Raw genomic sequence first — 57,671 nt, 5'->3', positions numbered from 1 at the left:
GATTATACCCATAGCATGCTGGGCATCATTGCTTCCATGGCCGATACTGTAAAATGAAGCGGAGACTATCTGAAGTTTATTAAAAATTTTGTTCATCAATCGTTGATCCTGATTTCTACAGAGTCGTATTGTCAGACATCCAAAGAGGAATGCTCCGGCAAAACCAAGAGAAGGGGATATGACGATGAATAGGATGATTCCAAGTAGTCCGCTTATAGGAAGTACCTGGAGAATAATACACAGGGGGATGGTGAATACAAACCCGAAAAGTCCACCAATGCCAAGATAGCTTTTGATGTCCGGTTCATCTTTTATCTTCGCAAGCCCTGTCAGAAAAATCGCTCCGATGATTGCTCCAATTATTCCATAGAGAATAACACCACCGATAAGAGAAAGAGAAGGAAGGATAACGACATCTATCCCACCATATGCTACAGCTGTTCCAATCAGACCTCCAATCATTGCATGGGTGGATGATATTGGAATTCCGATATATGCTGTTGCATAAATCCAAAATGATGCAACTAATATTCCGACAATTATCACTTCCAGGGTAAGCCAGCCAGGTGTAATAATTCCTTTTCCTATAGTTTTTGCAATTGCAGTTGTGAAGAATAACGGTCCAATGAGGTTAAAAAAAGCTGCCAGACATACAGCCTGTATCGGTGTTAAGACCTTTGTTGCGACGATGGTAGAAATGGAATTAGCCGCATCATGAAGACCGTTTAAAAAATTAAAGATGAGAGCAATTGCAATACCAATGATGAGGATAACTTCCATACAAATCACGAATGCCTTATACTGATATCTGATAACACGTTCACAACATCTTCACATTTGTCAGTAGCAGTCTCCAGGCACTCGTAAATATCTTTTAATTTTATTGTGGTCATTGGGTCTTCCTGGGCAAAGAGACGCTGTATCGCCTGTGAAAGAAGATCATCTGCCATATTCTCAAGCCGGTTAACCTCAATGCCACAACTTTCAAGAGGGTTGTTTTTCCGAAACGACCTGATTCCTTTGACACCACATTCCAGCTGAACTGCAGAAAGGCGGATTAACTGGGCAAAATTTTGCATGGTTTTGTCAAAATCCTTTATTCCATAGATAAGGAGTTTTTCAGCAGAATCATCGATATAGTCCAGTACATCATCCAGAGCTGAAGCGAGCCGGGATATCTCCATTGGATCAAGTGGAGTGATAAAAGTCCGGTTTAACTGTTCGTAGATCTCATGTGTAATCAAATCACCCTGATGTTCCAGATCTTTAATTTCTTTATAGGTTGTTTCAGGATCTTTTTCTTTCGTTACAATCTGTTCCAGTTTGACAGCCGCCTGCACCACAATACCGGCCAGTTGTTCAAAAAGGTCAAAAAATACTTTGTCCTGTGGTACCAACCATTCCTTAATTCCCACAGTAATCGGAACAAATATTGCGTCTATACGTAAAAAGACACCGGTCTGTTATCTCATATAGTTAAGGATGAACAGGCTGGTCTTCATAACACCTGAATATATGAAATACAGGATTGCAGAGGCTGATACTGCAAGAGGAAATGTTACTATCCAGGTGGTAACAATGTCCCTGACCACTTTCCAGTCAACTGCAGTTTTGCCTCGTGTCGCTCCAACGCCAACAATTGATCCACTAATGATGTGGGTTGAGGAGGTCGGAATACCAGTAATCGTAAGAGCGGAAATGACAAGACCGCCTGCTGAGGATGCGCAAAATCCCTGATATGGTCGGATTCTGGTAATTCCTTTAGCCATTTTTGTAATGACATTCCATCCGCCAAAAACGGTACCTGCTCCGATAGCAAGTGCCGATCCTGCCATTACCCAGAATGGGGCAGTAAATCCTTCGCTCAATCCCCCGGCGATGAAGAGCGCAGCGATTATACCCACCGCATGGAGCCCGTCATTTGCTCCATGACCAATTGCCTGGACTCCTCCAGCAACAACCTGGAGAGGAAAGAAGATCTTGTTTCTTGCGGATTGATGGGAAAACCTAAAGATATATGATACTACGATATCAAGGAAAAAACCCCCAAGAAAGCCGATTGTTGGTGAAATTATGATAAAGATAAAAATTGCAAGCAGACCGCTCACGTGTAGCAGGCCGGCTGCCATGAGAGAGACGATCATGAGAGAAAAACCGCCGACAGCACCAGCTATGATGCCCAGACGGACAGATCCTTTCAGTGCCCAGAAAATAATCGCGAGAAACAGGCTCCCACAAACTGCTCCAAAAAAGCCAGCCAGTGCAACTGCTCGAATCATCTCAAAATCAGGCCATATTACTGTTGAAAAGCCAAAGGCTGCGATAGTAGATCCTACCATACATCCGATCAATGCATGGCTTGCAGAAATCGGAAAGCCTTTTGCGGTCAATACACTTAAAAGAAAAATTCCACAAAAAAGTGCCACTACCAGAACATCCGGAGTCAGTGCTCCGGGAACTACAACGCCGGTTCCGATGGTTTTTGCGATTGCAGTCGTTAATAAAAAAGGACCGGCGATATTGCACACTGCGGCAAGGAGAAGGGCATAGAGTGGTCGAAGAGCTCGGGTAGCCACAACTGTTGCGATAGAATTTCCTGCATCATTCAGACCATTTACAAAATTAAAAAGGAATGCTAGAAATATCCCGATAATAAAGATGTATTCCATGATTTCAGGTATGCCTGATCACGATCTCATTTAAAACATGACCGACATCATTACATTCCTGTAACACCTCTTCCAGGTTTTCATAAATATCTTTGAGTTTTATCACCTGAATCGGATCCTGCATGGTGAATAGTTCCGTGACTGCCGATGATAGCAGGTCGCTGGACCTATTCCAGACCTGGTTTATGGTAGCACAGGCGTTTTTTATCTCCCTGATCTCATCCCAGGATCCAAGAAGATGAACCCCCTTTTGTATTTCAATTGATGAAATGGCAATGTATTCAGCAAATTTTCCCAGATGTGGATATGATCCGGAGAGTTGATAATTACAAATCTGGTGAGCTACCCAGTCAATGATATCAATAACATCATCAAGTGCCTTGGCAAGCCGGTGTATCTCATCCGGTTCAAGAGGAGTTATTAAAGATTCCTCAAGTCGCTCAAAAATCTTCCTGAGAAGTTCGTCTGACTCATGTTCAAGTTGATGAATCTTCTGACATGTCTGTCCTGTTCTATGTTCAAGATCAGAAACCAGTTCGGTCAAATGAGCGGAAGCCTGAACTGTCTTATCAGATATTTCACGAAAAACCTGGAGAAAAAATTGATCTTCCGGGAGAATTATGTCCCGTATTCGCATATGCTCTGATAGTACCTGAAAGGATATGAGATATTCGGCTGTTCACCGTTATCATATAGCCATTGAAAGAGAGGGAGGAGAGAGTTATTCTGCATTGGTTCAATCAGGTCATGTTACCCATAATTTTAAAAAATTCATCTGCCGGAACCTTTGCAAGTTCGGGAAACGTTCTGTTTTGAACTGAATACCGCTGCATTACCTGGTACTCAAGCCATGCACCATAAAGCGATAACTGTGCGGTAACTCCCGATACCCTGGTTACATACTGGGGATCAGATCGATTCAACGCTGGAAGAAGGTTTAATTTCACGAGTTCAGATTGTACGGTCTGGTTGTATGCGGATCTTAAATACACGAGATCTGGAGATACATTATAGGAGTGCGTTTCATTCAGGTTCTTTTTCAAACGGATATTCGCGTATTCTACTGATAAGTTAAGCATATCCGGAATTGTGTAACTGACAGAATTATCGATTCTGCCTTTTATTTCGTAGAGATCCGGGATCCAGTACTGATTCATCATAAACAAAAATTCTGAATCATTTTCAGTAAAATTACCTGACATTCCGATATCTTCCCCATAACAGGGAAGAATACCGGTTAAGGTGAATAGCAGAATGGATGTGATGAGCAAATTCGTTGAGCATAACCGCATAATTATCTCCTATAAATTTCTACGTTATAAAGAGATTAACTCTGGAGACATTTGAAGGTATCAACCCCCACTATGCCCTGATGTGTTTCGAAGAAGCGGTATGACAAGTTAGATAGATGATACTATTAAGAAAATTCAGTGTCAAAATGTAAGGGCAGGTCGAGGCGTGATTTCTGAAGTCCGAGTACTCCATGTAGATGATGAGCCGGTTATTTGTGATTTAACAAAATTATTACTGGAAAAAGATGGGAAAATCAAGGTAGATGCGGTAACCTCTGCACATGTAGCCTTGGATCTAATCAAAAGCGGTTCGTATTCGTGCATAATATCTGATTATGAAATGCCTCAGATGAACGGACTTGATTTTTTAAAAGCTGTTCGTGATATAGACAAAGATATTCCCTTCATTTTGTTTTCCGGCAGAGGCAGAGAAACAGTTATCATTGATGCAATCAATTCCGGAGCTGATTTTTACATACAAAAAGGTGGCGAGACAAAAGCTCTCTTTGTCGAGCTCAATCATAAAGTCAATTATGCCATTCAGCAGAGAAACACGCGCAATGCCTTGAAGCGTCGTGACGGGATTCTTGAGGCAGTAAGTTTAGTTTCAAACCTTTTTTTGGGAGGTGAGGCATTTGATCGTGCATTACAGGAAGCAATTACCTTATTTGGTCTGGCAACAGAAGTGGATGCAGTCAGGCTGTTCAGACTCAAAACTGAAGAGGTGCAGGGAACTTGCCTGTCATATTTTTCCTACGAGGCTTCCTGGACCAGAGCCTCTGTTCAGAATCCTGTCACTGAGGAATATCTCAGAAAACACAAATTTTTTGAAGTTGATGAAATAATTGAGCGTCTCACGAGGGGAGAGACACTTATCTATGACTCTTCTCAAATCCAGAAGATGTCCATTAATTGGACGGAATATACGGCAAAAGCCATTGCGATTTTTCCTGTCTTTGTAAATCAACAGGTATGGGGTTTATTTTCTTTTGCAGATTACCTTGGAGATCGGAACTGGACCGGTGTGGAAATAGATGCTCTTCAGGCAGCTGCAGCCATGATTGGGTCTGCAATTCAGCAGGATCGGATGAAAAAGTCGCTCCTATCAGCAAAAGAGGAATATGCATCAATGTATGCCTTGATGCGGAGATTATGTGACACGGTTCCTGATGTTTTATGGGCTAAAGATAATGAAGGTTCATTTATTTTTGTAAATAAGGCAGGATCAGATTTTCTTGATGCAAGGGACACAACTGAACCGGTGGGGAAAAAAGAGGAAGATTTTCCCTGTGGCGTCATATATCACCCGCGTGAAGATAATGATGCAGATGCAATTTTTTGTGATCTTAAGGAGCGGATATCAGTACGCACCCGAACCGGACTGACTGAATTTGATATTATTACTGTTCCATTTGTGAATAATGAAGGCTCACAGATTGGTTCAGTGACATTGGGGCGGGATATCACCAGTTATTGTCAGATAGAAAAAGCTCTCAGACGATCCCAACATCGATATGAAAATATTATAGAAGCCATCAATATCGGTGTTATCCTGGTAGATAAAGAAGGGATAATCAGAGAAATAAATCCTTGTGCACAAGAACTCCTTGACATTCCAAAAGAAGATATCCTGAATAAACATCTGAATGTTCATCCGGTTCTTTGTAAACTTGAGATGTGTGATATGATCCGTGAGGTTGTGAATACCGGAAGGGGAATATCACGGATTATTTCAAATGAGGGTGTGAGTTCCTCCGGAGAACTATATTGTATGGTCCGGTTACTTGTCCCGGAAAATGGTGGTCCTGCGGAAGTGTTGATTACTCTTGATCCTCATCTCTCCTGGTAATCACAGAAGAGAGACAAGGTCACGGAGAATTGCAGCCGGATCTTCTGCCTTGACCACACTTGATGCGAGCAGAACACCCTCTGTGCCCAGTTCGACTGCAGTTTTCACACATGTTCCTGAATGAATACCTGCTCCGGTCAAAACTTTTACTGATGAATTGATATTTCTGACTGCATCAACAGAACCTGTGATAATCTCTGGGTTTGCTTCAGACACTGATATTTTTCCTCCGATTAATTCCGGGGGTTCTATTGCTACATAATCCGGACCCAGAGCAGCAAGCGCCTTCGTGGTTGCAACATTGTTTGAACAGACACAGGAGAGCATTTGTGCTTGGCGTAGGGCCGTAACATTCTTTTCGATGTCAGCAACAGAAAGCCGGTATTCAGAGTGGTTAACTAATGAACCGATGGCTCCGGCAGATTTTATTGCAGGTAGGGGCATCCGTCCGGTATGGGCCCCGGGTTCCACTGGGTCTACATGCTGGGCGAAGACAGGAATATCATAATGGTGGATAATAGGATGAATGTCCATATACAGCGGAGCAAGAGCGATGGTAATACCGGACTCGTCAGATACTTCCCTGGCTGCTCTGGCAATCCGGTGGGCTCCGTTACCTATTGATTCGGTATAACATTTAAGGTTGACCAGAACCAGTGGGGTTTTAAGAGTGGTCGGTTTCATAGGCCTATAGTTGGTTTTTGTATTACTTATCAGAAGCGGTGCGAGAGATAGTCTCTTGGTCCGTTCTTTCATTCCGGAGGAATTAACTTGGTTCTCTATTAGACGGGATATTCATCCATTATTGGTTTTCATCCCGCTTAACCCTCTCCGGTACCCGGATCTGGTAATACCACCATAACTCATCCGTACAATTTGTTCTCGAATTTGCGCTTTTTCTTTATCATGAAGATTTGATTGGAGAACTTTTTTCCAAAGTCGTGTCATGTTTTCAGCATAATGCTCTCCACGATTTCTGGCATCAAGGATATATCGTCTGATACCAAGATTCTGAAGGGTAGTGACCTCGTCAATCAGAGAATGTTCGGATGAATTCATGATATGGGTTCTTCCGGAATGTTCACAGATAACAGGAAATGTATACTTTTTTTCATCCCGAATTACTAAACTCCGGTCTTTATTGACAGTTGTACATGCACACAGGTGGTCTTCTGATACTATCGCCTCAATCAGACCCTGACAACATATTGCCACATCTGGAGAAGACTGATTCTGTTGTGCCAATACATCACGAATCTCCTGCTCGGATAATTCAGGTGAAAGTGTACAAAACTCAAATTCCTTACATAAATACCGTGCTGCACTATTAGCAATTGGAAGTCCATAATACGACGATATTAAAGAACCCGGAAATTTTTCAGATAAGTACTCTCCCATTCCTACTGAATCTACTAAAAACCGGTGAGTTATGGAATATTGGTTATTTGTAATGAAATGGACGAAAGCTTCTAATTCATTCTGTCTGATGACGCCGGGTACCATAATCCCCCAACGGTCTGATTTTTCAGATAACCCATCAATGTTTTCTAACAGTGGATTCCAGAGTAGGTAAACCTGATCTGCTCCTGCTTGAAGAGCAGCAACAGCTTCAGATTTTGATGAAACAATCACTATCAACCATGAATCTGTGACTTGTTTTGGAAAATTCGTACGTATAGTACCAAGATAGTCCTGAATGCTTTTCTGTACCAATGAAATGGTATCAGGATGTGGAATCAGGGACTGGAGAATTGCCTCTTGTGCGGCATTGAGAATTTCTCGTCTGAGTGCATTTAACACCCTGACTGGAGCAAACCACCCCTCTTCACCGGATATAGAAATTCCCCGAAATGAAAAGAGCGTCCCTCCGGTTTTATTCAGTTGTTCTCGTACTTGATCCTGCGTGAGAGATCGCGTTTTGGCGGCTTCTACCTGTTCAGCACTGGTAAAAGTAAACTGGTGTGTGTGTGATGCATGATCTCTGACCTCCCCTGTCCCAAATATCTGTCCCTCTGGGGAAAAAACAATTGAACAAGAAATGGGATATGATCCGGAAAATTGTTCATCCGGATGAGAAAGGAGGTTGACAATCCTTTTTTCAAGTTCTTTCCGATTGGTAATGAATACTTGAGCGCCTTTGTACGCTTTGAAGGGAGAAGGAAGTTCAACGACGGTTCCATTTATGTCCGGATTTTCACGCAGAACCAGACCTTCTTCCCTCTCTCTATCCCTGATGACCAGACCATCTCCAGTACGGGGAATTATTTCAGAATTTAAATGGACCTGAACCTTTCCTTTCCAATATGATAATACAGTACCAATGAAATATCCCCGGTTTCCCGGGTAATCACGTCCCATTACCTCAGAACAGGTTGAACCACTGACATATCCGGAAGTAAACCCTCGTGAAAAGGCGATGGACAGATCTGCGAAATCTTCTGGTTGGGGGACAAATGTACCATTTTGAATTGCATCAAGGGCTTTTCGGTACGTGGATGTTACTATTCCCACATATTCTGGTGATCGCATCCTCCCTTCAATTTTTAAAGCTGCTACGGGAAGGTTGACAATATTATCCAGAACTGGATACAGGGCGAGATCTTTTGTAGAAAGAAGGTACCTTGAATTCTGAAAAGGATCTGCTTCATCTATCCTTCCCCATTTATCCGGTTTTCCGATAAGAAATTGGTACTGCTTTCTGCATGGTTGAGCACACATTCCTCTGTTTCCACTTCTTCCTCCAAGCAGAGAAGAGAAAAGACACCTACCTGAATATCCATAACACAGTGCACCATGAGCAAAAATCTCAAGATCCACATCTCTTCCGGAGCAGGCATCTGATATCGTTTTGATCTCTTCGCCTGATAACTCACGTGCGAGAACAATTCTCTTACAACCGTTTTTTGCAGCAAAGAGAGCTCCGGGAACATTGTGAACACCCATCTGGGTAGAGGCATGAAGGTGAAGTCCCGGGATTAGACGGTGTGCAAGAGACAATAATCCGATATCTTGCACAAGGACAGCATCGACACCTATGCGATATAGAAAAACGAGATATTTAAGAACATGTGGAATTTCCGATTCTGTAATGAGTGTATTAACTGTAACAAAGACCTGAATTCCACGAAGATGGGCATACCTGATTGCGTCTTCAAGTTCATCATCTGAAAAATTTGCTGCAAATTGACGTGCTCCAAATTGCCTGCCTCCAAGATACACAGCATCAGCCCCGGCAGCACAGGCTGCTTTTAAAGCATCAGGTGATCCTGCAGGAGCAAGGAGAAGTGGGATATGCGGATTCATGCCATTCAGAACCCTGGTTTTTTGTCAGGATCAATTTTTCTTTGTTCAAGAAGAACGTCCATGAGAACAAGAGCCATCATTGCTTCTGCTACCGGCACAATTCTTACTGCAATACAGGGATCATGCCTTCCATGAACTGATAGGGTTTTTTCATATCCGTCGGTTCCAATAGTACGCTGAAGGGTTCGAATTGACGGGGTTGGCTTTACACTCAGCCTTACCAGGATTTCCTGTCCAGTGGATATACCACCCAGAATGCCTCCTGCATGATTTGAACAGTATCCTTCTGGTGTCATCTGATCATTATGTTCTGATCCGATCATCTTAGAAGCCTGCACCCCTGATCCAATCTCGACTGCTTTCACACCTCCAATTCCCATCATTGCATACGCGATTCGTGCATCGAGTTTTCCAAATACAGGATCACCAAGGCCTGCTGGGCATCCGGATACCTGAAGTTGTACTATGCCTCCGATAGATTCTCCAGTATCCCGGGCATCACGGATGGCTTTTTCAATTGCATCCGAATTCGTTTCTCCGTGCACTTCAATGAGTGATCCGGAGATTATTATGCCCTTTTTTTGAAGGTAGAGGCGTGCGACTGCACCGGCAGCGACACGGGCTGCAGTCTCCCGACCTGAACTTCGTCCTCCTCCCCGATGATCCCGAATGCCATATTTTTGAAGATATCCGCGATCAGCATGACCTGGCCTGAATATTTCTTTGAGTTCATCATAGTCAGAAGATTTCATCGAGGTATTATGAATGAGCAGACAGATTGGTGTGCCTAGTGTTTTTCCTTCAAATACACCGGAGAGTATCTGAACAGCATCAGCCTCCTGTCTAGGAGTGACCAGATCACACTGACCCGGCCGACGCTTATCCAGAAAGATCTGAATGTCAGTTTCAGAAATTGAAAATCCCGGAGGGCAACCATCGATCACTACTCCAATGGCTGCTCCATGACTTTCACCAAAGGTGGTAACCTTGAAATTGGATCCAAACGTATTCACCCAAGCATCTCCCTGATTCGTGATACTGGTGCTTCAATTCCTGTGAGGATTCTGAATTGTTCAGCAAGCTGATGAATGAACATCTCCGTACCGGGGATTACTGAACATCCGGTTGCGAGGGCTGCCTGAAGCAGGGGTGTATCTTTTGGTGTGTATACCAGATCAAAAACTTTCATCTCTGGTTTTAATGCCTGTGGAGGAATTGGAATATTCGGATCTTTCCCCATACCGACAGGAGTGGTGTTAATAATGAGGTCTGGAGAAAATTTTCCGATATCCTCCAGCATTCCTGTCTCTGCTCCGGTTTTTCGTGCAAGGTGTATTGCACGCTCAGGTGAACGGTTTAAGATGACGGGGGTATATCCTCGCATGGAAACAGCATACACTGCTGCTGCAGCTGCTCCACCTGCTCCCAAAATAGCGGCCTTTTCACCAGTAACACCTTCTAGTGGACGATAAATCCCTTTCCAGTCAGTATTGTATCCAAATTTCTCATCATTCAGAATAAGGACCGTATTTACAGCACCAATGGATTCTGCATCATGTTTCACTTCATCAAGATGAGGCATAATTGTGACTTTATGAGGAATCGTAACTGAAAGGCCCCGGACACCAGTTTCTGGGAGAGATTGTAAAAAATCTCCCGGATCTTTTTGTTCAAACCAGGTATAGTGAGCAGGAATTCCATAATCTGCAAACAGGTGATTATAGATAGCAGGACTCTTACTATGCATGCAGGGATATCCAAGGATACCATACAGAAAAATATCTGAGCACCCTGCATTCTTTTTCAGATGGATCTTTTCTCCTGATGGAATTGAGGTTTGTATCACTGATGAGATTAATTTCATCCGCTTTTCAGGATTACATATCCCGCTTTGTATCAACTCAAGAATCTGAGTAGCAGCTTCCCGGGCTGTTGTCGTACTCGTATCCAGCACAAAATCTGCAGCACTACGGTAAGTCGGCATCCGCTCTTCCAGGACATTTTCTATCTCTTCCTTGGGAGGAAGTCCGGTAAGTGATGGCCTGTCAGTTTTATGAATTCGCTTGAAAATAATCTCTGGCTTTGAAGTCAGAAGGACAATCACACTGTTCATTCGGAGCATCTGCACGTTAGCAGGACGAATAACAGCTCCTCCTCCGGTACTGATAATCCCGGCTCCGGATGGGATTCGTGCTATGACATGTTGTTCTATCTCACGAAATCCTGCTTCTCCTTCTGAATTAAAAATTTCCGGTATTGTTTTACCGGTTGCATCAACGATCAACTGATCTGTATCTAGGTGGCTTTGTCCGGTTTGGAGAGCAAGAGCTTTTCCAATACTGCTTTTTCCTGTTCCCCGGTATCCGATTAGCACAATACGGCGTTTTGCCATATTCGTCGTAACTCCTCCCAAAATCCTGGATATGATTTTGTCACGCATCCGGCATCAAGGATTGTGACACCACCGATAAAACATCCCAGTATTGCAAAGCTCATTGCAGTCCTGTGATCATTGTGAGGGTGTATTACTCCTCCATGAAGGGGTGCAGGATGAATGGTGATAGCATCTTCATCAGTCTCAATAATTCCTCCAAGAGAGCGAAGCCCGTTAGCAATCGCTGCAATCCGGTCACTTTCTTTTATCCGGAGATGATGAACACCGGTAATGCGAGTCGTTGTGATAGCAGTTGCAGCAACCATGCAGACTGTCTGCACAATATCCGGGCAGTCCGCCATATTTACCTCAATTCCGGTTAGAGGTTTATCCATATCACGGGTGATTGTGATGGAGTTTTTCTCTTTTGAACATGTACACCCCATCTTTTCAAGAATGTCCACAAGCCTTCGGTCACCCTGGGTGGAGAATGGATTTAGGTCGGAAACGGTTGCGGTTCCTCCGCATAGAGCGGCAAGCGCAAACCAGTATGATGCAGATGAAAAATCTCCCTCGATTTGGTACGTTCGTGGTTTATACTGGTAGTCAGGTGATACAATAAACACCGTCTCCCCTGATGGATTTTCATCAACGACCACTTTCGCACCAAATGCATGCATACTATGAATCGTCATCAGAATGTACGGAAGAGAAACCGGTTCTCCAATAAGATGTATCCGAGTCTCCTGGTTTGCATATGGGGCTGCAATCAGGAGTGATGAGATAAACTGGCTTGATATGCTGCCATCAATTGAGATATCCCCTCCGGGGATTGAACCCTCTATCCTGATCGGGGGACAACCTGGATGGTTCAGGGAGGAAATTTTGGCTCCGGCTGTGTTCAGTGTGTCAATAAGAGGACCAAGTGGCCGTTCCTGCATCCGTGCACTTCCGGTAAGGGTAACCGGTCCATCAGCAAGAAGGGATATTGCAGTCAAAAGCCGCATTGAGGTTCCGGAATCCTGAATGTTTATCTCTTCTGCAGGTGAAGTGAGAACACCCCCTTTCCCCTGCACCTTAATGCTCTCTCTTCCCCACTCCAGACATATTCCTAACTGCATGAGAGCCCGTGCAGTCATCCTGGTATCATCAGCATCCAGTTGCCCGATTATTTCCGACTCTCCGTTAGCTAAGGCTGCGATTATCAATGCCCGGTGAGTGAAACTTTTTGAGGGAGGAGCAATGCAGGATAAATGAACCGGTCCGCATGCACCGATTGTTATCTGCATGGATCATCTCCGATAACATGATAGCATCCAAGATGCTTTACTTTTGTAATGGTAGAAATCTTCTCAATTGCACGTTTCCAATCTCCTTCACATTCCAGATCGATGAAGAAAACATAATTTCCCATGCAACGTTTTGAGGGACGTGATTCAATCCGGGTCAGGTTGACCCCAATATCTTTAAAAGGACTTAGCAGATCATAAAGCAGTCCTGCCCGGTTTTCTCCGGGATCTATGATTATGCTACACTTTTTAGGATTTACACCCGTTCCTGGAGTTTTTGAGATTACTATAAACCGGGTGATATTATCCGGATTATTTTCAATATTATCTGCAAGGATTGGGATTTCTGATTGTTGTGCCAGAGTACTTGAGATGATCGCTGCAGAACCGACTCGCTGCTTTTGAGCATTCGCACTTGCGGCATTACTTTCAGTATGGATGACCTGAATACCAAGAGTATCTATAAATTTACTACATTGTTCATGACTTTGGGGATGGGCAAAAATCACTTCAATGCTTTCTTTTGGAGCATCTGATGCATAACTGTGATGGATGTGCAGGTAATGTTCGGAGGTAATAAAAACATCATGGAGCATCAGACCATCCATTGTTGCAATGACACCACCTGCTTCACTGTTTTCAATTGGAACAAGTCCGGGAATGCCGGTCTTTTCAACTTCAGAAAATACCCGGCCTATTGATGGAACAAGAATTATTGAACTGTCCATTGTGCGGGCGAGGTCATGAGAAAATGTTCCTTCAGGCCCGAGTGTAATAAGAGTCATTGGTTCACCATAGCATGGATAAGATGATCGGTTTCTTTTTGTGCCTGATCACAGAAGGGACCAAACCATTCCCGTGATGCAAGAAATTCGGCTGTAAACCCATTCCTATCACCACGAGTGATCATTTCGAGAATTTCTTTTGCTGCTTCTTCACATGTTTCCAGAACTGATGGTACACTAGGATTCAGACAAAGAATATCTGCATACAGATCGGGGTTTTGTGAAAGCAGTCTTCCGGCAATTCCTGTCTCAATCCGGTATACCGGGCTCATATACAATTCTGTGTCTGCAGGTGATATCCCGAGTCTTCGCATTGTTCCTGCGAGGAGAATGGCTTTAAAGTGGGTAAGTCCCTGGATAACTGCCATCATCCGATCATGTTCCTCAGGTGTGGTTCTGGTTACTCTGGCACCCTGGAATGTGAAGATATCTTCAAAGAATCGGATATTTTCTTCAACACACCGTGTCGGAGTAGCAACAATAGTTTGTCCCTGGATTGTACCAACCGTCGGACCAAACATAGGATGAAATCCAATAACCTGTGCATGGGAGGAGAGCATTGCATGAACCGGTCCGACTTTTATCGAGGTCAGATCGGCCAGTATCTGATCTTCCCGAAGGAGGGGTGAAATATCATTGATGACTGGTATAGTGTCCCGAATTGGGACTGATACAATTATGACATCTGCAAGACGGGCAATATCTTCTTTTGTAATTTCTGTTTTTCTGCCGACAATAAGTACTTCATGACCGGCTTTTTCAAAGACCTGTGAAAACAGGTTTCCCATACCTCCTGTCCCGCCAATGATGCCTATCTTCATGTTATTTCTCAATAATGGTCTCATCAATTGCCATGCCGAAATGGCGGCCTCCACTCTCAACTTTTCCTAAAATGACATCTCCGGGGTTGAGTGAGGTGACCGATACTGCTGAATAATCTGGCTTTACAAGTCGGATTGTTTCTGCATTCTGTAAAATCACGGAGAGTTTTTGTCCTTCGCTTTCTGCTTCCACTAGAAAGAGTGGTCTTCGTTCAATTTTTACACGCCCGACAGTGGCCTCCCGGCAGGATCCGTTTCCATGAATAACCATCACCCGATCGCCTGCTTTCAGGTCGGCAAGGTATGCAGTCTTTCCGCCCGGAACCTGCAGGTACGCATGCACGCCACCGGCATTCACCCGAAATGGCCGGGGTGCAACATATGGATTAACCAGAGTTTCTGCATGAACCAGAAAAAATCCGGATGAAGTATTCCCAACCAGCATACCTTCCCCGTCAACCATCAGTGAACATGTATCAACACAGACTCGTTCACCCATTCCAGCTGGCTGTACTGCAGTAATGGTGAGTCTATTAAGTTGCTGACCACAGGTTCCTGACTGGACCATTCGGGAGATAGATCTGACAATGTCTGGATCATCAGTTTTAACAAGGACACCGGCGACACCTTTCTCAAGAACGGTAAGTGCTTGTTCTGCTTCTTTCAGATTCGTGACAACTGCAATGACATTGTCACCACAGGCAACCAGATTTTCAAGGGGAATGATGGTCCAGTCAGGTGTATGAACGATGATGCGACATATCTTTGCAGCCTCCATCGCAACAGCCTGATCTTCTGTATTCGATATTATTATCTCCTTGATATCCTGCTCCGGGATAAGATCTCCATCCGGGGCAATGACTGGTATACGCCCAAGCTCCCTGACCGGTCCGGCAGAATCAGCAACTACTCCGTCAGCACCTGATTCAAGTGCTGCTATTGCAAGATCCTTGTTCCATGGCCTGAGATCAACAAATACCTGTTTCATAATTCCTCAGACATTTTCCGGTTTGGTTCCTTCAAGAACAACCTTTGAAACATTGGATACAAATTTTGCTACATTATCTCGCTGGAAGGCATTTCTTCCCATGCAGACACCGGCACACTTTGCAAAGTGAACGGCATCGTAGATTGTTTTGTAGGTGTCAATATCTTCTCCTTTCTCACCACCGGCGATCAGAACCGGTATGGAGGATGCCTTTACTATCTTTGCAAATGTCTGAGGGTCTCCGGTGTAGTTTGTCTTGACAAGATCAGCACCCAGTTCTTCTGCAACACGAACCGCGTGGCCGACATGCCTCGGATCTGTCGGATCAATCCCTTCTCCCCGGGGGTATATCATTGCGAGAAGAGGAATCCCCCACCGGTTGCAATCCCGGACCACTTGTCCGGCAGATTCCATCATCTTAGACTCCTGAGGTGCACCTAGGTTGATATGAATGGAGACTGCATCTGCTCCCAGGGATACTGCCTCTTCAACAGTACAGATGAGGACTTTGTCATTTGGATCCGGGTTCATACTGGTCCCGGCTGAAAGATGGATGATGAGCCCGATATCCCTCCCTTTTCTGCGGTGTCCAGGACGGACAAGCCCTTTATGAAGGATAATTGCATTTGCTCCTCCATCAGACACCTCTGCAACAGTTTCGGTCATATTTAAAAGACCATCAATCTGCCCGAGTGTCATTCCATGATCCATAGGGATTATGACCGCTTTTCCTGTGTTCCGGTCCATTATCCGTTCCAGTCGAATCTGTTTTCCAATCATATCATACCACCTTTCAGCATCTCATTCACTTCAGAGGCACTCAACCCGTCATGTACGATCTTTGCACATGCCCGTACAAAAGCCGCCGGATTTGCATGTTGGAAAGCATTTCGTCCAATTGAGAGTCCGGCAGCACCACCTTCCATTGATCCTTCGATAAGTTCGAGTGTCGTGAGATCATCAGTTTTTGATCCACCTGCTACGACAACCGGGACCGGACATCCCCTGGTGACTTCCCGGAATGAATCAGGATCTCCGGTGTAGTTTGTTTTGACTAGATCTGCTCCAAGTTCTGCTGCAACCCTCGCAGCCAGACAGACGTGTTCGACAGCATGTTCATCCTTGATATTCCGACCACGGGGGTACATCATTGCCAGGAGCGGAACTCCCCATTCCATACATTCAATTGCAACTTTCCCAAGGTCAGTGAGCATCTTGGCTTCTGAATCCGCTCCGATATTTACATGCATAGAAACTGCATCTGCTCCCATTTTCAGAGCATTCGTTACAGAATTGACGAGAACTTTTTCATTTGGATCTGGTCCTATTGCTGTTGATGCTGACAGATGCAAAATTAGTCCGACATCATGACCACGCTGCCGGTGACCATGTAAAGCTAATCCTACATGACCAAGTACTGCATTTGCTCCACCTTCCGCAACCGAGTTTACCGCATCAGGAAGATCAACAAGTCCTTGTATTGGTCCAAGGGTTACACCATGGTCCATCGGAACTATGATTGTCTTTCTTGTGTTGCGGTTCATGATTCTTTCAAGTCTGATATCTTTCCCTCTCATAATAGATCACTCCAATTCCGGTACGAGTGATCACTCAGTACCAGAAAAATGAATAAAAACGAAAAAAGAACGTATAAAAGCGATAATCAAATGAATTCGTGTTCAAAATGAGTGACGGACTGGCTATGGCTGAGTTACTGTGTATTACAGTCTTCACGCCCTCCGCACAGTGTGTCATGATCAGGGGTCAATCGGACTGAATATAAATGTATCGTCGTCGTGCCATGATATGGCATGGCATGGTATGGAAGACACTGGCATGATTCAGGATCACGCATAGAAAAATAGAGAAATTACTTCTTCGCCTTCTTAATCTGGATGACATCCCCCATTGTGGTGGTCATCCGTGCATGGTGAAGATCGGTTGGTTCTGATGAACCCTCATCGAGAAGACTGATATTGAGTGTTTTCTCTAATTTCTTTCGAACTTCATCTTCAGGAATCAGTTCGCCTTTTTCAATTTTCTTTACCAGGAGTTCTCGCTCCATCATTGCAAGGGCAAGATCTTTCTGGGTCATCCCCAGCTTCATCCGTGCATCCCGTATCCGGTCAGGGTAATCTTCAACAAGATCACCACCCATCCGGTCAAACAGATCTCTGGACCGTTGAGCAGGAGGTTTGCTGGCACCTGCATACCCGGATGGTCTCACAGACTGTGCTGCAGATGTTCGGGGAGCTCCCTGTACTTCAGTACCATATTTTGCACAGGCATTACACACCGAGAGCTCGGCCCCTTCGATCTTGATCCTTTTCAGAGGGCCTTTGGCTTCTGCGCCGCACATTTCACACTGCATTTTCGCAAACATCATATAGTCACTTACCCCTATATACCTGATTGATCAGATGGCAGAAGCAGCCCGTCACCCGGATGACATGAAGACTCCAGAGGAGTTATACCGGTACCTTGTAGACCGGGTTGCAGGAATGGAATCGCAAAACCAGGAATTGAAGGAGCAGATCCGGCAACTGGAGTCTGATAAGCGGTATGTCGAGACCCAGAAGATTCGATATGAGCGGGAGGTTCGCAAGCTCAAAAGCGAGATTGAACACCTGAAAACCCCCCCGCTTATTGTCGGCACCGTGACTGATATCATCGATTCCGGACGCGTCGTAGTACGCTCTAGTGCGGGGCCCAGGTTTCTTGTCAGGGTTTCCCAGGCAGTAAACCCGGATACCATAAAAGCAGGTGTCAGGTGCACGCTGAATCAGCAGTCCCTTGCGATTGTCGAAGTTCTTCCAGGCACCTATGATTCACAGGTATATGGCATGGAACTTGTCGATGCTCCAACCGAGACGTATGAAGATATTGGTGGTCTTGAAAAACAGATCATGGAGATTCGTGAATCGGTAGAACTGCCGATGACCAGACCGGATCTCTTTGAGAAGATCGGGATCAACCCGCCAAAAGGTGTCCTGCTCTATGGGCCTCCGGGAACGGGAAAAACCCTTCTCGCGAAGGCAGTAGCGCATGAAACACATGCAATCTTCCTGCATACCGTCGGTTCTGAACTTGTCCAGAAATATATTGGAGAAGGAGCACGTCTTGTCAGAGAACTATTTGACCTGGCAAAAGAAAAGGCTCCATCCATAGTATTTATTGACGAGATAGATGCAATCGGAGCATCACGCACAGAAGCTATGACTTCAGGAGATCGTGAGGTTCAGCGGACTCTCATGCAGCTTCTCGCGGCAATGGATGGTTTTGAGCCTCGTGGGGATGTGAAAATAATCGGCGCAACAAACCGGATCGATATTCTTGATGCAGCACTCCTGCGGCCGGGACGATTTGACCGGATTATTGAGATTCCTCTTCCTGATACCGGGGGCAGACATTCTATCCTGAAAGTCCATACCAGGTGCATGAATCTTGCAGATGATGTGGACCTTATGGAGATTGCCCAGCTCACCGAAGGAAGGAATGGAGCAGAACTGAATGCAATCTGCATGGAGGCCGGGATGTTTGCAATCCGAAAAGAGCATCCCCAGGTTTCTCACGAGGATTTCCTGACTGCTCTGAATAAATTCAGGTATGACTTAGAGAAAGATCACCGGCTTACTACTGCCGGTGTTATGTTTGCCTGATCTTTTCTTTTTTTACTGTTCTTTGTTAGGATGGACAAATTGGTGAACCGAAAATTCCTCTTCGGTGCAAATTACTTCAAAAAGGTATCCTCCCTGCGTCGTTTTCACCTGAGAGATACTCCCTGGAGGGGTTTGGGTTTTTAGAATTGTTCCATCTCCAACAACCCAGTACCACAATTTCCATGGCCAGGGATCAGGAAGTTTTTCACGGGTGGTATATCGTCCTGTCGCAAATGCAGCAGTGCAATATAGTTCTTTTGATATCTCAAATAAGTGTTCTGCTCCATATTTCCTGATAAAATATTTTAAATCAGATGCAAGGGAAAGTGCTGCTGATAGTGAACTTACCTGAATGAATATACCTACCGGTATTTCGAGCGGATTATAAAACCTGAGTGCATGCCAGGCTGTCTCGGATCTTCGCAACTCCTGGTAGATCCGAATTCCTGGTCTGCTGAATATCAGCAGATTCATAAAAAAGGTTAGCGGAACATCCGCTCTTCAATATCATGCTCTTCGCCACTAACTTTACTGATGGCATCAAGCAAATCCTGATTTGTCACTTCAAAAGCACTTTTTCGTACCGCAAACATACCTGCTTCCCGGCATACTGCCTGGATTTGTGCTCCGGTAAGGCCCTCGGTTAAGAGTGATATCTCTGCCAGATTTATGTCCGGAGAAAGTGTCATTTTCCTGGCGTGGATTTTGATGATTTCTTCCCGTGCAATGATGTCGGGAACCGGGATCTCAATAATCCGGTCAAATCGTCCAGGACGGAGAAGTGCTGCATCCAGCATATCAACCCGGTTGGTTGCTGCCATGATTCTGACATCTCCTCGGTTGTCAAATCCATCCATCTCGGCTAATAACTGCATAAGCGTTCTTTGAACTTCAGCACTACCACTGGTTCCGTCATTGGTTCTGGTAGTCCCTATAGCGTCAATTTCGTCAATAAATACAATAGATGGTGCCCGGTCACGTGCTAGTGAGAAGAGTTCACGGACCATCTGGGCTCCTTCTCCAATATATTTATGAACCAGTTCACTCCCGCTCATACGGATAAACGTTGCTTTTGCATTATGAGCTACCGCTTTTGCCAGAAGTGTTTTTCCTGTTCCCGGAGGTCCGTACAGAAGAATTCCTTTCGGTGGCTCAACTCCTATCCGCTCAAAGACCTCAGGCATGGTCAGGGGGTATTCTACTGCTTCCCTGATCTCCTCAATCTCACGTAAGAGCCCACCAACATACTCAAAGGTGACATCAGGTGACTCATCAAGCTCCATCACTCTGACTCGTGAGTCATACGTCTCTTCAAGAACTTTGACAACTGACAAAGCATTATTCACGGCAACTTTACATCCCGGATAGATGTAGGGGCGCAGCTCATCTGCAACAAGGGTAACATATTCCTGATTATTACCCATCTGACGCAGATAGATCTCACCATTTTCAAAAACATCCACAACCAGTGCTACAAAGAGGGGCATTCGTTTGAGCTGTGAATTTTCACGTTTCAGAACGGAATTTTCCTTGATTAATTCCTCTGAACGGATAGACAACTCAAGATTCTGGGCCTCCAGCTCCTGGATCCGGATCTGATAATGAATCTCATTTTCACAGGAGATACGTGCAAGAGGCTGTTCCATAGTACATAATTATCAAGTGGTCCTACTTATACGTGAGTGTGCATGATAATCCATGGACGCGGTATATCGCGTGGTATTGGAAAAGGGCCATTGCTCATAGGTCCTGATCCAATCTCATTTCTATCCGGCGTAGATCCGGAAACCGGAATAGTAATCGAACCAGGCCATCCTCTAAAAGGAACTGACATAACCGGTTCTGTTCTGGCGTTTGAGTATGGGAAAGGTTCAACAGTGGGGAGCTACATCCTCTATGCTCTCTCGCGCAATGGTCATGCTCCTGCTGCGATTATTAACAAGGAAGCAGAGACGATAATTGCAGTCGGGGCAATTATGGGAAAGATCCCCATGATAGATCGGATAGGAACTCCTCTGATTGATCTTCCGACAGGAAAGGAAGCAGAAGTAGATGGAAATACAGGAACACTGACAATTTTCGGATAAAAGGGTTATTGATTAGGACGTAAAGGAATATTCACGAACATATTTTTTGTCCAGATATGGAAATCCCCATTCGGTACAATATCCATCAAGGGTTTTTAGGTCGGTTATTACCTTTTTCCCATACTGATCTGTAAGATCCTGGTTTCTTCGATAATTTCCCAGTGATGCTGGATCTGATCCGGCATTTTTCCAATACACGGCCTGTTTTAGACTTGAAGCATATGATCCCTGAGAACGGATAAATCCGAGATATTTATTAAAAATTACTTCTTCTTTTGAAGTGAGTCCTGGGAAAACATTTTTCTCAGGGAGTGAGCGGTCAAGATGATATTCGTTGGTTAGCTCCTGGACTAGCGTTTCAAGAGCCAGAGCCTTATTTTGTATTCCTGCTGCATCCAGAGCACGATCTGATGCCCTGATATCCATATAGGCCTTTGTCAGTTCAGGGAATGTTTTTTCGATGAATGCTTTTAATTGCATTGAACCAGGTGTATCAGGTGTCATAACACGTTCTTGAACAGGTTCACCCAGGTTTTTCGTCATGACTGGTTTTTCTGTTACAGGTGAAGATGTTGTGGGTACAGGTTGTATCGGCCCGTTATCTGAGAGCGATCCAAGATCCTGGTTTATACATCCGGATGAAAGAATACAGATTATCATGAGGAATATTGCAATTAGCAATCCCTGATCCTTCATAACATCGGATAGGAGAACTGAGTATAAAAAAGTGATCTGGATCTGGGAGAGTTTATCCTGCATCATTCCCCCTCATGTCCCTTCATCTCTCATAGAATGAGATGAAAAATGACCCTATTTTGGTAGATGATACATGGGATTGATATCCTTTTCGCATCAAACCTTGAAATGTGGAACTCTTCACGATCATCCTGACCATCATGGGTCTTTGTATGTTCGAGATAATCTGCAGTATTGATAATGCAATAATTAATGCAGAAGTCCTCGGAACAATGCACCCAAAATACCGAAGATGGTTTCTTCTCTGGGGGATTTTATTTGCAGTCTTTCTTGTGCGGGGACTATTACCTCTTTTACTGGTCTGGCTTTCCACTCCGGATCTCACACCCTGGGAAGCCTTTACCGCGATGTTTAGTGATAATCCGGATGTCAAAGAAGCAATTGAGACATCATCCCCTATCCTGCTGATTGGAGGAGGAACATTTCTCATATTTCTCTTCTTTCACTGGCTTTTTCTCGAGGAGAAAAACTTCGGCCTGCGTGGAGAACGGTACTTTTTTTCTAAAGGAGTATGGTTTTACGCAGTGGTATCAATCCTGTTGATGGCTATTGTCTGGTTTGCAATTGAGAGAAATCCAATGATGGCTTTTGGTGCTGTTGTTGGATCAACGGCGTTTTTTATCGTTCATGGTTTCCGTCAGAATGCAGAGTTGCAGGAACAAAAACTCATGGGAGGGGATCTCTCTGATATCAGCAAGATCCTCTATCTTGAAGTTATCGATGCTACCTTCTCCATTGATGGAGTGCTTGGGGCATTCGCCTTTACCATGTCTGTCCCATTGATTCTGGTAGGAAATGCGCTCGGTGCAATTGCAGTCAGACAGATTACCGTTGGCAATATCGATAGGATAAAAAAATACCGGTTTTTGAAAAATGGAGCAATGTATTCCATTCTCTGTCTAGGTATCATTATGCTTATAGACAGTTTTGGTTTTCACATTCCCGAGTTTGTCTCACCGGTGATTACTTTTGGCGTTGTAGGCTTGTTTTACCTGAAATCTGTTCGTGATTCTGAAAAGAACAGTCCTGATGCCTGATTTATCTTCTTTTTTTACCCGTACTTAAAACACCATGTTTTAGTCTTTCAAACACCTATAGTATAGGACACATTTTCGCATCACATATTTTTTGGGAGGTTTTCGTCTGTCCAATACATACAATTCTGAGAATATCAAAATCCTGCGTGGTCTTGAACCGGTCCGGGAACGACCGGCAATGTATATCGGTTCAACCGATACCCGGGGTCTTCATCACTTGGTGTATGAGGTGGTTGACAATGCCATTGATGAAGCTCTTGCAGGATACTGTACCCATGTCCAGGTCGTTATCCATCCTGATGGTAGTGTAAGCGTTGAGGATAACGGACGTGGGATCCCGGTAGATCCAATGAAGGACAATGATAACAAAAGTGCTCTTGAAACAGTACTCACGGTCCTTCATGCTGGTGGAAAATTTGACAAGAATACATACCAGGTGTCTGGGGGTCTGCATGGGGTAGGTGTATCTGTTGTCAATGCTCTGTCAGTTGAGTTAAATGCTACAGTTTGGAAAAACGGGTACAAATACCTGATGCTTTTTTCAAGAGGTGCACCACAAACTGATCTTGAAAAAGAAGAAGAGAGTTTTGAGGAGATAAAAGACCGGTATATCAGACGGTATCATAATCTCCCAGAAAATTGTCCGGAAACTAAGGAAGAATTCCTGGAAAAATATCTGGATAAGGTCACAGGCACCTGTGTCAGGTTCAAACCGGATGCAAAGATATTTGAAACAGTCGAGTTTGATTATGATATCCTTGCTCACCGGATGCGGGAACTTGCATTTTTGAATTCTGGTATCACCATCAGTATTACTGATGAGCGGTGTGAGGATCTTGAGGAATGTAGTGAAGTCTTCTCCTATGAGGGTGGGATATCAGAATATGTCAGATATCTTAACCATGAAGTTCAGCCAATCCATGAATCGGTCATCTATTTTGGCAGAAAAGATGAAGAAGCCAAGGTTGAGGTTGACATTGCATTCCAATACGGAGCAGCATATTCAGAAAAAGTATACACGTACGTAAACAGTGTCAATACCAAGGAAGGCGGGACACACCTTGAGGGTTTTCGATCTGCTCTCACGAAGGCCATTAATAAAATGGGCAAGGAGAATAAGGCAATCAAGGACCAGAACCTCTCCCTCAAAGGTGACGATGTCAGAGAAGGTCTAACTGCCATCATCTCAATCAGGATGGCAAACCCTCAGTTTGAAGGCCAGACCAAGATGAAACTAGGAAACAGTGAGATCAAAGGCATTGTTGATTCACTGGTCTACGCTTCTCTTTGTGAATATTTTGAAGAACATCCAAAAGATCTGGCCTCTATTGTTGATAAGGCAGTTTTGGCATATCAGGCCAGAGAAGCAGCACGGAAAGCAAAAGAACTTGCGAGAAGAAAGAGCACCCTTGAATCATCCGGACTTCCAGGGAAACTTGCCGACTGCTCTGAACGTTCTGCTGAAAAAAGTGAGATTTACATCGTAGAAGGAGATTCTGCAGGAGGCAGTGCCAAACAGGGCCGTGACAGACGGTTCCAGGCAATCCTTCCGCTTCGTGGTAAGATCCTGAACGTTGAAAAGGCAACTGTCCATAAGATCCTGAAAAACAATGAAATTCAGGCACTAATTTCAGCAATCGGGACTGGTGTTGGTGAATCATTTGATATCGAGAAGGCACGGTATCACCATATCATCATTATGACTGATGCCGATGTGGATGGTGCTCATATTAGCACACTTCTCATGACGTTCTTCTTTAGATATCTGCAGCCGCTCATTGAAGCAGGTTTTATCTACCTGGCCCAGCCTCCCCTGTATCGTATTGCGAAAGGCAAACAGGAGAAGTACGCCTACACCGAGGATGAGATGAGAGTGATTCAGCAGGAGATGGGTGAAAAAGGCGTGAACGTTCAGCGATACAAAGGTCTTGGAGAAATGAATGCATCCCAGCTCTGGGCAACAACCATGGACCCGGAAACACGAGTCCTCAAGCGGGTAATTATCGAGGATGCTGCCTACGCAAATGAGATCTTTGAAAAGCTGATGGGTGATGATGTTACTGCCCGTCGTGACTTTATCAAACGGCATGCAAAAGAGGTGACAAACCTTGACATCTGAAGAACCCCAGCAGCCTCTCTTTGTCCCGAAGGTCAATCCGGTCAACATCGAAGAGGAGATGAAATCCTCCTATATCGATTATGCGATGTCTGTCATCATCGGGCGTGCAATTCCTGATGTCCGTGATGGATTAAAACCGGTGCATCGTCGTTCACTCTTTGCCATGTGGGAGATGGGCAACACTCATGATAAAGCATATAAAAAATCCGCACGTGTAGTCGGAGATGTCATGGGTAAGTATCACCCGCATGGTGATGCATCCATTTATGATACTATCGTCAAGATGGCCCAGCCGTTCTCATATCGGATGATGCTGGTTGACGGTCAGGGTAACTTTGGTTCAGTTGACGGCGACGCTCCTGCGGCAATGCGTTATACCGAGGTCAGACTGAAACGGGAAGCAGAGGAACTTCTTGTTGACCTTGAAAAAGAGACGGTTGAGTTTGTCCCGAACTTTGATGAATCACTTGAAGAACCATCAGTCCTTCCGGCAAAACTGCCAAATCTTCTGATAAACGGATCAGATGGTATTGCTGTAGGTATCGCCACCAAAATGCCACCCCACAACCTGGGTGAAGTCTGTAATGCGGTTTGTCACTATCTGAACCATCCGGAGGCCACTGTTTATGAACTCATGCAAATACTCCCCGGTCCTGATTTCCCAACCGGCGGTATCATCATGGGAACTGAGGGGATTCAGAATGCATACCTCTCAGGACAAGGCAAATTAACCGTCCGGGGTGTTGCAGAGATCGATGAATCCGGTAAAAGAGACCAGATTATTATAACTGAGATCCCTTACCAGGTTAATAAGGCAAAACTTATCGAGCATATCGCTGAGCTGGTCAAAGAGAAGAGGATTGAAGGGATTTCAGACCTCCGTGATGAGTCTGATAAAGACGGGATGAGAATTGTCATCGATCTTCGGAAGGATGCCCGCCCTCAGCTGATCCTGAATCACCTCTATAAGCACACCGCTCTTGAGAGTACCTTTGGTATCATTAACTACGCAATCGTTGATCGTCAGCCAAAGATTCTTGGTCTTATTGCTCTGATTGAGCAGTTTGTCCGTCATCGTATCACGGTTATAACGAGAAGAAGTGAGTTTGACAAGCGGAAAGCTGAAGAACGGGTCCATATTCTCCGTGGTCTGCTCCATGCAATCGACAATATCGATGCAGTTATCGCGACCATTCGTGCAGCCCAAACCGCTGATGAGGCAAAGGAAGCACTGATAGCAAAATTCTCCCTTGATGAAGCACAGGCCGGAGCAATCCTACAAATGCAGCTTCGCCGGCTTGCGGCTCTTGAAAAGCAGAAACTAGTCGATGAGCGGGAACAACTTGAGGCAGAGATCAGAAAACTTCTTGAACTGTTGTCTTCAGAGGCCAACATCAGGTCAGAGATATCCCGTGAACTTCATGAATTGAGCGACAAGTATGCTGATAAGAGAAGAACCCAGATCACTGGTGACCTACAGGAGATTGTAAGAGAAGATCTCATTCCAAACAAGCAGGTTCTGGTCTGTCTGACTCACCAGAATTATGTCAAGCATATGGATGTGGACGCCTACCGGGTTCAGGGACGTGGAGGCAGAGGAGTTATGGGAATTTCTATCAAGGATGGAGATTATGTGGAACAGGCCTTTGTTGCCAATACTCATGACCATCTTCTCTGTTTCACCTCAACCGGTCGGGCTTACTGGCTCAGAGTCTTTGATATTCCAGAAGGGTCCAGGCAGAGTAAAGGCAAGGCTATCGTAAATCTCCTTGACCTGCGAAACGAGGAGCGGGTAACCGCAGTCATCCCGGTACAGGAGTTCTCATCTGATCGGTTCTTCCTCTTCCTGACCGAACGGGGTATGATCATCAAGATTCCACAGGATGAATTTGCTCGCCCACGATCAACCGGGGTGAATGCGATTACCCTACGTGAGGGTGATAACCTGGTGTATGTCATGGTCAGTGATGGCAGTCAGGAGATCATCATCACTACCAAATATGGTCAGAGTCTTCGGTTCCATGAGGAACAGATACCTCTCCGTCACCGCAATGCTCTGGGAGTTATTGGAATGCGGATGAAAGATGATGATATCGTCACCAGCATGACCGTCATTGAGGATGGAAAACATCTCCTTACCATTACCTCGTCAGGGTATGGAAAACGGACAAACTTTGATGAGTACCGGGGTCATGGCCGTGGAACGATGGGTGTCAGAAACATCAAGCTGAAACGAAATGACGGCATTGTCACGGCATTCTCAGCAGGTGCGGAAGAGGAGATCATCCTGATGAGTGCTGAAGGAATTGTTATAAGAACCAGTGTTGATAAAATCTCTATCCAGGGTCGTTCAACTCAGGGGGTCAGAATTATGAAACTGACTGCCGGTGACCGGGTGGTTGGTGTTACTTCACTTTCTCCGGAAGAGCAGAAAGAGATCAGTGATGATATCCCCCAGGCAGAGATTGTTGACGAGGGACCGGATGAAAACGGTTCTTCTGAAGAATAAAAATTTTTGTATATACTTATATTTTTTCAAAGCAGAGTTTGAAAGAATGTCTCTTTCATTTTCAGCTTTTATCCGCTCATGAATCATCCATTATTTTCAGGGTTTATTAGAGAGGTAATAGAAGATAATGAGATTCTTGCAGTATATCACTATGGAAGCTCGGTAGCCAGAGGTGATTTCAGAGACATTGATATCTGCATTATTTCATAAAATGATGAGCAATCAGCTTTCTTTGACAGATTTCTCCATTATTCAGGATCATATGCAGCAATGGCTCAGATTCCCCTAGATATAACTTTATTCTCTCTCCTCCCTCTTTATATTAAAATTCAGATAATAAGAGAAGGGATCCCGATTTTTGTCAGGGATGGAGATATTCTTTTTGAAAAAATTTTACAAACGAATAGGCAATGGGATGATTATGAACCATCATACAGGATAATGATAGAATGATAAGTAAAGAACGAATACAAAATTCTATCCGTTTGTTAGACCAATATATTGAAGAATTAAAATAAAATATTTTCGGATAATTATGATTCATATAAGGAATCACTCATCATAAGAAGATCATCCGAGCGACAAATTCAGATAATAATTAAACAAGTAAATGACATATCTGCCTTGCTATATCGGTATTTCTTTTCAGGATTAGCGGGAGATGAATTGATAATATTGGAAAAATTATCCGAACATTGTCTTTCACCTGAGCTGTGTGAAAAAGTCAGACATATGAATGGTTTTCGAAATATCCTTGTACATGGATATGAATCGCTCAATGATACTCTCGTTTACAACAACATTTTTTATGGAAGGGCTGATATTTATCAGTTTATGGAAGAGGTCGAAGATTGTATAAAAAAATTTAAATTAACCGATACAGGTTTCTTGGTATCGTTATTTCAAACCTGACTCCTTTTCCTTCCTTGCCGGTTTCAGAGATCGAAAGACCGGTAATTGAGAGGATCTCCCGGGATAAAAAGAGTCCGAAGCCGGTATTTTTTCCAAACCCATGATGAAAAATTTTCTTTTTATTCTTTTCTATTATGCCAATCCCATTATCCTCATAGATAAGGATGAGTCCTGATGGTATTTCTTCTGTAAAGAATGTGATCTCAGATACATGTTCACCATGCATCAGTGAGTTGGAGATAAGGTTTGAAAAAACTTTTTCAAGTAATGGATCAGCATAAACCTCTATTGAATTCAGATTATCTGCCCATTTTACATATTGAATCCGTCCTACTTCCTTCGCTGCAGCAATTGCGGCCCCTAGGTTTTGCCATTGGGGTTCTTTTACACCAACATCCTGGTATTCTTTGGTAAACACTATCTGGCTTCGTATTGACTGGGTTGCTTCAACCTGTTTCGCAATAAAGGGTTCAAGGTCTGGATCTTTATTCTTCTTAGTTAAAAGATCCAGATATGCCAGGAGGATTGTAATCTGGTTCAATACATCATGACGGGTTATTGACGAGAGCAGGTTTAATTTCCTGTTGCTCTGGACCAATGCATCCTGGGCTATCTTCTGCTTTGTGACATCCATGCATAATAGCAGTATTGATGATTGATTCTGCCAGACAATCTCGGCCATACCAACCTCAAGCCATCGAAGTTCTCCAGCCATCGTGAAGGCTCGGAGAGATACTCCTGCATGTATTTGTTCTCCATGTCGGGCTCGCTCTAAAAGACCTGAAAATTCCCCCTGGTCATCAGGGTGAATAATATCCATTATTCCGAAATTTTGAAGATCAATTGATGAATATCCAAAAATATCTGATGATTTGGGATTTGCAAATATAATCCGAGTATCACGGATAACAAAAACACCTTCTCCTGCATTGTTGACCAGGAGTCGGTACTGTTCCTCGCGTTGTTTTAATGCTTCTTCAGAAATTTTGCGTTCGGTTATATCCCTGGCTATGGTCATAACAAGGCTTTGGTTTCGGATCCGAATTGGATAGGTCATAACCTCCGCAAAGAGTGATTTTCCATCTTTTTTGCTGATATTCACCTCGTCAGGTCCAGTGGGCCTGCCAAGAGCATTTTTCGCAAACAGTACTGCTGTTTTTGTAATATGCATCGAACCGATAAGCCCCATCGTAAAGATATTTCGACCCCTGAGATCATCGGGTGTATATCCAGTCAACTCTGTTGCAGCCCGGTTGGATTCAATAAAGGTTCCTTTAATGTCAGTTAGAAGGTATGCTTCTGGTGCATAATCAAAGAGGATTTTCAATCGTTCCTCATTGTTTTTTACCTCCTGCTCTGCAGCTTTCATATCAGAAATATCAGTCAGAACAATAGTCACTGCCCGGACCTCATCAGAGTCATCATCCTTAACCGGGGTAAACCGACGAATATAATCTTTTGAAATCCAATGGAATTCATCTTGAAGCTGACGTTTTGTAGAGAAAACCCGCTCGAGAGCCTGATCAAATCGTTGTTCTTCTCCTGGCGGCAGCATAACACGCATTCGTTTTTCAAGATATTTATCGGCGATATCTCCAAGTTTATTCCGGTGATATGAATTCATGAAGAGGTAACACCCTTCATGATCAACCATGAAGATAGAATCTCCCGTTGATTCAACAACGCTCCGATAATTAGCCTGGGTGATCTGGAGGGATGAGAGAGTTTTCCGCTGCTCTGTTACATCACGAAAACTCCAGACCCTCCCGATAATAGTTCCTCCTATTCGCTGTGGGAGCGTGTTTCGTTCAAATATTCTCCCATCGCGAAATTCGAGTACATCAAATGCTTCTTTTTCTGGATGGGTTTTCAGATAATTGAGTTTTTCAATAAATGTCTCACGGTCTTCCAGCTGGTCTTCTATATATGCAAGTAAAACTTCTTCATCTCGTTCCTCAATGACAGTTTCCGGAATAAACCACATATCAAGGAACTTTTGATTATAATTGATGATTTTGCCGCCCCGGTCAACGACAAAGATACCATCTGATGTAGATTCAAATGTTGCTGTAACCAGTGAAGCTCCTCTGGCAACTTCATCTTCCAGTTTTACCCGATCGGTGATATCAATTGAGACAACCGTTACTGCAAGTGTCTGTTGTGATGTCTGATATCTGACCGGAATGAACTTACGGTTATAATATCTCCCATCTTTTTCATATTCTTCTGAAAAGTAGTTGCTGTGAGTGATAACCTGGTTTAAGGAGTGGACAAACCGCTTGGTTTCATCATCGGTATGGAGATCCTTATAGGATTTAGATTCATATTCCTCTCCAAAAACGCCCAGACGTTTCTGATGAGGACTATTGATAAAAAGATATCTGAAATGACGATCGACCATATATATAGAATCGTCAGTTGCTTCTACTATCGTTCGAAAGTTCGTATCTGCGTAATGTAATGCTTCCTGGTTTTGTTTTTGCTTTACTGTCTGCCTGATAAATGTGTTTAGCCGGATAATTTCCAGTTCAGATTCTTCATTACGTAAAAAGAAATAATCCACTCCGGCTTTTATTGCTTCTTTCACCACTCCTTGAGCCTGTTCACCAGTGAGAATGGTAACCGGACTGTATTGAATGTGCTTTTTAATCTTCGCAATAAAATCAAGGCCGTTTTCTTTCCCTAAATCAAATTCGCTGATTACTGCATCAAAATGATTAGTCTGCAATTGATGGATGGCATCCTTCAGATCGGCTGCTGCGCTAATAGATACCTTAGCCCCGCTCTCTGAGAACAGATGGGTTATCTGGGTATATTGGTTAGGATCTCCTATGGTAAGGATTGAAATTGCAACCAGATCGAATCACCCGATGCATGAATGAATATCTTATGATACGTTGCTTAGTGGTTAAAACCATCTGACAACAGTTTCATAGTATGTTTTTTGGAACTTACATTTATGAAACAGATTCAATAATATGGTTTAATAATTCTAATGTTTTTTCTTGGTTCTCCCGGACGGTCTTTAATATTGAATCATAGCTGATTTCAGCGTTACATATCCCATTTGCATAATTATCTATAGTACATATTGCAGCAAAAGGGAGATTGAGTTCATGAGCAACCGTAAGTTCACTTCCTATAGTCATTCCTACCACATGCGCTAATTGAGACATCCAGATAATCTCTGGTCTGCTTTCAAGTCTGGGCCCACAGGTTTGTATATATGTTCCACCTTTTTTTGCATCCGGACAGAGATTGGCTAGATGTGAACGGAGATAAGAATCAAACATAGGGTTTGCATGACCAATGGAATGATTGTATATGGAAGGTATAGGTGCAAGACTTACAAAGTCATCAGGAATGATTCGTGTTCCAGGGGGAATGTCTTCTCTGAGTGAACCGGTGGATCCAAGTGCTATGATTTGTTCTGCTCCTGCGAGTTTGAGAGCAGCAATATGAGATCTATAGGGGATTTTATGTGGGGCACATCTGTTTTGATGTCGAAGGAGGAGAAGAAATCCATCACCCTTGAAAAGTTCACTGGTTCCATACGGGGTATTTTGTTCAAATTTTGATAACTCAGATCCCTTGTAATCGAGTAGAGATGTTCCGCCAATTATTCCAAGCATAAATGTGCGGAATCTATTGGTCCTCTGGTAAAAAAATCCTTTCAGATTTTCGTGATATGGTATTGATATGAGTGATGATGATCTGAGTAATGATAAATGGATGATTATATATGGCAGGAGTTGCAACCTAATAAGGCGGGCCGGTAGATCAGTGGGAGATCGCTACCTTGGCATGGTAGAGGCCGCGGGTTCAATTCCCGCTCGGTCCATTATTATTTTTCAAATATTGAATGTCGTTTAACGATCTGGATTTTTCTGATAGAGTCAATTACATCTTATTTTTCTTTATTTCGTAACAGTTGAGAATCATTCACAAATCTCTCGATAATATCGACATATGTCTGACAGATTACAGATTGAGCATGAAGGTCTTCGTGCTGTACATACTCTCCTCCCATGAAGAATGAATAGTCCGTTAATTTCTCCCCACATATATTGTGGGAAAATGCATGTTAGGTCTGTTTCAATTCGGTTTGGTTCACTATTATCCGTCAGCCCAAGGCGCATGGAGATACGACGGACATGGGTATCAACTGCAATTCCTTCAGTCTTGGAAAAAGCGTGATCAAGCACAATATTTGCAGTTTTTCTCCCTACTCCCGGCAACCTAACCAGATCTTCCATATGGTCGGGAATTTCTCCATGAAACTCTGTGGCAACTAATTTCGATGCTGCAATAATATTCCTGGCTTTCGTATGGAAAAATCCGGTAGGGTGTATGATTTTTTCAACATCATCCAAAACTGCATTTGCAAGAGAGAAGACATCAGGATATCTTGCAAAGAGCTCCTTTGTCACTATATTCACACATTTATCTGTCGTTTGTGCGGAAAGAATGGTGGCGATTAGAGTTTCATATGGATTTCTGAAATGAAGAAATTCATCTCTGCTTTGAGAAAGATCATATCGTGAACGAAGACGCGTAATGATTGTTTCAGGATCAAAAACAGACATAAAAACATGGGGTAACGCAGATTCGAACTGCGGTCAAAGCGTCCCAAACGCTCTAGGATGGACCAGGCTACCCTATTACCCCGTGCGGGATATATGTTGATGCCAGTACTATATATATTCTTTCTTTTTACTTTTGGAGTGGGAAAGGTGATTTCCCATCCGGAGATACGAGTGTTCCGGTATATCTGCCAGTTTCAATGGCTTTTTCCAATTGGGTGGGATCTCTTCCATCCATGACAAGGAGGGGGATTCCGCATCGCTCAACCATCTTCACGGCTACAATATCCATGACTGTGTTCACTCCTGCCACCGCCTGCTGACCAATAACAACTCCGAGTAATTCAGAGGCCGTCATAACATCGTAACGTTTTGCAGAGGTATCTTTCCTTGGATCTGCTGAATATATTCCGTCAACAGCTGTAAGATTAATGAAAAGATCAGCCTGTACACGCTCTGCTAATACTGCAGCCACCGCATCAGTAGTCTGGCCTGGCGTGATGCCTCCCATGACTACAATCTTACCAGTTTCAGCTGCACAGAGGGCCTCAGTATGAGTCTCTACAACTCCCGGATATGCTGCCTTCCCAAGAGCACCGACAAGTAAAGTTGCATTCAGCCTGGTAACCATAATACCTAGTTCATCTGAAAATGCATCATCGGCATCAAATGACCGGGCAAGAGAGATATACTGACGGGCAGTCCCTCCCCCGCCAACAACAACAAAAAGACTATGGTGAGCAGAAATTCTGGTTAAAACAGAGATATATGGTTTAATGTTTGGACGATCTATCTCAGGAAGAAGAATTGACCCGCCCAGTGAGAGTACAATAATAGCCATTCAACCTCATACGTTACCTAATCGAAACCATATAGGTTATTCAGAACAATGAAATCATTTATAAATAAAGGATGGAACTTTCACTAACAAACAGGTGACCATGGAAGCGAGACATTACTCCCGTGATGATTCAGGTATTATGCACTGTAACCTGTGCAATCATCGTTGTAACATTGCGGAGACGAAAACTGGGATATGTGGAGTGAGAAGATCGATACGGGGCCAGCTTATTGCTGAAACATATGGGCGGATCTCGTCTGAGGCCGTTGACCCGATTGAAAAGAAACCTCTCTACCATTTTCTTCCAGGGACTTTATCCTATTCTCTTGGCAGTGTTGGATGTAATTTTTCGTGTAGTCATTGCCAGAACTGGCACATATCTCATGCTGGATTTGACAGTGTCAGATTGAAAACATTGTCACCGGAAGAAGGAGTAAAAAGGGCCATAGCGTCAGGTTGTTCGTCGATATCCTGGACATATAATGAACCGACCATCTGGTTTGAATATACACAGGACATGGCACGGCTTGCTCACCAGCAGGGCCTGAAGACTGTATATGTAACGAATGGTTACATGACCGAAGATGCTCTGACTGATCTTGCTCCTGATCTTGATGCCTGGCGGGTGGATATTAAAGCTTTTACCGAAGGATTCTATCATAAAATTTGTAGGGCCCGCTTGCAACCGGTACTTGATACAACTATCAGGGCAAAAGAACTGGGACTTCATATTGAGATTGTAAATCTTATCATACCCGGTCTGAATGATTCGCCAGATGAGACCGGGCGATTGGTTTCTTGGGTAGTGGACAATCTTGGGCCAGATATTCCCATTCATTTTACCAGATTTCATCCTGATTTTCAAATGCAGGAAACTGTAGCGACACCTGTTCCAACTCTGGAACGGGCTTTTCATATTGCCAAAGAAAAGGGGCTTCGGTTTCCCTACCTTGGAAATGTGCCAGGACATGAATATGAACAGACGTGGTGTCCTCATTGTAATAACCTGCTAATCGGACGTTCCGGCTACTCTGTCGGGCCTGTACATCTCCAAGATGGATTGTGTGCTCACTGTGGAGAGAAAACCGGTATAATTACTCGGTTATGAATTCCGAATCTGGTACAAAATTTTTCTGCGACCGAATGGCAGGCTCTTTATGCAAATATCTCCGGTTTATGGGATATGATTGCATCAGTGCTAATGATATGCCGCCCGGAAATTCACGTGAGGATACGATAATACTGAACATTGCCAAAACAGAACACCGATATATTTTAACTCAGGATTCTGAACTAGCCAGACGAGGTGAAGGTATTGCGATCCGGTTGATATCGTCAGATCTAGGTGACCAAATCAGTCAGTTGGTTTCTGCAGGACTCATCTCTCCCCGGATAAGGTTAACTCGATGTTCACGGTGTAATGCACTTCTTATGAAGGGACCTGGTATTAACCCAGTCAATCCGTTTGCCCCTGATGATGAGACACTCATGCACTGCCCGGTATGCTACCGACAGTACTGGGAAGGAACCCATACCAGGAATATGAGAGTTCGGTTAGAAGAAATGACTGGCAATTGCGAAAAAGGATAATTATTACCTGCGTGCCCTGTTGTTACATATGGAACTTAATCTTTGAGAATAATCCCTGCTTTTGCCATGAGAATGAGTGCCTTTTTTTCTTCCGGCTTGCTCGAAACTCCTGCAAGAGTATCAATTTCATCTGCAACCGATTCAAGTTCATCAAAAATCCGGTTTGCATCCCGGCGGATCTCCCTGATTGATTCCCGAAGACTTCGTCCACGGAGATGGATAAGCCGTCGGTCCCGGTAAACCATACCAGATCGTGACAGATTTCTCAGGTGATGATTCACCCTGCCTTGTGATATTGCGAGGAGTGAACCAAGTTCATCTGAAGATATTCCGGCATAATTGGATGAATGCTGAAGTATTTTCAGAATGATCTGTGTTGACAAATTATCAACATCCCGGCCCGAGGAGAGACCGAGTGTATCACAAAGCCAGTAAATTTCTTCGATTAGATCTCTTCTGTTTGGTCTGGGGAGAGTTTGAAGGATTAGCCGTTTTTGCATGGATGAGATGCCGATCAGGTTATTGTTGATATCATATCAATATTGTTGAAATGATTCCGAGCAGATGAATAAGATTTATATAGAATTTTTAATCAACAATTATGTGCATATTGCATTTCAAAGGAGTTTAACGTATGGCAATTACACCAATCGGACCCCGTGTCCTGATTAAACCTTATAAACAGGAAGAGAAGACCAAGGGAGGCATTTACATCCCTGACTCTGCCAAAGAGAAGAAGAAACAGGGAGAAGTAATCGCCGTCGGAACATTTGAAGATGGAAAAGAACTCCCTCTCAAAGCAGGAGATATCATTCTCTATGGTGGATACAGCCAGGAAGAGATTGAACTTGACAAGGAAGATTATGTTATTGTCGAGTTTAAGAATGTTGTCGCAAAAATGAACTAGGTGTCATTCATGTCAGCAAAACAACTCATGTTCAATGAAAACGCCCGTCATGCACTCCTTGACGGCGTTAATAAAGTTGCTAATACCGTAAAGATCACCCTCGGACCAAAGGGAAGAAATGTTGTCCTTGATAAGGCATCTGGTCCGGTTGTCACCAATGATGGTGTCACTATTGCAAAAGAGATCGAGCTGAAAGACAAGTTCGAGAATGTTGGTGCAAAACTCATCAAGGAAGTCGCATCAAAGACCCAGGACACCACCGGAGACGGAACTACTACTGCAACCGTGCTCGCACAGTCCATGATCACTGAGGGTATCAAGAATATCACCGCCGGTGCAAACCCAATTGAGATCAAGAAGGGTATCATGAAAGCGGTCGATGCTGCAGTCGCAGATATCAAGGCAAAGAGCATCGAGGTCAAGGATAAAGAGACCATCAACCGCATCGCCATCATATCTGCAAACAATGACGAGGAGATCGGGAACCTTATTTCTGAGGCAATGGACAAGGTTGGATACAATGGTGTCATCACCGTAGAGAACTCAAAGACCTTAGAGACCAGCCTTGAGCATGTCGAAGGTATGCAATTTGATCGCGGGTATATCTCACCTTACATGGTCACCGACCAGGAACGCCGTGTTGTCGAGTTTGAAGAGCCATACATCCTCATCACCGACCGGAAGATCTCAAGCCTGAAGACCTTAATCCCGGTCCTTGAGATGATCGCTCAGACTGGAAAACCACTCCTTATCATCGCTGACGATGTTGACGGAGAAGCCCAGACCGCTCTTATCTTAAACATCATCCGCGGAGCCATCAAGGTCTGTGCAGTCAAGGCACCGGAGTTCGGAGATGTCAGAAAGGAAGTCCTCCAGGACATTGCAATTCTTACTGGCGGAACTGTCATCAGCGAAGAGCGGAACCTTGCAATCGAGGATGTTACCCTTGATATGCTTGGCCAGGCCAGAACCATCAAGGTTGACCAGGACAAGACCACTGTCGTAGGCGGCAAGGGTAAGAAGTCAGACATCGAGACCCGTAAGAAACTGATCGATTCCCAGCTCAACATCACCGAGAAGAAGTACGACAAGACCACCCTTCAGAACCGTCTTGCAAAACTCTCTGGTGGTGTCGCAGTCATCAAGGCAGGCGCTGCAACCGAGACCGAGGTTAAAGAGAAGAAGATGCGTATCGATGACGCACTTAACGCAACCAAGGCAGCAGTCGAGGAAGGCTATGTCGCCGGTGGTGGAGTTACCCTCTTCCGTGCAACCAAGGCACTTGACTCTATGAATGCTGACCCTGAACAGATGATCGGTGTCAACATTGTAAAGCGTGCTCTCGAAGAGCCACTCCGCCAGATAGCAGACAATGCAGGTCGCGAGGGTGCCGAAGTCATCGCTATGATCAAGAACAATGCAAGCGAGACATACGGATACAATGCAAAGACTGACACCTATGAGGACCTTCTCCAGGCAGGTGTTCTTGACCCGACAAAGGTTGTCAGATCCGGTCTTCAGAATGCAGCATCAATTGCAGGAATGCTCCTGTCAACTGAAGCAGTTGTTGTCGATTTCGACGAAGAAAAAGATAAGACATCTGCAGCAATTATTATCTAATCTTTTTTTTTTGCAGATTACATTTGAAATTGTCTTTTTTGGCGTTCTTTATTATTTGTAATATACATCACCCCAAAGAACAGGGCGATACAAAAACAAAGAACTGCAGCTATAATTAGTTTCCACGCCATATCTGCGGATTCTGATGTTACAGCCATAGCTACGAAGATGAGACCAATGATGCAGGCCCCGGTTATCTCAAAAGCATATAAAAACCGTTCACCGAGCTGAACCATATTGCTGTATACTCCTGCAATTCCAAATATTTTATGACGCTGATGACCGGATAAAAGTTCCGTTTGTCTCCATGTATATCCAGAAGGAACTAAATGGTTGTATTTTCCTGGTATCTGCAAATGTGCCCTGAGCACCACTTATAATGGCTGGATCGTATTGTTGTCTGGTCCCGTTAAATTGAAGAATACTTACCCATGTGGAATTTGAACCAGTCAGAAGATCACATGCAGATATTTCTGTGAGTGATGGTGATCCAATTAGGTTCCAACCTGGAGAGACTCCTTTTGAACTATTACGATTAGTTTCAAGTACCAGTGGCACTGACACTAACTTATCTGAAAATACGAGAATCCCCTCCATTGGCACTGGTGAGATATCCGGATTATGTGGCATCCATTCTGAATTCACTCCTCTGTAAGTCCATATGGTATGGCTATCAGTGTTTACTTTTGAAAAAAGATCACGACAGGTCTTTTGGGATCGAAGAGGTGCCGGAATTGATACAAAATTCCATCCCTTATTCAGAGTTAGATCATACAAAGTCGAATTTTTCTGCCCAAGGTTTCTTTTCATTTCAAAGAAATTATTTCCGCTTGAAAACTCCTTTAAGGTTTTTTGGAGCCGTAATTCCTCAGCTGCTTTCATGGCATCAGGAGCATTCAGAAGGCCATATCCATAATAAATGTCTCTTCCGGTACGCCCAAGATCAGTCGCTGTGGTCTGCAGGATTGAACGTATTTCATCAGCGGTAAGTCCAGGGTACTCATTTTTTATCCTACCCGCAACTCCGGCAACCTGCGCAGCAGCAAAACTGGTTCCCGAACTCATACAATAACCGTTCTTGGTACATGCAGATATTAGGTCTTCACCTGGAGCTACCAGTTCTGTATATATGCCATAGTTGGAAAAATAAGAGAGTCCATCAGTTTTGGCAACTGAACCTACAGATATTACATTAAAATTATCTGATGGATAGTGTACGGTGTTTGAGTCTTCATTTCCTGCCGGTGCAATAAGAAGAACACCTTTTTCTTTTGCATAGGTAATAGCACGTTCTTCAGCCAACGAAGGTTCAGTCCCCCCATAACCCATCAGAATAATGCCAGCTCCTGCATCTGTTGCATGAGTTATTGCCAGTGCTGAATGAGAAGCAGGTAAGGAGACATTCGTTGCCCCAATTCTTTCCGCTATGATGGATAGTGTAGAATTATTTGCAGGAGATGAAATAAATCCTCCAATCTGGGAGACGATGTCACTTAAAGCAGTTCCATGCCCGTCTATGTCTTCTGGTCTGCTGTCTTGCTCCACCCAGTCATAACCCCTGATTAATTTCCCTATATCCGGATGATCAAAATCAGCTCCGGTATCGATTACTGCGATAGTACATATTGAGAGGTTCTGGGTTGGTTTTCGAACATTATGTATGCCAATACGGGAATATGCCCATTGGTCTGGAGAATTATTCGTTATTTTCTCATCGTACTGTACGGTTCCAGAAATGCGCAGGGCATCCCGCTCAATTTCATCGACCCAGGGCAGATTTAAAAGTTCATTTGTGATGTATTCGGTTTTATTTGGATCGGTATCGACCGTGATAAATCCAAGTTCAGGGCATCGAAGAGAGTATGTAATATTATCTGGAAGTATAACCTCAGGTGGAACAGGTTCGTATCCTCCAGATTCATTCTGGGCAGAATACACAACCAGGCGCACATCTGGCGATTGTTCTGCCATTCCCTGAATTGAACACAGCCCACAGAATATCAGCAAGATTGCGCATGAAATATGTAGAAAGCCAGTAAAGCTAACGCTCAAATTCAGGCATCCCCTTTTTCGCCCCACCTTTGTCTCCTGCCCGAGTACTTCTTGTTCTGTCCCTGAGAGACAAAAACCCTCTCATTTGTTAACAGACTGGAAACAAAATACCTGGACGAGTCATGTATATCCACCACCCTTCAGACGGGTATAAAAGACGTGATGGAGAATACGTTCCTGCCCCACCATTGATGATAGAAGGTCTGAATTCCTGAGTTTTTGCATCAAAAACAAGAACATACGTCCATGCATCAGTAAGTGGAGAGAGAAGCTCCCGAGCTGTTATACTTTCTCTTCCTGGAACACCAACCGGATTCCAGCCAGGATGAAGCTGTTTCATCGTCTGGTTTACTGATGTAGTGTCAAACTCCAGATTCAGAGAGGTCTCATCAGCTGAATATATCCAGACAACATCCATTTGAAGTAGAGTATCATCTGGTTTAACGGCATTCCAGGATCCTTTGGCAGCATTAAATCTCCAGATTGTATGATGCACAGTATTAATTACTTCAAAAATTCGTGCTGTTGAACCTAATTTAAGTGGGAAAGGGATTGAGATCATATTCCATCCCGGATATACTGTTATTTTTTCTACGGGATCGTTTGTTCTGGGTTCAAAACTGCACCCATTTATCAAAGGCAGCCAGTGCATGTTATGGGTGGAATTTGGGATGGTCAGATTAGAAGCACGTGGTATCCCCAGGCCATAGGTTGCATTCCAGGATTCTTCTTCGGTATTTGTTGTGTTTAATAGAATCCTTCGAACGTCACTTTCTTTAAAATTTGGATTCACGCTCCATATTAGGGCAGCAAGACCTGCAATGTGCGGAGCTGCCGCACTTGTTCCGCTAAATACAGCCTGTTGCATTGTTCCGGTTAGTACGGTTATATGGTCTGGTGCAACAAGATCAGGTTTCTTCCGAAGTTCATATGCTGGGTGCCTGATGAGAACTGGTCCGCGGGATGAATACTCCTGAACGGTAATATTTTTTGGATCAGGTGCTGCTGCTCCAACTACAATTGCTTGTTTTACTGCCTGCTGACCAAAAATCGAATCTTCGGTAGTATATGGATCCATAATAACAGATCTTCCTGATAACGGGAGTACATAAATTTCAAGGAGAGCTTCATCGGCGGCTGCCTGCACCACTTTAACGGTGTATTCTTTAATTTTATCTCCGTTATTGACAAATCTCACCCATTCCATGGGATCATCATCGCCATCCTGCAGGTTTACACTTCGGGCAATTTCACGCCCTGACTCATCATAAAGAAAGAGATCATAGTTATTTGAGGAATATCCAACCCTGTCATCCCATTGTAAAATCACATGGCCGGCTAGACCGGGAGATACAGAAAAGTGCAAATCACGACCCTTTGAGCCATTAAAATTCTGCCATAGATAACCCTGTTCTTCATATCCGTTAAATGGTGCTTGATAATGTTCTTTTGCAAAATTTCCAGCCGCAGTTATGTATAGAATATTATAGGAGAGTATCCTGTCAATGATATTCTGGGCAATATATCCATCTTCAAAAAATGGTTCAACATAGGTGATATCGTCACAAATGATGTTACATCCATGAATGATGAGTTGATCAAGGGCTCTGACGTATTCTATCTGGCTTGATCCCCTGTCATGAAAATAGAGTGACGCATTCGGTGCAATGTCATGAACGATCTGAAGCATGGCAAGCCCTTCATCACCGCCAATAGTGTCTGACAAGACAGTAACATTTGGGAGTTCACCAATTTTTTTTAATGATTCAAGGCCATCTACTCCGTCTGAAATCACTCCGACACAAATCCCTTCTCCTGATAAACCTGATGTGTTACGAAAGTCTCTGGTCATCAGAAGATAATCTCCTTCTGTTTGTATCTTAGAAGTCCGTGGGGGAATTTGAACAACTAAGGATACTATTCCTTCCTGCATTGCCAGATTTGTGATGTTCTCCGCACTGATCCATCCACTAATGCGTCCATATACGGAATCAAGGGCTGGTTGTAAAAAGAATTGTTCAAACACTGAAGGAGAGGTGGTCGGTTTTGTTTTTGCCGAGATCCTGACTTCTATTTCTCTGTCTTCAATCCGAATTTCACCGGTTTTTTCCATGAGCGCCATTATGTCTGCTCTGGACTGTCCGGGAGAAAGATACGAGTCATCAAGAAGCTGGAGAAGATCTGTCGAGAGTTTTGTCTTCCATAAAGTACCCGGGATATCAGGGGTTGTCAGATCGTCAGGTAATACTTCAAGTGATCCGGAGCCTGCCGGAGGAAACACCGGAGTAATGCTTCGAATCCCGACATAATTTCCAAGTAATGAAAGATTATCTGAAGTAACCCAACCAGAAATTAAATTATATGAAGGATCTTCTATTGGATGTGATAAAAAGGGAAGGATTTTTTTGCTCGTTTCATTGTCATCCAGTTCTATTGTGATGTGAACCAACCAGTCTCCTTCATCGTTCCTGCGAATCTGATGATTAATCTCCATGCTTTTCATAATGTCATCCGGAGACATGCCAGGGGGACATAATGATTTATCAAGAAGCTGGAGAAGATCACTTGACAATGATGAATATTTTTGAGTGCCTGCTTCAGGAGAGTGGTTTTCTTCAATGCCTGCAATAACTGATTGATTCAATACGATTAACAGGATTGTCAATAATATAAACCATAAAATCCGCTTTCTCACCTGTTCACCACTGGGAAATAGGTTTACCAACAGATCTTAAGAAGTCTTTCGCCAGGTAACCACTTATTTTATTTGTATACGGCAAACCTGATGTCATGGATGTTGAGGGTTATGCCCGTCGGAATCTTGAAAGAGGCAGGGCTCCCCAGGATATTATTACAGATCTCGCTGGTCGCATCGTTGAAATCAAAAAAATAAGCCATGAACATGCCCTCAATTTTGCACACGCTGTTCTTGTAGAAGTTCAGGCTACGTCAAACCTAACCGCTGATATTCTGAAATATGAAAAAGCCGGTGTATCGATGGGGGCCTTCGGTGTCGGATCAAGAGGTACTGGAGATTTTTATGCACATCGGAAGATTGCAGAGATCATAGGAACATCCGGGGCAACTGTTGGAGTTGAGGATATGGATGATGCCGGGGTTGTACAGGCTGGTGGTCAGTTTATCGTCTGTACAGTGGACGGGATGCATTCCCGGCTGTCAGACTTTCCATATTTAGCAGGATTCCATGTCACCCGGGCCACACTTCGAGATTGTTATGTCATGGGTGCTCGTCCGGTAATGCTTTTTTCTGACATCCATGTTGCTGATGATGGTGATGTTGCGAAAATTTTTGATTATACTGCTGGAGTGACTACTGTTGGTGAACTAACCGGTGTTCCCCTTGTAAGCGGGTCTACTCTTCGAATAGGAGGAGATATGGTTATCGGAGACCGGATGACCGGGTGCGTTGGTACTGTCGGAGTTGCTGAGCATATTACCGCACGACGACAGGCAGCAGATGGTGACCTTCTTCTCATGACCGAGGGAGCCGGAGGAGGGACCATTGCAACAACTGCTCTGTATTACGGATATCACGATGTGGTTGACCGGACAATTAACCTTACCTTCCTTCGTGCAGCAGACAAAATTCTCTCAAGTGATCTGCTTGGTTCCATTCATGCTATGACTGATGTGACAAATGGAGGTCTTCGGGGTGATGTTCATGAAATGGCAAAAACTGCAGGACTTCGGTTCGTCGTAATAGAGGATGCTGTCCAGGATCTGGTTGATCCAATGGTATACCGGATGCTGATGGATCTGGAGATAGATCCACTTGGTGTATCCCTTGATGCTATGTTGATAATTGCTCCACCCGATGTTATTTATCAGGTTCAGTCTCTTCTGTCAGGAATCGGAGTGAAATCGTCGGTAGTTGGAAAGGTGGAAGTTGGAACTCCTGAACCGGTTTTAATCAGGGATGGAAAAGAAGAGCCATTTAATCCAAGGTTCCGTGAGGCTGCATACACTCCTCTGAAAAAACTTGTCGAGAGAGAACAGCAGGATTTTGAGATGATGAAACAGAAAGTAGACCATGCGGCAAAGGCAGCAATTGCAAAGAAAGAACGGGTAATTCAGAAACTTTCAGGCAAATAATTAATAATTATTTTCAGTTCAGAAATAAACACCTGCTCATTACATTCAAAAGTGTATGGAAAAAAAGAATATATCTCAAAAAAATCATTCATCAGATAATTCTTTACTTTCAGTCGCATTTGATCTTATCTTTCGAAAAGGCCGTTCCCCCCCATCATGCCCCAATCCTGATAAATCTGCATTATGTTTACGTATCCAGTCGATGGTTCCGGGAAGTTCTGATGAACTTTGCATCCAAGCTATAGATCGTGTAAGAAAACTATCAATTAATTCTTATGATATATCTGTTGATTATCTCCAAGGATCGTTCGGGGATGATGAGCAAGCCATTGAATCTGCAATCAAGATGCTTTCAGATAAAAATCCTGGTTTTTCTGAAGATGAATATGTGAAAGCATTTGAGGTGGGGATGATGTGGGCTGGCTTCGCATAAAACTAAGAATCAACGTTTTTTAGCAGTATTTCTCATTTAATTATTGTTCATCTCTGGAAGGATATGTTTCACCCGCTCTTTTTTTCTTCTCTGACTGCTATACATAGGGTTTCATCTGATTCATCTATTGAATTCGCTAGTGATATCCGTGGAGCCATCTATACCCAAAACTGCATCTCTTTCACTTTGGCAGATAATTCCTCTCTATATCGGTTCAGTCCTGGGTTCTGGAATCCTTCTATTACCTGGTCTCACAGCAGACTCAGCCGGTCCTGCATCACTTCTTGCCTGGGTTTTAATGAGTATTTTAGCAATCCCTATGGCATTGAGTATGGGTTTTCTCTCGGTAAAATTTCCTAATGCCGGAGGAGTCTCGTATTTTGTCTCAAAGGCATGGAACCAGGACATTGGTATGCTTGTCGGATGGTTTTTTCTCCTCTCGGCAATTATGGCAGTACCGATTATTGCGCTCACCGGTGCAGGATATGCTGCTGCAGCATTTGGACTCGGAGAGACGGGAAGGCTCATTATCGCCGGAATAATTCTTGTAATATCTGTTGCCACAAACTTTACCGGTATGAAACTGACCGGCAGGATCCAGATGATGGTTGTTGCTACCACGATAATTATTCTCATTGGTGCAGTAGCGGGTAGTATTCATGCCATAGATCTGGTGAATTTTGAACCATTCATGCCAAACGGATGGGGAAGTGTCGGGCATGCAGCAACCCTTATATTCTGGTGTTTTCTCGGGTGGGAGGCGATTTCCCATGTCACTGAAGAATTTGAGGATCCTGGTCGTGATGTTGTGCGGGGAACCATCATTGCATCGGTAATTATTAGTCTTCTCTACCTCGGTGCAGCCGGTGCTGTTATTGGAACAAAGAGTTATGGCCCTGGCATCTCTGAAGTATCTCTCATCCACCTGATTCAACTCTCATTTGGAACATCCGGGATGATTATAGCAGGAATTATGACTCTGTTTATAACAACCGCACCAGCAATTGCCTACACCGGGGCAGCAGGACGACTTGCTTATGCAATATCTAAAGCAGGATACGCTCCCCGATCTTTTTCAATGCTCCATTGCCGGTTTAAAACCCCGGGAATCAGTCTGGTTTTTCTTCTTGGTTGTTTTCTGATAATTCTTCTTATTTATATGAGCGGATTTATTCCCCTTGATATATTGATACAAATCCCAAATACCACTTTTATTCTCACGTATTTAGCTGGTTGTGCTGCCGGACTTGTCCTGATGAAAGAGAATAAAACCGCAATGGCAGTGAGTGGCATATCTCTTCTCTTAACTGCTGCAATTTTTTGTTTTACCGGATGGGCAATGATATGGCCGGTAATATTAGTACTTATTTGGACAGTGTATGTAAAAGTGAGAAAATAACCATTCTTCTTTTTTTCGTTTTCCTTTTTTTATGAACTTGAATATAAGATGTTCTTCATCCTTCAACAATGTATAAATATGTGCATCAATAAACTAAAGTATACATGAATACGAAAATAATCCTTGATGAGAATGAGATACCCAAAAAATGGTATAATATTCAAGCAGATTTGAAGACACCGCTGGATCCACCGATGCATCCCCAAACGAAAAAACCCGTGACACCAGGGGATCTGGAGCCAATCTTCCCAAAGGAATTAATCAGGCAGGAGATGTGTCAGGATCGGTATATTGACATTCCAGAAGAGATAAGGGACATTTACACATTATGGAGGCCTTCACCACTCTTTCGAGCATTCAGACTGGAAAAGTTACTGAAAACTCCGGCTAAGATTTATTACAAATACGAAGGGGTCAGTCCGCCTGGATCACATAAACCAAACACGGCCATCGCTCAGGCTTATTATAATATGAAAGAGGGAATAGAGCGGATTGCAACCGAAACAGGAGCTGGTCAATGGGGTTCTTCGCTTGCATTCGCAACCCAGCTATTCGGGATGGAGTGTAAGGTGTATATGGTCAGAGGCAGTTATGATCAAAAACCATATAGAAAAATGATGATGCAGACCTGGGGAGCAACCTGTGTTCCTTCTCCTTCTCCTGACACGAATTCTGGACGGGCTATCCTTGAAAAAGATCCTAATACGCCAGGAAGTCTGGGTATCGCGATATCTGAAGCAGTAGAAGATGCGGCAACCCATGATAACACTAACTATTCACTTGGGAGTGTACTCAATCATGTCTGTCTTCATCAGACAATTATCGGCCAGGAAGCGCAAAAGCAACTGGATATGGTCGATGAAAAAGCAGATATTGTCATTGCTTCAGCAGGTGGTGGTTCAAATTGTGCAGGGCTCTGTTTCCCCTTCATTAAAGATAAAATTGATGGTAAAAATCCCGATCTCGAAGTATTAGCCGTTGAACCTTCAGCCTGTCCATCGCTGACCCGGGGAATATATGCATATGATTTTGGAGATGTTGCTGGTCTAACCCCACTTCTTAAGATGTTCACATTAGGACATGATTTTATTCCACCTTCCATTCATGCAGGTGGACTTCGGTATCATGGAATGGCTCCGCTGGTTTCAAGGCTTCATGCTGACAATATGATAGATTCTACTTCAGTCTACCAGAATGAGGTTTTTGACGCCGCAGTCATGTTTGCCCGGGCGGAAGGAATTATTCCTGCTCCGGAATCAGCTCATGCAATTCGTGTTGCTATTGATAAGGCCATTGAATGTAAAAAGACCGGAGAAGCAAAAACAATTCTGTTTAACAACAGTGGTCACGGACATTTTGATCTCTCCAGTTATGAAGCATACTTTGCAGGTTCTCTGACCGATTATGAGTACCCTGCTGATTTGATTGCGGAATCGTTGAATCATCTCCCTGTCATCTCATGATTCGGGTCGGATTTATCGTTAATCCATATGCCGGTCTTGGAGGATCAGTTGGTTTGAAAGGAACAGATGGGTATATTAAAGAGGCATTCGCGAGAGGTGCTGTTCCTCATGCTCCGGAAAAGGCCATCCGGTTTTTATCCTCCCTTTCCCGGAACGATCTCTATTTTTTAACTGCCGGTGGGGAGATGGGTGAGGCTGAACTGACCTCTCTTGGAATTTTGCATGAATGTGTGTATAGGAGCGATTTATCTGAATCAGATCCTCTCCTGAAAACCAGTGCAACAGATACGAAACATGCCTGTAATGAAATGATCCGTCAAGGTGTACACGTGATAGTTTTTGCCGGAGGAGATGGAACCGCTCGTGATATTTTCTCATGCACGAGGCAAAATATACCAATATTAGGCATCCCTGCAGGAGTAAAAATATATTCCGGAGTATTTGCCACTACACCCATTGCTGCTGCCCAGATATTGTCCGAGTGGAATCTAACATCACTAGGTGATGGAGAAGTTATGGATGTTAATGAGGAAGAATATCGAAACGGAGTATTAGACACACACCTATTTGGATTTGCAAAGGTACCATCTTCTCCGGTTCATTGTCAGTCATCCAAGCAGATCTCATTTGGTGATGAATCTCATGAAAGGCAGGAGATTGCTCGTTTTATTGTAGAAATTATGAGAGATGACACACTGTATCTCCTAGGAGCCGGAACTACAACTCAGGCAATTGCTGATATGCTTGGAATCTCAAAAACTCTTCTTGGTATCGATGCAATATATCAGAAACAAGTAGTCGGCTCTGATGTAAATGAACAGGATATCCTTCGGTTGCTAAAAATCTATAATAAGGTAAAAATCATCATCAGTCCAATCGGAGCACAGGGTTTTATCCTGGGAAGAGGAAATCAACAGATTAGTTCAACTGTTTTATCAAATGCAGGTATTGATTCACTCATTGTAATTGCAATAGACGAAAAGATGAAGCGAACACAGAATCTTTTTATAGATACTGGTGATCCTGACCTGAATAGTAAATTTGGAGATACCATCCTGGTTGTCTGTGGGTACAGGATTGGTACCCGGGTGCGATTGAATCATTAATGACAAATCTTTTTATTTTGTTAAAATATGTGATAGACGGATGATATTTGGCTCTGGTTTTTGTCTTCCGGTTATGACTTTATCAAAAGGTGTCAGAATTACACTTCGTCTGACTTCTCCTACCATTACTCCGGCATAACCTTTCATATATGCGTTTACTGCACTTACCCCGAGTTTTGCGGCAAGAACCCGATCCCGTGCTGTCGGACTTCCTCCCCGCTGTGTATGACCAAGAACACAAACCCGTGATTCCATGGATATCCTGGATGATACTTCTTTTGCAATTTGAAAACTGCATCCAGGACACGCACCTTCAGCTACAACAACGATTGCATACCGTTTTCCTGCATCAAATGCCTGAGTGAGCCGGGAACAAAGATCATCCATCGCGTGTTTATTGTCTGGTAGAATAAGGTATTCTGCTCCCCCTGCAATCCCACTCTCAATTGCTATCAAATCTGAAGATTTCCCCATCACTTCAACAAAAAAGAGCCTTCCGTGAGATGACGCGGTATCTCTGATCTTGTCGATGGATTCAAGAGCAGTATTTATGGCTGTATCAAATCCGATAGAAAAGTCTGTTCCCGGAATATCATTATCAATAGAACCGGGAATACCTATTGTCGGAATTCCGGTTTCATCATTAAAAAGGTCGGCTCCTCTGAATGATCCATCACCACCGATGACAAACAAGGCATCAACCTCAGCGTTCTGGAGGACATCAGCTGCTATTCTGCGCCCTTCCGGTGTTTTAAATGTTTCACTTCGAGAGGTTCCAAGAATAGTTCCACCCTGATGGATAATATTTGCGACATGTGACCGGTCCATCAGAAAGAGATCTCCATCAATAAGACCGGCAAATCCTCTTCGAATACCTACTATTTCAATGTTACATTCGCTGGCAGCTCGAAATACTGCCCTGATTGCAGCATTCATCCCTGGTGCGTCGCCACCAGAAGTAAGGATCCCTATACGGGATTTTCCGGGTGCTCGTCCATCCATATGTGGAGTATACTGATCCGGATTTATATAATTTCTATCCTGAAGGTTATTTTATCTGGCCCAGAATATCGGTTGCATACATACGTAATCTTTCAAACTCTTTTCTTGTAAGAGGCCGTGAGTGAGCTATCTTTTTTCTAATCGGATCCAATTCGCCGAGTTTACTATATACAGCTTTCATCTCGTCAAATGAGAAAATATCAGTAAAAAATTCATGATTTCTACCTTTTTCAAGAATTTTTTTCAGGTCTGTAAAGTCACAATATTCTACTAGTTCATACGTTCCTGATGAGATTGGATTATTCTCTTCAACCGATTTTCTTTTTTTCATTCCTTCAAGAACATCAGGAGGAATTTTTGTCTGGAGGTTCTCCATATTGGGTTTTATTATTCGTTGATGAATTAGGTCCCGCATCATTCGCTCAAGCGTGTAGAGCAGCTCATAACCAACAATGTTAAATGATATCTCCTGTTCAGTTCCTATTATTTCATCAAGTTCTTTTTCTATATTTTTCTTGTCTGCTAAAACCTGGACATGATTAGTATCATTTTTCTTTGAAAGTTCTGGAATTATCCGGATAACTTCTGACAATGCATTAATCGGAGATAGTTTAAGAGATACCTGGGGAAAAAAAGTAAGTTCCGGGGATACTTTAGTTTTTTGTTTTAAAAAATCAGAATACACTCCATTATCTGACCCATTCTTCCCCTCGGAAAAGTGTTGCCTTAAGGCACGGGCAGTCATATGAGACAGATCAAACATTTGTGCTATGTCAATTACTTTTTGTAAGGCAGTTTCAATTAACCCGGAATACCCTGCAACAATTTCAGCATTTGTTACTTCCTGGAGTAAAGGACTATTTTCTTCTTTTATTAACAAAGGCACTAATGCTTCCTGAATTTCTGTATGCGAGTCTTTCTTTAATTCTTCAATTATTCGTTCCGTGAAGGATTTTGGAAGTGTTGGTGCATATTCATTCAATAATGTGGCGGCTCGTAATTTATCCTCAATTCTTCTGCTTGCAATCAGGGAGGATATTGTCGCCATGATTGTCTGAACCTGTGCATTGCGATTATCAGGGCTCATAAATCTAATAAAAACAGTACTGACATTGATATATATGTTTTTTGGCATTTCAAACATAAATCCAAGGATGGATTAGGTTTTTTCAATCAGGATTTAATCTTGAGATACCTATTTAGAGTGGGACTTTCAATCCATGAAACGATACTTATGAAATACTGGATATATTATCCATTGACTATCAAGAGGTGAATACCATAAACCGATATATCTGCATTCATGGACATTTTTACCAGCCTCCACGGGAAAATCCCTGGCTTGAGGAGATAGAAGTAGAAGAGTCTGCATTTCCCTTTCATGACTGGAATGAACGGGTTACAGCTGAATGTTATGCTCCAAATGCAGCATCCCGAATTCTGGGTTCTGACAGGCGGATTATTGATATTGTCAATAATTATTCAAATATCAGTTTTAATTTTGGTCCAACTCTTCTTTCCTGGCTTGAAACTCATAATCCGGAAGTATACTCGGAAATATTACGGGCAGATAAGGATAGTCTGATAAAATTTTCCGGTCATGGATCGGCTATAGCCCAAATATATAATCATCTCATTATGCCTCTTGCATGCAGTCGGGATAAGCGAACAGAGATAATCTGGGGAATTAAAGATTTTGTCTACAGATTTGGGCGGATACCCGAAGGAATGTGGCTTTCTGAAACTGCTGTTGATATCGAAACCCTGGAGATGCTTGCGGAACATGGCATCAGGTTCACTATTCTCGCCCCGCATCAGGCAAAGAGAATTCGAAGAGTCGGTCATCAAGACTGGACATATGTAACGAAAGATACACTTCACATTGGGATGCCATATCTTTGTATTCTTCCTTCCGGGAAAAAAATTGCCATATTTTTTTATAATGCAGTAATAGGAGCAGAAGCAGCATTTGGCCATCTTCTCGATAATGGCGAAACATTTGCTAAACGAATGATTGATTCATTTCCACAAAATACTGATGACCCTTATCTTTTGTCAATTGCTACTGATGGAGAAACCTATGGGCATCATCACCGATTTGCTGACATGGCTCTCGCATATGCACTTCATGATATTGAATCTAAAAAAAGTGCTCAAATAACAGTATATGGAGAATACCTCGAAAAATACCCTCCGACACATGAAGTCGCCATTGCAGAAAATACGTCCTGGAGTTGTATTCACGGTGTGAAGCGTTGGGAAGATGATTGTGGCTGTCGTGCTATGTACGCATGTCTGATTTCTGATACCTCAGTTTGTTATCTACTCTCATCAGGATCAACATCTCAGCATAATATTAAACCTTGGAATCAGAAATGGCGGAAACCCCTTCGGGGGGCGATACAATGGTTATCAACCGAACTTGCCAGAATATATGAGCATGAAATGGAGGGTCTTTTTCATGAACCATGGACAATCAGAGATGCATATGGCGAACTGATTATTAACCGATCATATGATGCAATAATTGCGTTCTTCTCTAATCATGCGAAAAGAACACCGAATCCACAAGAGATAACCAGGTGCCTGAAATTACTAGAGATGCAAAAAAACTCCTTATTTATGCAGACGAGTTGCGGATGGTTCTTTGATGATCTTGCTGGTATTGAAACTATTCAGATTCTTATGTATGCTTGTCGGGCCATTCAGATTTCCAGAGATATTACCGGAGTGGATCTGGAGCCCGATTTTTTAGCTCAATTATCAAAGGCAACCTCCAATCTTTCTACTCTTGGTAATGGAAAAGATATCTATGAAAAATATGTGCAGACCTCGATATTTGACATTAACCGGGTTGCATTTCAATTTGCAATTACTTCTCTTATTGGGGGTATACCAGACACCACGCAGGTGAGCATGTATGATATTTACTGCAATACTTTTGAACAAGCAGAGACAGGTACCATCAAGCTTGCTGTCGGACATGCACAATTCAGATCAAAGAGTACTTTAAAGGAATCCCACCTCATGTTTGCAGCTCTTCACATGGGAGGACATAATTTCATGGGTGGTATCAGACCCTTTTCACATGAAAAGGAGTACGAGGAAATCAAAGAGGATATCTGGATTTCTTACCGGAAGAGTGATCTTCCTGGAATGATTCTTCAGATTGACAGGCATTTTGATGTACACTCGTATTCTCTCTGGCATCTTTTTCGAGATGGAAAAAGAAAAGTTCTGTATAATATCCTTGATGGAGTTCTTTTAGATATAGAGTATGAATACCGACAGTTATATCGGAGGTACTCTTCTCTCGTGACTGCAATGAAAGAATTACGGATATCATCTCCGAAAGCTCTGGACTTTCCTATCGAGTACACTTTAAATCGGGAACTTATCACCTGTATCGATGCAGAAATGATTGATATATCTAGAATAGCACAGATCTTGGACGATATGAACCGGGGTAATTATGTTCCGGAAAGAAAAACCCTCTCTGTTCATGCTGGAAGAGCCATATTGAGATCTTTGGAAAAAATAGCAGAAGATCCAACAAATTTACTATTGATCATTGAAGTTAACCGACTATTCACCCTTCTCGCTCCACTCTCATTAACCCTTGATTTATGGGCATGTCAGAATACCTATCATCGAATTGGTGAGAAGATGTGTCCTCTCATGAAAGAGCAGATGAATATTGGTGATGAGAATGCTAAACGATGGGTCATGGAATACTCCACCCTGGGTGAATATCTGGGGATAAGATGCTCATTATGAATAATAGTCCGTTTATTACCTGTATTGAATGGAAGAATCATACTATTATAAATAAAGGATTTTATCAATGAAAACACGAGGATGTGGTACACTCCTTCATATTACATCAATCCCAACGAAATTTGGAATTGGTGATCTCGGGCCAGCAGCATATCGGTTTGTGGAATTTTTACAAAAGGCAGGTCAACGGTACTGGCAGGTGCTCCCTCTTCACCCAACTGAACATATGTATGATAATTCACCTTATCATGCTCTCTCTGCTTTTGCCGGAAATCCTTTACTTATTAGTCCTGAGATGCTTGTCAAAGATGGATATCTGGATGAGTCTGATCTGGAACCGTTGCCGGATTTTTCTTCAGATTTGGTAGATTTCCCTGCCGTTATTGCATATAAAAACAGGTTATTTGATATGGCATATAATCGGTTTGTATTTTTTGGAACCGATCCAGCTTTTTTGACTTTTTGTGAAGAACAGGCATGGTGGCTTGATGATTATGCTCTCTTTATTGCCATAAAAAAACACTATCCTGATATTCTCTGGTCTGACTGGCCGTCTGGATTAAGAAACCATAATGAGAACGAGCTTCATGAATTTAAAAAATTATATCATTCTGTTATAGAACGAGAGCAGTTTCTTCAATTTATCTTTTTCCATCAATGGGCTGCTCTCCGAAAACGATCTCATGAACTAGGTATATGGCTCATTGGTGATATTCCGATATATGTCGACTATGATAGCAGTGATGCCTGGACACATCAGCATCTCTTTCAATTAAATGAGGACAAAAAGCCATTATACGTAGCTGGTGTCCCTCCTGATTATTTTAGTGCAACTGGTCAGGTCTGGAATAATCCAATATATGATTGGGACGAGATGAAAAAATCCGGGTTTTCCTGGTGGGTTAAACGAATGGAACATGAATTAAAGTTCGTTGATTATGTCAGGATAGATCATTTCCGGGGGCTTGTAGGATATTGGGAGATAAAAGCTGGTTCTGATACCGCAATTGATGGACGATGGATCTCTGCACCAGTCTGGGATCTTCTCCGGACATGGACGAAAAAATTTCCCTGTTTTCCTGTAATTGCAGAAGATTTAGGCATTATTACCCCCGACGTCAGGGAAGTAATGAGAGAGTTTGATATTCCTGGAATGAAAGTTTTGATTTTTGCGTTCAGCTCTGAAACCGGAGATAATCCATATATTCTTCATAACATTCCTCCCAATACTGTTGTTTATACGGGTACTCATGATAATACTCCGGTTCTTGGATGGTTTTTACATGAAGCAACACCTGAAGAGAAACAAAGATTCGTTTCATATATCGGATATGAAGTTTCTTCTGAGAAAGTATCTGATGTATTTGTCCGGCTTGCGATGATGAGCAGTGCAAATACCGCCATCATCTCGATGCAGGATGTACTGGGTCTTGACATATCAGCCAGGATGAACAGGCCTGGATCTGAAAAAGGGAATTGGAGATGGATGATGCAGGAAAGGATGATTACCGAGGATCTTGCTTATTATATCCGGACACTTACAACAACATATGGTCGGCTATGACAGATAGTATCCTCGTATCAGACCATTTTTTGGATATGAGAATCTGTCCATTCCTTTAAATATTGAATCATTTCTTCATCTGAAAGGTATGGTGCTTCTGTCATTTTTCCAGTCTGAATTGAGTAAACAAACATCCGGACCGTTTGACCGGTGATTCTTTCAGCAGCTTTTCGATAAAAATTCAGTTGCCATTCTGCTCCAGAGTAATTACCCGATTTATAATCTATCACGGCCCATGTTCCATCAGAGATCTGAATGAGTCGATCAATTCTCCCGGTAACCGGATACGGTCCGATATAGGTAACAAATGAAAGTTCCTGATATGAAACTGAAGAATCCTGTATCAAAGGAAGTGAACAAAATTGTTCGTATAAAGAGGTACAATATATTTCTGCAGCAAGACTGGTAATCCCATATTCTGCAAGGACCGTTTGTGGGCTTTTTCCGGAAAAGATCTGGTGAAGAAGGATACCTGCTTCATTCTTCTGAAGAGTCGGGGCATCTGGGATGTTTATCTGCTGAACGAAATCCTTATTTTCTGGTTCAGGATATCGGGATTCCACGACGTCTGTCACCGGGACAGGTCGATGAATTACTCTCTCCCGGGAATTTTGAGATTTTACGATTCTTGTACCCGATTGCGTAATGAACTCATCTGGTATAAAAAGAGGTGGTAATTTTTCATCTGCCCAGATTCGGGTTAACTGGTCAGGATCTGAAAGTACTGTTACCTCAATTTCATCTCCTCCATCTTTTGGATCAAATGACAATACCCCTCCTTGTTCTGCTATCTCCTTGGTAATACCAAAGATAGTGCATATCCAGTCTATCCGGTTATTGCTTTTATCAATTGTATCATAATATTTTTCAGGCTGTTTTCCACAGAGGATGAGATGGTCACGTGCCCGTGTAGTTCCAACATAAAAAAGACGTTTTCGTTCTGCAGATTCTTTCTCTTTTTGTATCAGTGATAATGCCGAGTATACCGGGGTTTCACGTATTTCATAGTCATGATCCGGATCAGGAATTTTTACGCCGAAAATTGCTGTATGATCACCGGATAGAATAGGTCCTAACTTTCCTTCCCTGGATGATCCCATATCCGGAAGGATAACAATTGGAAATTCAAGGCCTTTTGCTGCATGGACAGTCATAATGTTTACAGATGTTTTTGAAAGCGTATCAAGAGCTGCTTCTCCTTCCCGTTCCTCGTCAGCAATTGATACTGTCATATCTGATATCAGATCAAAGAGATTATATGCCCCGGATTCTGTTTTCCCTTTGATAATTCTCTGTAGTTTTAACAGATTAGCAACCTGTTGTTCTCCCTGTTCCATCGCACTATATATGGTAAAAATTCCTGACTCACGGATTATCCGGGAGATGAATGAAACGACTGGTTCCCTCCCTGCATGTTTTTTCCAGGAGTTCAATAATGAAAAAGCACGAATTATTTTTTCACGGACTGAAGAAGAGAAACAGGAATATTGTTCTTCATAATCTCCGGATAAGGTGGTCAGTTCCTGAGCAATTATTTTCAGTGTATCAAAAAGTGTCCATCCTTTCTTGGATTCATGTATGTGAAGAATATGAAATAAAGCGATGTCTGAAAGACCAAAATATGGTGATCGCAGGACACCATACAGAGCAGCCGTATCAAAAGGTCTGAGCAGGAATGATAAAATTGAGTAAATGTCGTATATCTCCTGTCTCGAATAAAAACCTATTCCACCATGCACATAGTAGGGAGCTTCTTTTCTGGATAAAGCAGTGGTATATCGGGATAGATGAGTACGTCTCTCGATAAGTATAGCAATGTCTCCATATCCGGCAGGACGAATTATATTGTCCCGATCAGTAATCAAAAAAGATCCTGATGATGCGATTCTATGGACCAGGTCTGCAACCATCCCTGCCTCTATCTCTTTGGACTCGGATTGTTCACTTCCTTTCGGAGCTTTTTCCGGCATTAACACTGTAATAGAACCTGAAGATCTTTTCCGTTCTTCACAGACCTGTATTGGTTCATATCCAAATTCCCAGGGCTTTTCTGTTGATGAAAAGATTCGGGAGAAGAGATAATTTACACACCCGATAACTTCACGGCAGCTTCTGAAACTCGTGTCGAGATTTATCAAATCTCCGTTACAATCTGTAAGAATCCTGTTTTGGGCTTCTTTAAACCGTGTTACATCTGCATTTCTAAATAGATATATGGACTGTTTTGGATCACCTACAATAAAGAGACCTTTTGTTTCTGGTGTGAGATCACCGATTATGGATGTTATAATTTCAAATTGTGATGGGTCAGTGTCCTGAAATTCATCCACAAGGATATAACGAAACCGTGGCCTTATATGTCGGGCAACGATATCCTGGTGTTGATGTAAAAATTCCCGTGTACAGGTAATGAGATCATTAAAATCCAGTCCGTTTGCCTGCTTTTTTAACGCTTGTAGGGCGCTCGTATATGTAACTCCAACCAATGCAAGGTCGAAAAAAAAGCTCATAGTTGCTGTAGTAAAAGCTGAGTCAGGTTTTATGTATAATTCAAAGTAAGGCAGAGTTTTTTCTAGTTTTTCGATAAGAAATGTTTTTTCTCTTCGAAACAGTTTGAGATCATCATTATTCCATATCTTTTGTGAACCGAGAGTTCCTTTTGGTCGCACTGACAAAAATTCGCGTACTGCTTTAGACAGTTCTTCTAGTGATACATCTGCCCTTATCCTCTTGAGTGATGAACAGACCTGGGTCAGATATATTGCCGCCCTA

49 protein-coding genes and 2 tRNA genes (2 of these 51 running past the window's edge) are annotated in these 57,671 nt (G+C 43.1%); 20 read left to right on the top strand and 31 right to left on the bottom strand.

Annotated features, from left to right (window positions below):
* The 5 genes from KSK55_RS03590 to KSK55_RS03570 form a co-directional block, all read right to left on the bottom strand.
* Positions 1-780, bottom strand: partial view of an inorganic phosphate transporter gene (locus tag KSK55_RS03590; RefSeq protein ID WP_214418840.1) — the 5' portion only. Its footprint begins 396 nt before the window's first position; only the first 780 of its 1,176 coding nucleotides appear in the window; the start codon lies at positions 778-780; its stop codon lies off the left edge, out of view.
* Positions 781-785: 5 nt separating this feature from the next.
* Positions 786-1,415, bottom strand: a complete 630-nt coding sequence (locus KSK55_RS03585; RefSeq protein WP_214418839.1) for a DUF47 domain-containing protein — start codon at positions 1,413-1,415, stop codon at positions 786-788.
* 48 nt (positions 1,416-1,463) lie between these two features.
* A complete protein-coding gene (locus KSK55_RS03580) occupies positions 1,464-2,669 on the bottom strand; it encodes an inorganic phosphate transporter (RefSeq protein WP_218608202.1) in 1,206 nt (401 codons plus the stop codon).
* A gap of 4 nt (positions 2,670-2,673) precedes the next feature.
* On the bottom strand, positions 2,674-3,306 hold the full coding sequence (locus KSK55_RS03575) for a DUF47 domain-containing protein (RefSeq protein WP_214418837.1): 633 nt from the start codon (positions 3,304-3,306) through the stop codon (positions 2,674-2,676).
* A 103-nt stretch (positions 3,307-3,409) separates the two neighbouring features.
* The gene (locus KSK55_RS03570; protein ID WP_214418836.1) at positions 3,410-3,961 is read right to left on the bottom strand and encodes a hypothetical protein; all 552 of its coding nucleotides are present in this window, start codon (positions 3,959-3,961) and stop codon (positions 3,410-3,412) included.
* 166 nt (positions 3,962-4,127) lie between these two features.
* Between KSK55_RS03570 and KSK55_RS03565 the strand changes: the two genes are divergently transcribed.
* Positions 4,128-5,810, top strand: coding sequence for a response regulator (locus KSK55_RS03565; RefSeq protein ID WP_218608201.1), 1,683 nt, complete (start codon positions 4,128-4,130; stop codon positions 5,808-5,810).
* Here KSK55_RS03565 and tpiA read toward each other — a convergent pair whose 3' ends face one another.
* From tpiA to KSK55_RS03510, 11 genes are all read right to left on the bottom strand, one after another.
* Entirely contained in the window at positions 5,811-6,494 is a 684-nt protein-coding gene (gene tpiA / locus KSK55_RS03560; RefSeq protein WP_218608200.1) for a triose-phosphate isomerase, read from the bottom strand.
* A gap of 111 nt (positions 6,495-6,605) precedes the next feature.
* Positions 6,606-9,113, bottom strand: coding sequence for a U32 family peptidase (locus KSK55_RS03555; RefSeq protein ID WP_218608199.1), 2,508 nt, complete (start codon positions 9,111-9,113; stop codon positions 6,606-6,608).
* A 5-nt stretch (positions 9,114-9,118) separates the two neighbouring features.
* The gene (locus KSK55_RS03550; protein ID WP_218608198.1) at positions 9,119-10,126 is read right to left on the bottom strand and encodes a chorismate synthase; all 1,008 of its coding nucleotides are present in this window, start codon (positions 10,124-10,126) and stop codon (positions 9,119-9,121) included.
* Entirely contained in the window at positions 10,123-11,553 is a 1,431-nt protein-coding gene (aroE, locus tag KSK55_RS03545; protein WP_218608197.1) for a shikimate dehydrogenase, read from the bottom strand. The genes KSK55_RS03550 and aroE overlap by 4 nt, the downstream gene beginning before the upstream one ends.
* Positions 11,481-12,776 carry a 3-phosphoshikimate 1-carboxyvinyltransferase gene (aroA, locus tag KSK55_RS03540; RefSeq protein ID WP_218608196.1) on the bottom strand — a complete coding sequence of 432 codons (1,296 nt, stop codon included), beginning with the start codon at positions 12,774-12,776 and terminating at the stop codon, positions 11,481-11,483. Before aroA ends, aroE begins: the two co-directional genes overlap by 73 nt.
* Positions 12,767-13,561 carry a prephenate dehydratase gene (locus KSK55_RS03535; protein WP_218608195.1) on the bottom strand — a complete coding sequence of 265 codons (795 nt, stop codon included), beginning with the start codon at positions 13,559-13,561 and terminating at the stop codon, positions 12,767-12,769. The genes aroA and KSK55_RS03535 overlap by 10 nt, the downstream gene beginning before the upstream one ends.
* Positions 13,558-14,382, bottom strand: a complete 825-nt coding sequence (locus KSK55_RS03530; protein WP_218608194.1) for a prephenate dehydrogenase/arogenate dehydrogenase family protein — start codon at positions 14,380-14,382, stop codon at positions 13,558-13,560. The genes KSK55_RS03535 and KSK55_RS03530 overlap by 4 nt, the downstream gene beginning before the upstream one ends.
* A gap of 1 nt (position 14,383) precedes the next feature.
* Entirely contained in the window at positions 14,384-15,370 is a 987-nt protein-coding gene (locus tag KSK55_RS03525) for a 3-dehydroquinate synthase II (protein WP_218608193.1), read from the bottom strand.
* Between the two features lie 6 nt (positions 15,371-15,376).
* Positions 15,377-16,150 (bottom strand): 2-amino-3,7-dideoxy-D-threo-hept-6-ulosonate synthase, encoded by a 774-nt coding sequence (locus KSK55_RS03520; RefSeq protein WP_218608192.1) that lies wholly within the window; start codon positions 16,148-16,150, stop codon positions 15,377-15,379.
* The gene (locus KSK55_RS03515) at positions 16,147-16,947 is read right to left on the bottom strand and encodes a 2-amino-3,7-dideoxy-D-threo-hept-6-ulosonate synthase (protein ID WP_214418825.1); all 801 of its coding nucleotides are present in this window, start codon (positions 16,945-16,947) and stop codon (positions 16,147-16,149) included. The genes KSK55_RS03520 and KSK55_RS03515 overlap by 4 nt, the downstream gene beginning before the upstream one ends.
* Before the next feature lie 293 nt (positions 16,948-17,240).
* Positions 17,241-17,756, bottom strand: a complete 516-nt coding sequence (locus tag KSK55_RS03510) for a multiprotein bridging factor aMBF1 (protein WP_214418824.1) — start codon at positions 17,754-17,756, stop codon at positions 17,241-17,243.
* Positions 17,757-17,790: 34 nt separating this feature from the next.
* On the opposite strand from KSK55_RS03510, the gene KSK55_RS03505 reads away from it, so the two are divergent.
* The gene (locus KSK55_RS03505) at positions 17,791-19,029 is read left to right on the top strand and encodes a proteasome-activating nucleotidase (RefSeq protein WP_218608191.1); all 1,239 of its coding nucleotides are present in this window, start codon (positions 17,791-17,793) and stop codon (positions 19,027-19,029) included.
* Positions 19,030-19,041: 12 nt separating this feature from the next.
* Here the strand turns inward: KSK55_RS03505 and KSK55_RS03500 are convergent, their stop codons facing one another.
* Entirely contained in the window at positions 19,042-19,503 is a 462-nt protein-coding gene (locus KSK55_RS03500; RefSeq protein ID WP_218608190.1) for a hypothetical protein, read from the bottom strand.
* A gap of 8 nt (positions 19,504-19,511) precedes the next feature.
* Positions 19,512-20,675 carry a proteasome-activating nucleotidase gene (locus tag KSK55_RS03495; protein WP_214418821.1) on the bottom strand — a complete coding sequence of 388 codons (1,164 nt, stop codon included), beginning with the start codon at positions 20,673-20,675 and terminating at the stop codon, positions 19,512-19,514.
* A 42-nt stretch (positions 20,676-20,717) separates the two neighbouring features.
* Here KSK55_RS03495 and KSK55_RS03490 point away from each other — a divergent pair, with 42 nt between their 5' ends.
* Complete coding sequence (locus KSK55_RS03490) at positions 20,718-21,116, top strand: aconitase X swivel domain-containing protein (RefSeq protein WP_214418820.1); 399 nt, start codon at positions 20,718-20,720, stop codon at positions 21,114-21,116.
* A gap of 12 nt (positions 21,117-21,128) precedes the next feature.
* Here KSK55_RS03490 and KSK55_RS03485 read toward each other — a convergent pair whose 3' ends face one another.
* Positions 21,129-21,878 (bottom strand): hypothetical protein, encoded by a 750-nt coding sequence (locus KSK55_RS03485; protein WP_218608189.1) that lies wholly within the window; start codon positions 21,876-21,878, stop codon positions 21,129-21,131.
* Positions 21,879-22,024: 146 nt separating this feature from the next.
* Here KSK55_RS03485 and KSK55_RS03480 point away from each other — a divergent pair, with 146 nt between their 5' ends.
* The 5 genes from KSK55_RS03480 (at position 22,025) to KSK55_RS16675 (ending at position 28,449) form a co-directional block, all read left to right on the top strand.
* Complete coding sequence (locus tag KSK55_RS03480) at positions 22,025-22,909, top strand: DUF475 domain-containing protein (RefSeq protein WP_371816510.1); 885 nt, start codon at positions 22,025-22,027, stop codon at positions 22,907-22,909.
* A 91-nt stretch (positions 22,910-23,000) separates the two neighbouring features.
* Entirely contained in the window at positions 23,001-25,028 is a 2,028-nt protein-coding gene (locus tag KSK55_RS03475) for a DNA topoisomerase subunit B (RefSeq protein ID WP_372238733.1), read from the top strand.
* Positions 25,018-27,537, top strand: coding sequence for a DNA gyrase subunit A (gyrA, locus tag KSK55_RS03470; RefSeq protein WP_218608188.1), 2,520 nt, complete (start codon positions 25,018-25,020; stop codon positions 27,535-27,537). The genes KSK55_RS03475 and gyrA overlap by 11 nt, the downstream gene beginning before the upstream one ends.
* A 78-nt stretch (positions 27,538-27,615) precedes the next feature.
* The gene (locus tag KSK55_RS16360; protein ID WP_256664169.1) at positions 27,616-27,747 is read left to right on the top strand and encodes a hypothetical protein; all 132 of its coding nucleotides are present in this window, start codon (positions 27,616-27,618) and stop codon (positions 27,745-27,747) included.
* A gap of 309 nt (positions 27,748-28,056) precedes the next feature.
* Positions 28,057-28,449 carry a DUF86 domain-containing protein gene (locus KSK55_RS16675; RefSeq protein WP_218608862.1) on the top strand — a complete coding sequence of 131 codons (393 nt, stop codon included), beginning with the start codon at positions 28,057-28,059 and terminating at the stop codon, positions 28,447-28,449.
* On the opposite strand, the gene KSK55_RS03460 is transcribed toward KSK55_RS16675, so the two are convergent.
* The gene (locus KSK55_RS03460) at positions 28,403-31,216 is read right to left on the bottom strand and encodes a PAS domain S-box protein (RefSeq protein WP_256664291.1); all 2,814 of its coding nucleotides are present in this window, start codon (positions 31,214-31,216) and stop codon (positions 28,403-28,405) included. The two genes, KSK55_RS16675 and KSK55_RS03460, sit on opposite strands and share 47 nt — an antisense overlap.
* A 190-nt stretch (positions 31,217-31,406) precedes the next feature.
* Positions 31,407-32,081 (bottom strand): MTAP family purine nucleoside phosphorylase, encoded by a 675-nt coding sequence (locus tag KSK55_RS03455; protein ID WP_218608186.1) that lies wholly within the window; start codon positions 32,079-32,081, stop codon positions 31,407-31,409.
* A gap of 137 nt (positions 32,082-32,218) precedes the next feature.
* Here KSK55_RS03455 and KSK55_RS03450 point away from each other — a divergent pair.
* Positions 32,219-32,290 (top strand) — tRNA-Ala (locus tag KSK55_RS03450).
* Between the two features lie 97 nt (positions 32,291-32,387).
* On the opposite strand, the gene nth is transcribed toward KSK55_RS03450, so the two are convergent.
* The 3 genes from nth to pyrH all read right to left on the bottom strand — a co-directional run bounded on the left by nth (position 32,388) and on the right by pyrH (position 33,873).
* A complete protein-coding gene (nth, locus tag KSK55_RS03445; protein ID WP_218608185.1) occupies positions 32,388-33,035 on the bottom strand; it encodes an endonuclease III in 648 nt (215 codons plus the stop codon).
* A 7-nt stretch (positions 33,036-33,042) separates the two neighbouring features.
* Positions 33,043-33,117 (bottom strand) — tRNA-Pro (locus tag KSK55_RS03440).
* 45 nt (positions 33,118-33,162) lie between these two features.
* Positions 33,163-33,873 carry a UMP kinase gene (gene pyrH / locus KSK55_RS03435; RefSeq protein ID WP_218608184.1) on the bottom strand — a complete coding sequence of 237 codons (711 nt, stop codon included), beginning with the start codon at positions 33,871-33,873 and terminating at the stop codon, positions 33,163-33,165.
* Positions 33,874-33,973: 100 nt separating this feature from the next.
* Here pyrH and amrS point away from each other — a divergent pair, with 100 nt between their 5' ends.
* Positions 33,974-34,981: an AmmeMemoRadiSam system radical SAM enzyme gene (gene amrS, locus KSK55_RS03430; protein ID WP_218608183.1), complete on the top strand. Its 1,008-nt coding sequence runs from the start codon at positions 33,974-33,976 to the stop codon at positions 34,979-34,981.
* Positions 34,978-35,463, top strand: a complete 486-nt coding sequence (locus KSK55_RS03425) for a Mut7-C RNAse domain-containing protein (protein ID WP_306128158.1) — start codon at positions 34,978-34,980, stop codon at positions 35,461-35,463. Before amrS ends, KSK55_RS03425 begins: the two co-directional genes overlap by 4 nt.
* Positions 35,464-35,498: 35 nt before the next feature.
* Here the strand turns inward: KSK55_RS03425 and KSK55_RS03420 are convergent, their stop codons facing one another.
* Positions 35,499-35,963, bottom strand: coding sequence for a winged helix-turn-helix transcriptional regulator (locus KSK55_RS03420; protein ID WP_218608181.1), 465 nt, complete (start codon positions 35,961-35,963; stop codon positions 35,499-35,501).
* Between the two features lie 134 nt (positions 35,964-36,097).
* Here KSK55_RS03420 and groES point away from each other — a divergent pair, with 134 nt between their 5' ends.
* Positions 36,098-36,370, top strand: a complete 273-nt coding sequence (gene groES / locus KSK55_RS03415) for a co-chaperone GroES (protein ID WP_214418808.1) — start codon at positions 36,098-36,100, stop codon at positions 36,368-36,370.
* Between the two features lie 9 nt (positions 36,371-36,379).
* Positions 36,380-37,990 carry a chaperonin GroEL gene (groL, locus tag KSK55_RS03410; protein ID WP_214418807.1) on the top strand — a complete coding sequence of 537 codons (1,611 nt, stop codon included), beginning with the start codon at positions 36,380-36,382 and terminating at the stop codon, positions 37,988-37,990.
* 17 nt (positions 37,991-38,007) lie between these two features.
* On the opposite strand, the gene KSK55_RS03405 is transcribed toward groL, so the two are convergent.
* The 3 genes from KSK55_RS03405 to KSK55_RS03395 all read right to left on the bottom strand — a co-directional run bounded on the left by KSK55_RS03405 (position 38,008) and on the right by KSK55_RS03395 (position 42,737).
* On the bottom strand, positions 38,008-38,226 hold the full coding sequence (locus KSK55_RS03405; protein ID WP_214418806.1) for a hypothetical protein: 219 nt from the start codon (positions 38,224-38,226) through the stop codon (positions 38,008-38,010).
* 31 nt (positions 38,227-38,257) lie between these two features.
* The gene (locus tag KSK55_RS03400; protein ID WP_218608180.1) at positions 38,258-39,961 is read right to left on the bottom strand and encodes a S8 family peptidase; all 1,704 of its coding nucleotides are present in this window, start codon (positions 39,959-39,961) and stop codon (positions 38,258-38,260) included.
* Positions 39,962-40,130: 169 nt separating this feature from the next.
* Entirely contained in the window at positions 40,131-42,737 is a 2,607-nt protein-coding gene (locus tag KSK55_RS03395; RefSeq protein WP_218608179.1) for a S8 family peptidase, read from the bottom strand.
* A gap of 95 nt (positions 42,738-42,832) precedes the next feature.
* On the opposite strand from KSK55_RS03395, the gene KSK55_RS03390 reads away from it, so the two are divergent.
* The 5 genes from KSK55_RS03390 to KSK55_RS03370 all read left to right on the top strand — a co-directional run bounded on the left by KSK55_RS03390 (position 42,833) and on the right by KSK55_RS03370 (position 48,556).
* On the top strand, positions 42,833-44,155 hold the full coding sequence (locus KSK55_RS03390; protein WP_218608178.1) for an AIR synthase-related protein: 1,323 nt from the start codon (positions 42,833-42,835) through the stop codon (positions 44,153-44,155).
* 55 nt (positions 44,156-44,210) lie between these two features.
* A complete protein-coding gene (locus tag KSK55_RS03385) occupies positions 44,211-44,588 on the top strand; it encodes a hypothetical protein (protein WP_218608177.1) in 378 nt (125 codons plus the stop codon).
* A gap of 148 nt (positions 44,589-44,736) precedes the next feature.
* Positions 44,737-45,987, top strand: a complete 1,251-nt coding sequence (locus KSK55_RS03380) for an APC family permease (protein ID WP_218608176.1) — start codon at positions 44,737-44,739, stop codon at positions 45,985-45,987.
* A 104-nt stretch (positions 45,988-46,091) separates the two neighbouring features.
* Positions 46,092-47,450, top strand: a complete 1,359-nt coding sequence (locus tag KSK55_RS03375) for a TrpB-like pyridoxal phosphate-dependent enzyme (RefSeq protein ID WP_218608175.1) — start codon at positions 46,092-46,094, stop codon at positions 47,448-47,450.
* On the top strand, positions 47,447-48,556 hold the full coding sequence (locus tag KSK55_RS03370) for an ATP-NAD kinase family protein (RefSeq protein WP_218608174.1): 1,110 nt from the start codon (positions 47,447-47,449) through the stop codon (positions 48,554-48,556). The genes KSK55_RS03375 and KSK55_RS03370 overlap by 4 nt, the downstream gene beginning before the upstream one ends.
* A gap of 12 nt (positions 48,557-48,568) precedes the next feature.
* Here KSK55_RS03370 and pfkA read toward each other — a convergent pair whose 3' ends face one another.
* Together pfkA and KSK55_RS03360 are read right to left on the bottom strand one after the other, a co-directional pair.
* Positions 48,569-49,558 carry a 6-phosphofructokinase gene (gene pfkA / locus KSK55_RS03365; protein WP_218608173.1) on the bottom strand — a complete coding sequence of 330 codons (990 nt, stop codon included), beginning with the start codon at positions 49,556-49,558 and terminating at the stop codon, positions 48,569-48,571.
* Between the two features lie 46 nt (positions 49,559-49,604).
* Positions 49,605-50,645, bottom strand: a complete 1,041-nt coding sequence (locus tag KSK55_RS03360; RefSeq protein ID WP_218608172.1) for a hypothetical protein — start codon at positions 50,643-50,645, stop codon at positions 49,605-49,607.
* A gap of 185 nt (positions 50,646-50,830) precedes the next feature.
* Here KSK55_RS03360 and KSK55_RS03355 point away from each other — a divergent pair, with 185 nt between their 5' ends.
* The gene (locus KSK55_RS03355; RefSeq protein WP_218608171.1) at positions 50,831-53,335 is read left to right on the top strand and encodes a DUF3536 domain-containing protein; all 2,505 of its coding nucleotides are present in this window, start codon (positions 50,831-50,833) and stop codon (positions 53,333-53,335) included.
* A 67-nt stretch (positions 53,336-53,402) separates the two neighbouring features.
* Complete coding sequence (malQ, locus tag KSK55_RS03350) at positions 53,403-54,899, top strand: 4-alpha-glucanotransferase (protein ID WP_218608170.1); 1,497 nt, start codon at positions 53,403-53,405, stop codon at positions 54,897-54,899.
* A 17-nt stretch (positions 54,900-54,916) separates the two neighbouring features.
* Here malQ and KSK55_RS03345 read toward each other — a convergent pair whose 3' ends face one another.
* A protein-coding gene (locus tag KSK55_RS03345; protein WP_218608169.1) for a UvrD-helicase domain-containing protein crosses the window boundary here: on the bottom strand, positions 54,917-57,671 show its 3' portion. It continues 704 nt past the right edge of the window; 2,755 of the gene's 3,459 nt are visible here — the last part of the coding sequence; its start codon lies off the right edge, out of view; it ends in the stop codon at positions 54,917-54,919.

Source organism: Methanospirillum hungatei (assembly GCF_019263745.1).
GTDB lineage: Archaea > Halobacteriota > Methanomicrobia > Methanomicrobiales > Methanospirillaceae > Methanospirillum > Methanospirillum purgamenti.
The sequence above is the reverse complement of the archived record's forward strand: the minus strand, read 5'-3'. Positions and strand labels throughout refer to the sequence as shown.

What these genes read in the sequence shown, in the direction of transcription:
- pfkA (WP_218608173.1), bottom strand. Translation starts at nt 49,558, where the DNA reads ATGGATGGACGAGCACCCGGAAAATCCCGTATAGGGATCCTTACTTCT.
- pyrH (WP_218608184.1), bottom strand. Translation starts at nt 33,873, where the DNA reads ATGGCTATTATTGTACTCTCACTGGGCGGGTCAATTCTTCTTCCTGAG.
- groES (WP_214418808.1), top strand. Translation starts at nt 36,098, where the DNA reads ATGGCAATTACACCAATCGGACCCCGTGTCCTGATTAAACCTTATAAA.
- KSK55_RS03420 (WP_218608181.1), bottom strand. Translation starts at nt 35,963, where the DNA reads ATGCAAAAACGGCTAATCCTTCAAACTCTCCCCAGACCAAACAGAAGA.
- KSK55_RS03520 (WP_218608192.1), bottom strand. Translation starts at nt 16,150, where the DNA reads ATGATTGGAAAACAGATTCGACTGGAACGGATAATGGACCGGAACACA.
- KSK55_RS03505 (WP_218608191.1), top strand. Translation starts at nt 17,791, where the DNA reads ATGGCAGAAGCAGCCCGTCACCCGGATGACATGAAGACTCCAGAGGAG.
- KSK55_RS03385 (WP_218608177.1), top strand. Translation starts at nt 44,211, where the DNA reads ATGGAAAAAAAGAATATATCTCAAAAAAATCATTCATCAGATAATTCT.
- KSK55_RS03400 (WP_218608180.1), bottom strand. Translation starts at nt 39,961, where the DNA reads ATGGCAGAACAATCGCCAGATGTGCGCCTGGTTGTGTATTCTGCCCAG.
- KSK55_RS03580 (WP_218608202.1), bottom strand. Translation starts at nt 2,669, where the DNA reads ATGGAATACATCTTTATTATCGGGATATTTCTAGCATTCCTTTTTAAT.
- KSK55_RS03535 (WP_218608195.1), bottom strand. Translation starts at nt 13,561, where the DNA reads ATGACTCTTATTACACTCGGGCCTGAAGGAACATTTTCTCATGACCTC.
- KSK55_RS03490 (WP_214418820.1), top strand. Translation starts at nt 20,718, where the DNA reads ATGATAATCCATGGACGCGGTATATCGCGTGGTATTGGAAAAGGGCCA.
- KSK55_RS03575 (WP_214418837.1), bottom strand. Translation starts at nt 3,306, where the DNA reads ATGCGAATACGGGACATAATTCTCCCGGAAGATCAATTTTTTCTCCAG.
- groL (WP_214418807.1), top strand. Translation starts at nt 36,380, where the DNA reads ATGTCAGCAAAACAACTCATGTTCAATGAAAACGCCCGTCATGCACTC.
- amrS (WP_218608183.1), top strand. Translation starts at nt 33,974, where the DNA reads ATGGAAGCGAGACATTACTCCCGTGATGATTCAGGTATTATGCACTGT.
- KSK55_RS03570 (WP_214418836.1), bottom strand. Translation starts at nt 3,961, where the DNA reads ATGCGGTTATGCTCAACGAATTTGCTCATCACATCCATTCTGCTATTC.
- KSK55_RS03370 (WP_218608174.1), top strand. Translation starts at nt 47,447, where the DNA reads ATGATTCGGGTCGGATTTATCGTTAATCCATATGCCGGTCTTGGAGGA.
- KSK55_RS03530 (WP_218608194.1), bottom strand. Translation starts at nt 14,382, where the DNA reads ATGAAGATAGGCATCATTGGCGGGACAGGAGGTATGGGAAACCTGTTT.
- KSK55_RS03375 (WP_218608175.1), top strand. Translation starts at nt 46,092, where the DNA reads ATGAATACGAAAATAATCCTTGATGAGAATGAGATACCCAAAAAATGG.
- KSK55_RS03480 (WP_371816510.1), top strand. Translation starts at nt 22,025, where the DNA reads ATGTTCGAGATAATCTGCAGTATTGATAATGCAATAATTAATGCAGAA.
- malQ (WP_218608170.1), top strand. Translation starts at nt 53,403, where the DNA reads ATGAAAACACGAGGATGTGGTACACTCCTTCATATTACATCAATCCCA.
- KSK55_RS03405 (WP_214418806.1), bottom strand. Translation starts at nt 38,226, where the DNA reads ATGGTTCAGCTCGGTGAACGGTTTTTATATGCTTTTGAGATAACCGGG.
- KSK55_RS03390 (WP_218608178.1), top strand. Translation starts at nt 42,833, where the DNA reads ATGGATGTTGAGGGTTATGCCCGTCGGAATCTTGAAAGAGGCAGGGCT.
- KSK55_RS03360 (WP_218608172.1), bottom strand. Translation starts at nt 50,645, where the DNA reads ATGAGCCCTGATAATCGCAATGCACAGGTTCAGACAATCATGGCGACA.
- nth (WP_218608185.1), bottom strand. Translation starts at nt 33,035, where the DNA reads ATGTCTGTTTTTGATCCTGAAACAATCATTACGCGTCTTCGTTCACGA.
- KSK55_RS03525 (WP_218608193.1), bottom strand. Translation starts at nt 15,370, where the DNA reads ATGAAACAGGTATTTGTTGATCTCAGGCCATGGAACAAGGATCTTGCA.
- KSK55_RS03495 (WP_214418821.1), bottom strand. Translation starts at nt 20,675, where the DNA reads ATGGAACAGCCTCTTGCACGTATCTCCTGTGAAAATGAGATTCATTAT.
- KSK55_RS03500 (WP_218608190.1), bottom strand. Translation starts at nt 19,503, where the DNA reads ATGAATCTGCTGATATTCAGCAGACCAGGAATTCGGATCTACCAGGAG.
- KSK55_RS16360 (WP_256664169.1), top strand. Translation starts at nt 27,616, where the DNA reads ATGAATCATCCATTATTTTCAGGGTTTATTAGAGAGGTAATAGAAGAT.
- KSK55_RS03515 (WP_214418825.1), bottom strand. Translation starts at nt 16,947, where the DNA reads ATGAGAGGGAAAGATATCAGACTTGAAAGAATCATGAACCGCAACACA.
- tpiA (WP_218608200.1), bottom strand. Translation starts at nt 6,494, where the DNA reads ATGAAACCGACCACTCTTAAAACCCCACTGGTTCTGGTCAACCTTAAA.
- aroA (WP_218608196.1), bottom strand. Translation starts at nt 12,776, where the DNA reads ATGCAGATAACAATCGGTGCATGCGGACCGGTTCATTTATCCTGCATT.
- KSK55_RS03555 (WP_218608199.1), bottom strand. Translation starts at nt 9,113, where the DNA reads ATGAATCCGCATATCCCACTTCTCCTTGCTCCTGCAGGATCACCTGAT.
- KSK55_RS03485 (WP_218608189.1), bottom strand. Translation starts at nt 21,878, where the DNA reads ATGATGCAGGATAAACTCTCCCAGATCCAGATCACTTTTTTATACTCA.
- KSK55_RS03510 (WP_214418824.1), bottom strand. Translation starts at nt 17,756, where the DNA reads ATGATGTTTGCGAAAATGCAGTGTGAAATGTGCGGCGCAGAAGCCAAA.
- KSK55_RS03455 (WP_218608186.1), bottom strand. Translation starts at nt 32,081, where the DNA reads ATGCTTGGAATAATTGGCGGAACATCTCTACTCGATTACAAGGGATCT.
- aroE (WP_218608197.1), bottom strand. Translation starts at nt 11,553, where the DNA reads ATGCGTGACAAAATCATATCCAGGATTTTGGGAGGAGTTACGACGAAT.
- KSK55_RS03425 (WP_306128158.1), top strand. Translation starts at nt 34,978, where the DNA reads ATGAATTCCGAATCTGGTACAAAATTTTTCTGCGACCGAATGGCAGGC.